At 67.9% G+C, this 56,334-nt stretch carries 49 protein-coding genes and 2 pseudogenes (1 of these 51 only partly in view); 23 read left to right on the top strand and 28 right to left on the bottom strand.

Annotated elements, in window-relative coordinates; all coding sequences use genetic code 11:
* The 4 genes from GTZ97_RS00250 to GTZ97_RS00235 all read left to right on the top strand — a co-directional run.
* On the top strand, window positions 1-1,094 hold the 3' portion of the coding sequence (locus GTZ97_RS00250) for a DUF1176 domain-containing protein (protein ID WP_161648504.1). Its footprint begins 31 nt before the window's first position; only the last 1,094 of its 1,125 coding nucleotides appear in the window; its start codon lies off the left edge, out of view; the stop codon is at window positions 1,092-1,094.
* Between the two features lie 155 nt (window positions 1,095-1,249).
* Window positions 1,250-3,676 (top strand): DNA/RNA helicase domain-containing protein, encoded by a 2,427-nt coding sequence (locus tag GTZ97_RS00245; protein WP_161648503.1) that lies wholly within the window; start codon window positions 1,250-1,252, stop codon window positions 3,674-3,676.
* A 2-nt stretch (window positions 3,677-3,678) separates the two neighbouring features.
* On the top strand, window positions 3,679-4,830 hold the full coding sequence (locus GTZ97_RS00240; RefSeq protein WP_236650925.1) for a protein NO VEIN domain-containing protein: 1,152 nt from the start codon (window positions 3,679-3,681) through the stop codon (window positions 4,828-4,830).
* A 258-nt stretch (window positions 4,831-5,088) separates the two neighbouring features.
* The gene (locus tag GTZ97_RS00235) at window positions 5,089-5,718 is read left to right on the top strand and encodes a restriction endonuclease (protein WP_330863514.1); all 630 of its coding nucleotides are present in this window, start codon (window positions 5,089-5,091) and stop codon (window positions 5,716-5,718) included.
* A gap of 17 nt (window positions 5,719-5,735) precedes the next feature.
* On the opposite strand, the gene GTZ97_RS00230 is transcribed toward GTZ97_RS00235, so the two are convergent.
* Entirely contained in the window at window positions 5,736-6,671 is a 936-nt protein-coding gene (locus tag GTZ97_RS00230; protein ID WP_161648502.1) for a phosphorothioated DNA-binding restriction endonuclease, read from the bottom strand.
* Between the two features lie 2 nt (window positions 6,672-6,673).
* The gene (locus GTZ97_RS00225; RefSeq protein WP_201748101.1) at window positions 6,674-7,357 is read right to left on the bottom strand and encodes a class I SAM-dependent methyltransferase; all 684 of its coding nucleotides are present in this window, start codon (window positions 7,355-7,357) and stop codon (window positions 6,674-6,676) included.
* Between the two features lie 472 nt (window positions 7,358-7,829).
* Between GTZ97_RS00225 and GTZ97_RS00220 the strand changes: the two genes are divergently transcribed.
* Together GTZ97_RS00220 and GTZ97_RS00215 are read left to right on the top strand one after the other, a co-directional pair.
* Window positions 7,830-7,973 (top strand): hypothetical protein, encoded by a 144-nt coding sequence (locus GTZ97_RS00220; protein WP_161648501.1) that lies wholly within the window; start codon window positions 7,830-7,832, stop codon window positions 7,971-7,973.
* Between the two features lie 11 nt (window positions 7,974-7,984).
* On the top strand, window positions 7,985-8,500 hold the full coding sequence (locus GTZ97_RS00215) for a Fic family protein (RefSeq protein WP_236650924.1): 516 nt from the start codon (window positions 7,985-7,987) through the stop codon (window positions 8,498-8,500).
* Window positions 8,501-8,729: 229 nt separating this feature from the next.
* Here GTZ97_RS00215 and GTZ97_RS00210 read toward each other — a convergent pair whose 3' ends face one another.
* Both GTZ97_RS00210 and GTZ97_RS00205 read right to left on the bottom strand, forming a co-directional pair.
* Window positions 8,730-10,619, bottom strand: coding sequence for a zinc-dependent metalloprotease family protein (locus GTZ97_RS00210; RefSeq protein WP_161648499.1), 1,890 nt, complete (start codon window positions 10,617-10,619; stop codon window positions 8,730-8,732).
* A 92-nt stretch (window positions 10,620-10,711) separates the two neighbouring features.
* The gene (locus GTZ97_RS00205; protein WP_161648498.1) at window positions 10,712-13,408 is read right to left on the bottom strand and encodes a winged helix-turn-helix domain-containing protein; all 2,697 of its coding nucleotides are present in this window, start codon (window positions 13,406-13,408) and stop codon (window positions 10,712-10,714) included.
* A gap of 63 nt (window positions 13,409-13,471) precedes the next feature.
* Between GTZ97_RS00205 and GTZ97_RS16530 the strand changes: the two are divergent.
* Window positions 13,472-13,810 (top strand): annotated as a pseudogene (locus GTZ97_RS16530) (DUF1176 domain-containing protein); the annotation flags it as partial.
* Between the two features lie 70 nt (window positions 13,811-13,880).
* Entirely contained in the window at window positions 13,881-14,258 is a 378-nt protein-coding gene (locus GTZ97_RS16525; protein ID WP_236650973.1) for a DUF1176 domain-containing protein, read from the top strand.
* Here the strand turns inward: GTZ97_RS16525 and GTZ97_RS00195 are convergent.
* Entirely contained in the window at window positions 14,248-15,639 is a 1,392-nt protein-coding gene (locus GTZ97_RS00195; protein ID WP_161648496.1) for a TAXI family TRAP transporter solute-binding subunit, read from the bottom strand. The genes GTZ97_RS16525 and GTZ97_RS00195 overlap by 11 nt on opposite strands.
* A 76-nt stretch (window positions 15,640-15,715) precedes the next feature.
* Window positions 15,716-16,897, bottom strand: a complete 1,182-nt coding sequence (locus GTZ97_RS00190; RefSeq protein WP_161648495.1) for a pyridoxal phosphate-dependent aminotransferase — start codon at window positions 16,895-16,897, stop codon at window positions 15,716-15,718.
* 68 nt (window positions 16,898-16,965) lie between these two features.
* On the opposite strand from GTZ97_RS00190, the gene GTZ97_RS00185 reads away from it, so the two are divergent.
* Genes GTZ97_RS00185 through GTZ97_RS00175 form a run of 3 tightly spaced genes read left to right on the top strand, consistent with a single transcriptional unit; the run spans window position 16,966 to window position 20,421 of the window.
* Window positions 16,966-18,618 (top strand): acetolactate synthase large subunit, encoded by a 1,653-nt coding sequence (locus tag GTZ97_RS00185; RefSeq protein WP_161648494.1) that lies wholly within the window; start codon window positions 16,966-16,968, stop codon window positions 18,616-18,618.
* 46 nt (window positions 18,619-18,664) lie between these two features.
* Window positions 18,665-19,102, top strand: coding sequence for a DUF2231 domain-containing protein (locus tag GTZ97_RS00180; RefSeq protein ID WP_161648493.1), 438 nt, complete (start codon window positions 18,665-18,667; stop codon window positions 19,100-19,102).
* Window positions 19,099-20,421: a PQQ-dependent sugar dehydrogenase gene (locus tag GTZ97_RS00175; RefSeq protein WP_161648492.1), complete on the top strand. Its 1,323-nt coding sequence runs from the start codon at window positions 19,099-19,101 to the stop codon at window positions 20,419-20,421. Before GTZ97_RS00180 ends, GTZ97_RS00175 begins: the two co-directional genes overlap by 4 nt.
* A gap of 20 nt (window positions 20,422-20,441) precedes the next feature.
* Here the strand turns inward: GTZ97_RS00175 and GTZ97_RS00170 are convergent, their stop codons facing one another.
* Window positions 20,442-21,425, bottom strand: a complete 984-nt coding sequence (locus GTZ97_RS00170) for a class I SAM-dependent methyltransferase (protein ID WP_161648833.1) — start codon at window positions 21,423-21,425, stop codon at window positions 20,442-20,444.
* A 97-nt stretch (window positions 21,426-21,522) separates the two neighbouring features.
* Between GTZ97_RS00170 and GTZ97_RS00165 the strand changes: the two genes are divergently transcribed.
* A complete protein-coding gene (locus GTZ97_RS00165) occupies window positions 21,523-22,311 on the top strand; it encodes a CHAP domain-containing protein (RefSeq protein ID WP_161648491.1) in 789 nt (262 codons plus the stop codon).
* Here the strand turns inward: GTZ97_RS00165 and GTZ97_RS00160 are convergent.
* Window positions 22,296-22,916, bottom strand: coding sequence for a TetR/AcrR family transcriptional regulator (locus tag GTZ97_RS00160; RefSeq protein WP_161648490.1), 621 nt, complete (start codon window positions 22,914-22,916; stop codon window positions 22,296-22,298). The two genes, GTZ97_RS00165 and GTZ97_RS00160, sit on opposite strands and share 16 nt — an antisense overlap.
* An 87-nt stretch (window positions 22,917-23,003) precedes the next feature.
* On the opposite strand from GTZ97_RS00160, the gene GTZ97_RS00155 reads away from it, so the two are divergent.
* The 3 genes from GTZ97_RS00155 to GTZ97_RS00145 are packed head-to-tail and all read left to right on the top strand — an operon-like array spanning window position 23,004 to window position 24,744.
* A complete protein-coding gene (locus GTZ97_RS00155) occupies window positions 23,004-23,582 on the top strand; it encodes an NAD(P)H-dependent oxidoreductase (RefSeq protein ID WP_161648489.1) in 579 nt (192 codons plus the stop codon).
* A gap of 32 nt (window positions 23,583-23,614) precedes the next feature.
* Window positions 23,615-24,508 (top strand): glutathione-dependent disulfide-bond oxidoreductase, encoded by an 894-nt coding sequence (gene yghU, locus GTZ97_RS00150; RefSeq protein ID WP_161648488.1) that lies wholly within the window; start codon window positions 23,615-23,617, stop codon window positions 24,506-24,508.
* A 14-nt stretch (window positions 24,509-24,522) separates the two neighbouring features.
* Window positions 24,523-24,744 carry an ATP-binding protein gene (locus GTZ97_RS00145; RefSeq protein ID WP_161648487.1) on the top strand — a complete coding sequence of 74 codons (222 nt, stop codon included), beginning with the start codon at window positions 24,523-24,525 and terminating at the stop codon, window positions 24,742-24,744.
* A gap of 10 nt (window positions 24,745-24,754) precedes the next feature.
* On the opposite strand, the gene GTZ97_RS00140 is transcribed toward GTZ97_RS00145, so the two are convergent.
* Window positions 24,755-26,086 carry a nitrate regulatory protein gene (locus tag GTZ97_RS00140; protein WP_161648486.1) on the bottom strand — a complete coding sequence of 444 codons (1,332 nt, stop codon included), beginning with the start codon at window positions 26,084-26,086 and terminating at the stop codon, window positions 24,755-24,757.
* Window positions 26,087-26,205: 119 nt separating this feature from the next.
* Between GTZ97_RS00140 and GTZ97_RS00135 the strand changes: the two genes are divergently transcribed.
* Window positions 26,206-27,945: a bifunctional protein-serine/threonine kinase/phosphatase gene (locus GTZ97_RS00135; protein ID WP_161648485.1), complete on the top strand. Its 1,740-nt coding sequence runs from the start codon at window positions 26,206-26,208 to the stop codon at window positions 27,943-27,945.
* A 57-nt stretch (window positions 27,946-28,002) separates the two neighbouring features.
* Here the strand turns inward: GTZ97_RS00135 and GTZ97_RS00130 are convergent.
* The 8 genes and pseudogenes from GTZ97_RS00130 to GTZ97_RS00095 all read right to left on the bottom strand — a co-directional run.
* Window positions 28,003-29,214: pseudogene (locus GTZ97_RS00130) on the bottom strand (NAD(P)/FAD-dependent oxidoreductase); the annotation flags it as partial.
* 47 nt (window positions 29,215-29,261) lie between these two features.
* A complete protein-coding gene (locus tag GTZ97_RS00125; RefSeq protein ID WP_161648483.1) occupies window positions 29,262-30,515 on the bottom strand; it encodes an MFS transporter in 1,254 nt (417 codons plus the stop codon).
* A 79-nt stretch (window positions 30,516-30,594) separates the two neighbouring features.
* On the bottom strand, window positions 30,595-33,495 hold the full coding sequence (locus tag GTZ97_RS00120; RefSeq protein ID WP_236650923.1) for a nitrate reductase: 2,901 nt from the start codon (window positions 33,493-33,495) through the stop codon (window positions 30,595-30,597).
* The gene (gene nirD / locus GTZ97_RS00115; protein WP_161648482.1) at window positions 33,492-33,848 is read right to left on the bottom strand and encodes a nitrite reductase small subunit NirD; all 357 of its coding nucleotides are present in this window, start codon (window positions 33,846-33,848) and stop codon (window positions 33,492-33,494) included. The genes GTZ97_RS00120 and nirD overlap by 4 nt, the downstream gene beginning before the upstream one ends.
* Window positions 33,849-33,892: 44 nt before the next feature.
* Window positions 33,893-36,454, bottom strand: coding sequence for a nitrite reductase large subunit NirB (nirB, locus tag GTZ97_RS00110; RefSeq protein ID WP_161648481.1), 2,562 nt, complete (start codon window positions 36,452-36,454; stop codon window positions 33,893-33,895).
* A gap of 311 nt (window positions 36,455-36,765) precedes the next feature.
* Window positions 36,766-38,400: a phosphoethanolamine transferase gene (locus GTZ97_RS00105; protein ID WP_236650922.1), complete on the bottom strand. Its 1,635-nt coding sequence runs from the start codon at window positions 38,398-38,400 to the stop codon at window positions 36,766-36,768.
* 47 nt (window positions 38,401-38,447) lie between these two features.
* Window positions 38,448-39,842 (bottom strand): ATP-binding protein, encoded by a 1,395-nt coding sequence (locus GTZ97_RS00100; RefSeq protein WP_161648480.1) that lies wholly within the window; start codon window positions 39,840-39,842, stop codon window positions 38,448-38,450.
* A gap of 13 nt (window positions 39,843-39,855) precedes the next feature.
* On the bottom strand, window positions 39,856-40,530 hold the full coding sequence (locus GTZ97_RS00095; RefSeq protein WP_161648479.1) for a response regulator: 675 nt from the start codon (window positions 40,528-40,530) through the stop codon (window positions 39,856-39,858).
* A 177-nt stretch (window positions 40,531-40,707) separates the two neighbouring features.
* On the opposite strand from GTZ97_RS00095, the gene GTZ97_RS16910 reads away from it, so the two are divergent.
* The 3 genes from GTZ97_RS16910 (at window position 40,708) to GTZ97_RS00080 (ending at window position 43,518) form a co-directional block, all read left to right on the top strand.
* Window positions 40,708-42,657 (top strand): methyl-accepting chemotaxis protein, encoded by a 1,950-nt coding sequence (locus tag GTZ97_RS16910; protein ID WP_161648478.1) that lies wholly within the window; start codon window positions 40,708-40,710, stop codon window positions 42,655-42,657.
* Between the two features lie 59 nt (window positions 42,658-42,716).
* Complete coding sequence (locus GTZ97_RS00085; protein WP_161648477.1) at window positions 42,717-43,067, top strand: nucleotide pyrophosphohydrolase; 351 nt, start codon at window positions 42,717-42,719, stop codon at window positions 43,065-43,067.
* Between the two features lie 97 nt (window positions 43,068-43,164).
* A complete protein-coding gene (locus tag GTZ97_RS00080) occupies window positions 43,165-43,518 on the top strand; it encodes a hypothetical protein (protein WP_161648476.1) in 354 nt (117 codons plus the stop codon).
* On the opposite strand, the gene GTZ97_RS00075 is transcribed toward GTZ97_RS00080, so the two are convergent.
* The 4 genes from GTZ97_RS00075 to GTZ97_RS00060 all read right to left on the bottom strand — a co-directional run bounded on the left by GTZ97_RS00075 (window position 43,493) and on the right by GTZ97_RS00060 (window position 46,175).
* Window positions 43,493-44,203, bottom strand: a complete 711-nt coding sequence (locus tag GTZ97_RS00075; protein ID WP_161648475.1) for a DUF4197 domain-containing protein — start codon at window positions 44,201-44,203, stop codon at window positions 43,493-43,495. The two genes, GTZ97_RS00080 and GTZ97_RS00075, sit on opposite strands and share 26 nt — an antisense overlap.
* A gap of 13 nt (window positions 44,204-44,216) precedes the next feature.
* The gene (locus tag GTZ97_RS00070; protein ID WP_161648474.1) at window positions 44,217-45,047 is read right to left on the bottom strand and encodes a hypothetical protein; all 831 of its coding nucleotides are present in this window, start codon (window positions 45,045-45,047) and stop codon (window positions 44,217-44,219) included.
* Window positions 45,048-45,126: 79 nt separating this feature from the next.
* The gene (locus GTZ97_RS00065) at window positions 45,127-45,741 is read right to left on the bottom strand and encodes an exopolysaccharide biosynthesis protein (protein ID WP_161648473.1); all 615 of its coding nucleotides are present in this window, start codon (window positions 45,739-45,741) and stop codon (window positions 45,127-45,129) included.
* Window positions 45,741-46,175, bottom strand: coding sequence for a tellurite resistance TerB family protein (locus GTZ97_RS00060; RefSeq protein ID WP_161648472.1), 435 nt, complete (start codon window positions 46,173-46,175; stop codon window positions 45,741-45,743). The genes GTZ97_RS00065 and GTZ97_RS00060 overlap by 1 nt, the downstream gene beginning before the upstream one ends.
* A gap of 142 nt (window positions 46,176-46,317) precedes the next feature.
* Between GTZ97_RS00060 and acuI the strand changes: the two genes are divergently transcribed.
* From acuI to GTZ97_RS00045, 3 genes are read left to right on the top strand one after another with little or no spacing between them, the layout of a single operon-like run.
* Window positions 46,318-47,301: an acrylyl-CoA reductase (NADPH) gene (gene acuI, locus GTZ97_RS00055; protein ID WP_161648471.1), complete on the top strand. Its 984-nt coding sequence runs from the start codon at window positions 46,318-46,320 to the stop codon at window positions 47,299-47,301.
* A gap of 15 nt (window positions 47,302-47,316) precedes the next feature.
* Window positions 47,317-47,550 carry a DUF1289 domain-containing protein gene (locus GTZ97_RS00050; protein WP_161648470.1) on the top strand — a complete coding sequence of 78 codons (234 nt, stop codon included), beginning with the start codon at window positions 47,317-47,319 and terminating at the stop codon, window positions 47,548-47,550.
* Complete coding sequence (locus GTZ97_RS00045; RefSeq protein ID WP_161648469.1) at window positions 47,525-48,397, top strand: SIR2 family NAD-dependent protein deacylase; 873 nt, start codon at window positions 47,525-47,527, stop codon at window positions 48,395-48,397. The genes GTZ97_RS00050 and GTZ97_RS00045 overlap by 26 nt, the downstream gene beginning before the upstream one ends.
* 13 nt (window positions 48,398-48,410) lie before the next feature.
* Here the strand turns inward: GTZ97_RS00045 and GTZ97_RS00040 are convergent, their stop codons facing one another.
* The 6 genes from GTZ97_RS00040 to GTZ97_RS00015 all read right to left on the bottom strand — a co-directional run bounded on the left by GTZ97_RS00040 (window position 48,411) and on the right by GTZ97_RS00015 (window position 55,438).
* Window positions 48,411-48,638: a hypothetical protein gene (locus GTZ97_RS00040; RefSeq protein WP_161648468.1), complete on the bottom strand. Its 228-nt coding sequence runs from the start codon at window positions 48,636-48,638 to the stop codon at window positions 48,411-48,413.
* A gap of 178 nt (window positions 48,639-48,816) precedes the next feature.
* Window positions 48,817-50,001, bottom strand: a complete 1,185-nt coding sequence (locus tag GTZ97_RS00035) for a lipocalin-like domain-containing protein (protein WP_407926717.1) — start codon at window positions 49,999-50,001, stop codon at window positions 48,817-48,819.
* A complete protein-coding gene (locus GTZ97_RS00030; RefSeq protein ID WP_407926714.1) occupies window positions 49,995-52,565 on the bottom strand; it encodes an FtsX-like permease family protein in 2,571 nt (856 codons plus the stop codon). Before GTZ97_RS00030 ends, GTZ97_RS00035 begins: the two co-directional genes overlap by 7 nt.
* A 1-nt stretch (window position 52,566) precedes the next feature.
* The gene (locus tag GTZ97_RS00025) at window positions 52,567-53,214 is read right to left on the bottom strand and encodes an ABC transporter ATP-binding protein (protein ID WP_161648466.1); all 648 of its coding nucleotides are present in this window, start codon (window positions 53,212-53,214) and stop codon (window positions 52,567-52,569) included.
* A gap of 80 nt (window positions 53,215-53,294) precedes the next feature.
* Window positions 53,295-53,885 (bottom strand): PEP-CTERM sorting domain-containing protein, encoded by a 591-nt coding sequence (locus GTZ97_RS16515; protein ID WP_161648465.1) that lies wholly within the window; start codon window positions 53,883-53,885, stop codon window positions 53,295-53,297.
* A 32-nt stretch (window positions 53,886-53,917) separates the two neighbouring features.
* Window positions 53,918-55,438, bottom strand: coding sequence for a PhoX family protein (locus GTZ97_RS00015; RefSeq protein WP_161648464.1), 1,521 nt, complete (start codon window positions 55,436-55,438; stop codon window positions 53,918-53,920).
* Between the two features lie 216 nt (window positions 55,439-55,654).
* Between GTZ97_RS00015 and GTZ97_RS00010 the strand changes: the two genes are divergently transcribed.
* On the top strand, window positions 55,655-56,071 hold the full coding sequence (locus GTZ97_RS00010; protein ID WP_161648463.1) for a PilZ domain-containing protein: 417 nt from the start codon (window positions 55,655-55,657) through the stop codon (window positions 56,069-56,071).
* Between the two features lie 114 nt (window positions 56,072-56,185).
* On the opposite strand, the gene GTZ97_RS00005 is transcribed toward GTZ97_RS00010, so the two are convergent.
* Window positions 56,186-56,334, bottom strand: a 149-nt coding sequence (locus GTZ97_RS00005; protein ID WP_236650946.1) for a FlhC family transcriptional regulator, incomplete at its 5' end; no start/stop codon positions are given.

The following is a 56,334-nucleotide window of genomic DNA, read 5'->3' as shown; positions in this document are numbered from 1 at the left end:
CTCCTCTTCGAGCGTTAGCGGCCAGCCTGCTGATCTGCCTCTTTGCCACTGAGGCCGTGTCCCAGTCGGTGAAGGGTGTGGCTACACATCAGGGCTTTCACTTCGTACACCACGACTGGGAGGTGGCCTGTGACAACACGCGTACCTGCCGCGCTGCGGGCTACCAGTCTGACGAGGCTGAGCTGCCGGTGTCGCTGCTGCTGGTGCGCGAGGCGGGCCCGGGCGCACCTGTTCAGGCTCAGCTCATGTTGGGCGACACCGAGATGGCCGATGGCGAGGTCACACCCGTATCAAGCCGCCCCGCCCCGGTGCACCTGCGGGTGAATGGCAGGCGGCTGGGTGCTTTGCCCTGGCTCGCCGCGCACAAGGTCCATGGCCTGAGCCCGGCCCAGCTGCAGGCAGTGCTTGAGGCCCTGCCCAAGGCGCGGGCGCAGATCGAGGTGCTCTATGGCGATCAGGTCTTTTCCCTGTCAGACCGTGGCGCCCATGCTGTGCCGCTCAAGATGGATGAAGCGCAGGGTCGCGTGGGCACGCCAGGGGCCCTTGTGCGCCGCGGTGCACGACCCGAGCGCGATGTCTTGCCACCCTTGCCCCCGCCCGTGGTGTATGCGGCCAGGGTGCCCATGCAGACCGCGGGCGCTGATCAAGAACGACTGCCCGGCCTGAGCAGCGAAGCCCAGGCGTTGCTTGAGCGACAGCTAACTGGGAGCGCGGCCGAGGCTCGCCCCGAATTGGACGAGCCGGAACACGAGCCCGCGTTCCGCTACTACCCGCTGGGTGGGGGCGCCTGGTTGGCCACAACGGTGTGCTGGACAGCGGCCTATAACCGGGGCGAATGCATGTGGGTGATCCGCGCGCGGCCGCCGCATCGCCCTGTGCTCGTGACCGACATGGCATTGGATTACCAAGACGGCGTCATCACGGCCAGCCACAAGGGCCGGGGCGTCGGTGACTGCTGGAGCCATGAGGACTGGACGTGGGATGGTCGCGCCTTCGTTCAGACCCGCATATCGTCGACAGGCATGTGCAAAGTGGTGGCTGCGGGGGGCACGTGGGACCTACCCACTCTGGTGACTCGGACTGTTCGGCCGTGATCGTCCGCTAATCCCATTCATCGCGGCCCCATTCGCAGGCTTTCGCGCAACAAAAGCCCGGGCTTAACGCTCCGCGTGCGGATTTCCGTTACGCTTTGATGCATCAGGCTCAGCCTCGTCAGAAGGACGTGGCCTGATGCAAGGGAGCAGTTGCGTTGATCGTCTACCAGGCCAGCAAGCGCCAGTTCATCCACGACACGTTTCACGACGACATCGAGTTCGTGCTGTCGCAGCAATACCTGCGCACCACGGGCCGGCAGCCTGCGCCCGCCGAGTTCAAGGCCTGGCAGAACTCGCTGTTCGAAGTGGGCGAGGTGCTGAAAGACGACGCCATCCCTGACGACATGGGCGTGGCGCTGGAATACACCGTGCCGCAAACCTCCAAGCGCATCGACGTGCTGCTGACGGGGGAAGACGAGGCCGGCACGCCCAAGCTGGTCATCATCGAGCTCAAGCAGTGGTCTGAGGCCCGCTTCAGCGAGAAGGACGGCATCATCTGGGCCCGCCGCGGCGGCAAGGCTGGCGAGACCGAAGGCCCCCACCCCAGCTACCAGGCCTGGTCGTATGCCGCGTTGCTGAACGACTTCAACACCGCCGTCTACGAAGGTGGCGTGGCCCTGCAGCCCTGCGCCTACTTGCACAACTACCCCCGGCGCGACGGCGTCATCGACCACCCGGCCTACGCCACCCACCTGCAGCGCGCGCCGCTCTTTTTGAAGAAAGAGGCCGACCAGCTCAAGGCCTTCATCCGGCAGCACGTGCCCCATGGCGACAAGCGCCAACTGCTGTACCTGATCGAGCACGGCAAGATCAGGCCCTCGAAGATGCTGGCCGACAGTGTGGCCGGCCTGCTGCAGGGCAAGCAGGAGTTCGTGCTGGTGGACGACCAGAAGCTGGTGTTCGAGACCGCGCTACTGGCCGATGCCAAGGCGCAAAAGCAAACCCGCAAGCAAGTGGTGATCGTGCAAGGCGGCCCGGGCACCGGCAAAACCGTGGTGGCCGTGAACCTGCTGGCCGCGCTGCTGCAACGCCAGCGCAACGCGCGCTACGTGTCCAAAAACGCCGCGCCGCGCAGCGTGTACGCGGCCAAGCTCACGGGCACTTTCAAGAAGACGCACATCCACAACCTGTTCAGTGGCTCGGGCGGGTTTGTGGGCTGCGAGGCCGACACCTTCGACACCCTGCTGGTGGATGAAGCCCACCGCCTGAACGAAAAGTCGGGCCTGTACGGCAACCTGGGCGAACACCAGGTGAAAGAGGTGATCAACGCCGCCCGCTGCACCGTGTTTTTTGTGGACGACGACCAGCGCGTGACCCTGGCCGACGTGGGCCACAGCGACGAGCTGCGCCACTGGGCGCGCCAACTGGGCGCCGAGGTGACCGAGCTGACGCTGGCCTCGCAGTTCAGGTGCAATGGCAGCGATGGCTACCTGGCCTGGTTGGACGACCTGCTGGGCATTCGCCCCACCGCCAACACCGAACTGGACGCACGCGACTACGACTTCAAGGTGCTGAACAGCCCCACCGAGCTGCACGCCCTGATCGAAGAGAAGAACCGCGCCAGCAACAAGGCCCGCGTGGTGGCCGGCTACTGCTGGGGCTGGCCCAGCAAAAAAGACCCGAATGCCTTTGACATCGTGATGCCCGAGCACGGCTACCGCCGCCAGTGGAACCTCACGCAAGACGGCAGCCTGTGGATCATGGCAGACGAGTCGGTGGCTCAGGTGGGTTGCATCCACACCTGCCAGGGCCTGGAGGTGGACCACGTGGGCGTGATCATCGGCCCCGACCTGGTCTACCGCGACGGCCGCATCCAGACCGACCCGAAGGCCCGCGCCAAGTCAGATAAGAGCATCAAGGGCCTGGGCGCCCTGATGAAGCGCAACCCCAGCGAGGCCCAGGCCCTGGCCGACCGCATCATCAAGAACACCTACCGCACCCTGATGACGCGCGGCATGAAGGGCTGCTACGTGTACTGCTGCGACCCGGCCTTGGCGGAGTACCTGCGTGCGCGACTGGGCCAGCGGGCTGACCCGGTGGCTGTGGCCGCTGAAGCGCCCGCAGCCCCGCCGCCCAGCGCCAAAGTGCTGCCGCTGCGCCGCGTGAGCCAGGCCGAGCGGGCCCAAGGCGTGCCCGCCGTGCCGGTGGTGAGCCTGAAGTTTGCAGCCGGCACCTTCAGCGAGCCGCAAGCCCTGGAAGACGGCGCCAACGAATGGGTAGAACTGCCCGAGTGGGTGAAGCCCCAGCCCGGCCTGTTTGTGGCCCAGGTGGTGGGCGAATCCATGAACAAGCGCATTCCCAACGGGGCGTGGTGCCTGTTCAGGGCCAACCCCCAAGGCACGCGCCACGGCAAGATCGTGGTGGTGCAGCACCGCAGCATCAGCGACCCAGAGACGGGCGGCAGCTACACCATCAAGCGGTATCGCAGCGAGAAGGTGATGGATGAGGACGGTGGCTGGCGGCACGAGCGGATTGAGTTGGTGCCGGAGAGTGATGGGGCGGGATTTGAGGTGATGACGGTGAATCCGCAGGACGCCGAGGGGTTGGCGGTGATTGCTGAGTGGTTGATGGTGGTGGAGTGACGATGGCAGTGAACTTGAACACCTTGAGTCGTTGGGCTGTTGAGGCGGCTCTCGACGAGTTCGTGCGTATTGGGCGTGATGCTTTTCTCCGCAAATACCACTTCGGTCAGGCCCGCGACTACTTTGTGCAGCATCCAGGTACTGGTGAGGCATGTGATTCCAAAGCAGTCCTTGGTGCTGCGTACGGACTGCAGTTTCCTGAAAAGGGTGCTCTTCGTCCCCAAGATTTTTCTGGTGGTCAAGCGACGGTCGTCAGGGCACTGAAAGCGCTCGGGTTCGACCTGATCGATGCGGAGGTCGACACGACTTCGAACAAAGAGCGCGCTTGGACCCGACATGAGAACGAATTGATCGTTGCTGACTATCTGGAGATGCTGCTCAAAGAACTCGCCGGCCAGAAGTACAACAAAGCGGAGCGCGCGAGGAGCTTGATCCCCTTGCTCAATAATCGCAGCAAGGGCTCGATTGAATTCAAGCGATCCAACATCAGCGCGGTCTTGATTGAGTTGGGCTTTCCATCGCTGCATGGCTACAAGCCCCGATCCAATTTCCAAAGAGATGGCTTGGTAGAAGTGGTGTCAGAGCAAGTTGCTCACATGGCTGTCCTGGATAAGGCTGCAGCGCTGGCCGTGGATCGACCTGCAGACATCCCCGAATCCATCGATTTCGCGAAGCTGGCTGCTCAGGCTCCGTTGAGGCAGCACAGGGCAGAGGAGGCGAGACCGGCTTATGCAAGACGTACTGTCAAGCGTGATTACTTTGAACGCGAGAGCCGTAATCGATCGTTAGGCAAAGCGGGTGAGTTGTTCATCGTGCAGTACGAACAGTGGCGCCTAGAGCGGATTGGCTTTGGCCAACTCGCCAATCAGGTCGAGCATGTGGCTGACACCCAAGGGGATGGTCTGGGCTATGACGTTCTGTCTTTCGAAACCGATGGCAGGCCTCGCTACATTGAGGTGAAGACCACGGCACATGATGCGTTGACGCCGTTCTTTGTCAGCTCAAACGAAGTTGATTTCGCGCGGGAGCAGGCTCATCAGTTTCACCTGTACCGGCTGTATCACTTCCGAACGGACCCCAAGTTCTTTGAGCTGAAGGGGGCGATTGAGCAGCATTGCCACCTGGACCCAGCAACGTTCAAAGCGACTTTTTAGTGGCGACGTGCTGTCATTAAGAAACATAGGAGGAGTGCATGGCGCGTAGGAGTAGAAAGTCCGCAGCAGAGGGGTTGGTCGAACTCTCGTCGCTTTTTCCTTGGTGGGGCGGTGTTATCGGAGCCCTGGTTGCGTACTTGGTGTTTGCGGCAATAGCTGGTCAGCCGAGTGCTCCAACCTCAGGAACGCCACAGCAGATCAGCAGCGCCAATTTTTGGCTCTGTTATCCGTACGGTTGCCACTGTGGCGCAGTATGTGGTGCCATTCCTGCTGCTGCTCGGGGCAATCATTTCATATGTGCGGCAGCGAAAAGGGGCTAGCTTGATGGGTGCCGCCACGGGGGCTTCTGCGGCGCAGCGAATCTCTGGAATGAGCTGGCGTGAGTTTGAGCTGTTGATCGCTGAGGCGTTCCGACGCAAGGGCTTCACAGTCCGTGATCAAGGCGGTCAGGGGCCTGATGGTGGTATCGATCTTGTTCTGCTGAAGGGCAATGAGCGTTTCCTGGTTCAGTGCAAACAATGGCGTGCGCTGAAGGTAGGCGTCACCGTAGTCAGGGAACTGTTTGGCGTCATGTCTGCGGAAGGTGCTACTGGCGGTTTCGTGGTCACCAGTGGTGCTTTCACTGAAGATGCCAAGGAGTTTGCCAAAGGGCGAAGCATCAAATTGATTGATGGCCCAGTACTTAGGCAACTTCTCGATCAAGTTCAGGATTCCAAAGCGACTTCTGCAAGCAACAACAAGGTCGATGCCAAGCCACTGGCGGTGCCCGTGTGCCCAAAATGTGGATCAAACATGATTGTTCGGGAGGCTCGAAAAGGCCCCTCGTCCGGTAACAAGTTTTTGGGCTGTTCCCGATTTCCGGGATGCAAAGGAACACTGCCACTTTGACTGGCCCGGCGTCGCGCCTAGGCTAGTGAGCGACCAGGCTTCTTGAAGACCTGCCCCTCATGCCACTTCAAGAACTCTGCCTTGGGGTAGTAGTCCTTGCTTTGCGGCAAGATGATCCCCGCCCCATGAAAGCCCATCAGCATGTGGCGTGAGGCCTCGCCTGCCACGGCATGCTGGCTGAAGACCAGACTGTAGGTGTCGGGCAGGATGGTGAAGGCGCCCAGGTCGAACACCTTGTGATGCAGGGCACACAGGGCCAGTCCATTGGCCTCGATGTCGGGTCCCTTGGCCTGGAACCACTTGATGTGCGCGGCCTCCAGGCCAGCGGTGACGTTGCCAATGCGCAGGTCGAAGCCGCACACGCAGCAGCGGTATTCGTAAGCGCGCAGCACGCGCTCACGAAAGCGTGGGTCGCGTCGGGCTTGGGTGCGGGTGGTGGTGCCGGCGGCAGGGTTGTCGTCGTCGGTGGGGGTGCTGAGGTCCAGCCCCAGAGCGCCCAGGATGTCGCCGTGCAGCGTTTCCGGAAAGTGCGCGTCCAGCAGTTGATGCGCCAGTTGAGCCCGCAGGGCGGGGTCATGACGCAAGGCGGCATCCACCTCGGGCGAGAATCCGCCCGCTACCTGCCCTTGTCGCAACTCGCCTAGGTTGGGTGTGGCGCCCGCTGGGCGGTTGAGCAGGCTGGCCGGGCCGTCCAGTTGCCACAGGCCATCGGTGGCCAGGTGCCAGAAGGGGTAGTGGCGCGAGCTGGGCGCACTGCTGGGGCCAAACTCGGCGAGCAGTTGCTTGAAGGGCGCGTCGATCTCGTCAAAGCGCACCATGCGCGGGGCACCCTGCGCGATGCGGGCCAGCGCCATCAGGATCAGCAAGGGCTTGTGCACGGCGCGTTGTTCGCCACGCTGGAAGACGCGGATGCGGTCAAAGGCCTTGAGGACGTCCTGGCTGGAAAGCGGCATGGTCAGGGTGGGCGGCGTTGCACCAGCATATTCAACCACGCCTGCCCTTCTTCCGGCCGCTGGTCGGTCGTCACCCAGGTGCTGATCTGCGCCACATCGGGCAGCCCGCTCAGCCAGTGCGTCACGCGGGCCTCGGTGGCGTCGGTGAAGGGGCGGCCCAGGGTGTCCACGCGTTCGCTGCGCTGAGCATCGTCGCCCAGCTTATAGCTGGCATAGGCCACGCCGTCCGGCGCCAGCAAGGCCCATAGCGCTTGCCATGCAAGGGCTTGGTCAGCTTCGGGCAGGTGCAGCAGGCTGGCGCAGGCCCAGATGCCATCAAACCGGGTGTCGGGCGGCAGGCCCAGGCTGCTGGGCCCCTTCAGGTGTAGCACGTTGGCCGTGGCCACGGGCAGGCCGGTGTGCTGCGCCGCCAGTTGGGCCAGCTCGGGGCTGGCATCAAAGGCCGTAACTTGGTAGCCGCGTTGCGCAAAGGCCAGTGCATCGCGGCCCGAGCCACAGCCGACGTCCAGCACGCGCCCGCCCGCTGGCAGCAGCGGCAAGAAGCGCGCGTACAGCGGGGCCATGTCCACATCGCGGGTGGCAGTGGCGTAGGCCTGGGCGTGGTGGCGGTAGTGCTGAATGTCGATCACATCGCTGGAAAGACCATGTCGTGTCGCGAACGCAGCGCCGAGATCTGTCAATCGCATCGAGCGCCTGGACGATGGCGCGATGCTGGTGCCGCACAAGCTGGCCCCCGAGCCCACGCTGCTGCAGCAAGCCTTGTTTGCCCTCAAGCACGAGGGCGTGAGGTTGGATTTGCTGGTGAGCGCCCTAAGCCCTCCTGTTTGACCCTGAGCAGTACTTTGTGGGGCCCGCGCAGCGAGATGCCCGCTGGCGCATCGAGTTCAACGGCCTCGGTGACCTGCATTTCTGCCCCGTGGTGTGCAAGACCCCGGCGCTGATGGCGCTCATCGAAAAGGACATCCTGGGTCAGGCCCAAGCCTTTGCCGAATCGGTTGGCGAGGCCATGCTGGAGCGGGCCCTGAATTGGGCCTACCTGAGCGAAACCGAAGGCTCTTTTGCCATTGAAGGCGAGGCCCCACCGCAGACAAGGCCGAGCGGTTCGCGGCCCTGCTGCGCCGAGCCCACGAGCAGCGCCCGCTCACCGAGGAGTGGCTGGTGGAGTTGCAGAACGCCGCCATCTCCAACCCCTTTGACAAGGCAGTTCAATTCCGCACCGAGCAGAACCGTCTGCAAAGGGATGTGCCCGGCGCCGCAGGCGTCACCTACGTGCCCCCCAGCCCGGGCTGGCCGTGGCGCTGATGAATGGGCTGATGCGCTTGACCAACCAACGCGTGGCCGAGTTGGGCCCGCTGGTGCACGCGGCGGTGGTGTCGTTCGCCTTCGTGTTCATCCACCCGTTCATGGACGGCAATGGGCGCCTGTCTCGTTACCTGATCCACCACTGCCTGGGGCAGTCGGGCCGTTTGCCCCCGCAGTTCTTGCTGCCCATTTCGGTGGCGATGAAGAAGCACGAGGCCGACTACCTGCGCGCGCTCACCACCTTCAGCAAGCCCGCCCGCCAGCTATGCCAGGTGACCTGGGGGGGCGATGAGCATTACACCTACGAGTGGGCGCCGGAAGCAGACACCTGGTTCCGCTGCATGGACCTGCGCGGCAGCGACTTGGCGAACCTGATCGTGACGATCTTTCAGAATGGCGGCACCTTGTCCAACAATCGGCGAAAGCGATATGCCGAGCGGGTGCAAGACCATGTGTTGGATGCGATCGAAGAGGCGGTCAGTCGTGCGATGCAAGGCCAGCCATTGAGTGAGGACGGCGAAGACTGAGGCGGGCCTTGCGTGGCCGCCTCAGCCCGAATACCGCCAGCGCACCCATCAAGGTTGCAGAGGGCTCGGGCACGGCCGTCACGACACTGACGCTCAGAATCTGCTGCACATCGGTCGCGCCGCCGGTGGCCCCAAGTTCTCTCCCTTTCATGCCCGAATCCGCGGCCGTGTCCGAGCGCGCGGGGGCGCCTCCGGGGGGCGCCGCCTGCTTCGATCTATCAGGTCGGCGTCATTGCTGCTGATAGAACTCGATGGCGTTGATGGGCACCGACACCGAGCTGGGCACGCTGGCGTCCGGCTTGACCGTGATCTCGATTACCCCGTTGGCTTGAGGCTGGACGTCGCTGAACTTGGCGAACCTGAAGATGTTGCCGTGGGTGGCCAACTTGGCCGACTTGACGACGCCGCCCGCTCCCTTGAGGTCGTACTGGGCAATGCGCAGGTTCTCGCCCGACTCCATCGAACCAAAGATTTTGAAGAAGTAGCGTGCGGCCGGGTTGAGCCCGCGGATCTCGATCTTGCCTTGCTGGGCCTGCTTGGAGAGGAAGCCATCGGCCATCGCCATCAGGGGCATTTCGTCGAGGCCGCCGCCGTAGGCGTGGAGCACCTGGGCGGTGTAGGGTGCCTTGCCGTCGTGCGCAAACAGGCCGGTGGCAGTGCGCGCCGCGAAGGGCTGGGTGATGGCCAGCTGGAAGCGGGACTTCACGCCGGCCTGGTCGATCAGGTCGACTGCGGCGCCTGCTTCGCGGTTGGTGATGTTGTTCCAGTTCCGATCGGCGGGAGTCTTCAGGTTGTAGCTCTTGGTGTAGGCGGCCGTGGTGATGGTGGTCGAGTTGGTGGGCGACACCTTGTAGTTCCAGCCGTAGCTGGGGTCTTCGCCGAAGTCGATGCCGATCTTGGTGGCGTTGGCTGCCAGGGCGGGCTCTGCCGAGGTGCTCAGGCGTTCTCCAAAACCGGCCAGCTTGGCGGCGCCGGCGGCCACGGCGCTGGCGTTGTCGCGCAGCTTGGCCGAGGTGGAGCTGGTGCCTGCATCACCGTAGGCGATGGCTCGGTTGATGCCGCTCGCAGGCGACAGCGTCGACAGGATGGGCAGGCTCAGGCACTTGGCGAATCGGTCCTTTAGCGTGATGGGGTCGGTGACGACGGTCTCCGAGCAGGCGACATAGCCCATCAGATCGTTGTAGCCATCGAAGTAGTCGGCACTGGCGCGGTTGCCGATCGGGTATCTGGGGTTGGCGTAGCCCCAGCCGCTGATCTTGTTCACGCCGGCACCATTGACGGTGACGCGGACCTGATGCGGTGTGCCGGCGACCACGTCCTGGCTAGCGTTGATGAGGCCTGATCCGACGACGCGGACCTTGTCATGGTTGGCGCCGAACAGGTGGCTGACTTCGTGGGCGAAGGTGAAGCTCGGGGCGGTGGCAACGTCGGCCATCAGCGTGGCAAAGCCTTCGTCAGGGTTGTCAACGCCAATGCCCGCAGCCAGACCTGCCGAGGCCCGCAGGCTCTTTCCGTCGAACATGGCGTTGTTATAGGTGCCGTTCGTGAGCAGGACGACGATGTCGCCTTGCACGGCCGCACGGCGGGTGTGGACCACGTTGAGCAGTTCCGCATTCGTGCCGGCATCCTGGCGGTTGCGCAGGCCCGCCAGTTCGGGGGCGATGCGCAGGCCCTGGTCGTTGATGAGGGTGGAGACCATGGTCTCGGGGTGGCTGACGGTGGTGGCGGCCACGCCCTCCTTGTAGCCCGTGATCAGCACCTGGTCTGCCAACACCAGGTTGATGTTGTTGATGCCGCTGTCTTTGTAGACCTTGTTGGTCTCGGCGATGGCGATATTGATCAGGTTGTCGATGTGGTTCGTGGAGCGGCCCAGGGTCGGGTCGAGCTCGCACACGTGCTGCATGTAGGTGAGTGTGCGGATGGTGCTCAGCCGGGCGGCCGTGGCGGGGTCGGCGAGTAGTTGGGGGCAGCTGACCTTCTGTTGTTCCGCCCAGGCTTTGGCGTCGTCTGTGTAGGCCACGACCACCGAGACCGTGTTGACGGTCTGCGCGTGGGCGATGAGGGGGCTGGTGAGTGTGGCGGCCATGGCCCAGGCCACGGCGGTCAAGCGAGTTTTCATGGGATGTGCACCTCTCGGCATTGCGTCGTTGGATGGAGACAGCCGATGCTAGGAGAGGCGTCCTCCGATGGTTATCTATCGGAGGAGGTATTTCAGTGGGTGGGCATGGGGTTGCCGTTGAGGCTCAGCAGGTTCATTTTCGAGAGGGCCTGCACCCGGCCGTTGACTTCGAGCTTGCGGTAAATGTTGCGCAAGTGCGTCTTGACTGTGCCGGGGGAGATGTTGGCCAGCCGGGCGATTTCCTTGTCGGAGTAACCATCGCGCACGTACCAGAGGATGCCCACCTCCCGCCGACTCAAATTGTTGCCAATGTCAATGCTGGTTTCAATTGAGGGCTGGGGCGTGGCGATCGGTGCAGCGGCGCCGACGTCGCGCGGCGATTGTTCGACCATGGCTGCGAGCAACTCTTGGCAGAACGCGCCATAGAGCGGGTGATCTTTGGCGATGTCGAGCACTGGGGCCAGGTCCCGTCCTTGATCCAGTAGCAAGCGCCGGTAGCCTTCGCCCGAGACCAGCTCGAAGGCGCAGATCAATTGCGATCTGGCGCAGGCCAGATCATTCAGCCCATGCAGGGCGATGGCAGACCAGGTGAGCGCCAGCGCGTGGGTCACGGTGTGGCCATGGGTGGCCGCGTGTTCGACGAGGCGGGCGGCACGGATCGCAGCCTCCTCGGGCCGCTGAAGCAGCACGAGGATGCGGATGGCAATCAGCTCGTCGCGTTCGTCGATGAAGCTCAGAGGCTCTTCGCTGGAGCGGGCGTGTTTCACCAGCCATTGTCTGCACGCTGGGGCATCGCGCCGCAGCCACGCGGCCTCTGCGCGCAAGGCCGCCATGGAGCCGGAGGCAAACACGCTTTTGAAGTGCATCCGTTGTTGCACATCTTCGATCTGTTGAATCAGCCCCAGCGCCTGCTCGGCCTGGCCTTGGCTGATCGACAGCGTGTAGCCCCGGATCAGGATGATCAGGTGCTGCAGGGCCTCGCACTTCTCCAGTTGACGAAACCTGCGGAGTTCGGCCAAGGCGCCCTCGGCCTGGGCGAAGTCGCCTTGTTCGCGAAAAAGGTCGACCAGCCCGATCCAGCGCCAGGAGCCGAGCCGACTGCCGGCGTCCCATCCGCGTGATGCGAGTTCACTTTCGACTCGGCGTGCAACTTGCCAGGCTTTCTGCAATTCACCTTGCTGGTAGAGCACCTCGCTCAGGTAGCCGCATGATTGCGCCGCACCATAGAGGTTCTCATCGACCAGGGCCCAGTGGACCGCTTGTTCCAGCAAAGAGGCTGCGCGGGCCAGCTCGCCCTGGAGGTAGGCGTAGGCGCCCAGGGTCAGGAACGAGCGCCACCGCAGCGGGGAGTCGGAGCTTTCGGCCGCTTCCAGCGCTGCCTGGGAAAAGGCCAGCGTTTTCAGCCACTGCCCCTTGAGCCGGGCGACGATCGCCTTGAGCGTCATCACCTCGCATGTGAGGGATTCGGTCGGCGTGCTGCCCGTTTCGCCTTGTTCGATCAGGTCGCTTGCGCGATCAAGCCAGGTCTCGCCGTGGGTGAACTTCTCGGTGTCTGACGCCACCCAAAACCGCAGACACAGCAGCGCGGGGTCTTTCTGCCATTCGTGATGGGGCACCTCCCCCAGCAGGCGCCTCACGCTCTCGCCATGCCCTTGCCGGATCCAGCGTGAGCCAACGGTGGCCAGCAGCCGACAGGCCTGAGCCCATTGCCTGGCGAGTACATGCTGCTCCAGGGCCTCGGCCATGTGGTGGGTGAACTCGAACCAGGCGGCGGCATGGGCGCGCAGACCCAACAGGGTGTCGGGCGGTGGGGCCTGAACCTGCAGGATGAGTTCCTTGAACAGGTCGTGGTATCGAAGCCACTGCTGCTGACCGTCGGGCGCGACGACGAACAGGTTGCGCGAGATCAGCTCCGGAATCCACTGTTCGGCCTGCCCTTCCCCTAGGAGATGGTTCACCAGCGCAGGGCAGAACCTTGGCAGGAACGCCGTGTGGCCGAGGAAGTGCCTCAGTCCCTCGGGCAGTTCGGCCATCACTTCGGTGAAGAGGACTTCGTGAATGTCCTGCTCTGCTGCGCTGCTCGGCGTGTCGTTCGAGCAGGTCAGTCCCGAAAGGCTGTAGAGGCGCAGGGCAGCGGCCCAGCCTTCGCAGCGGGCATGGATGGCGGCAAAGTCCCGGGCCAGAGAAGCCGGCTCGGCACGCGCGAGGAACTCGATGCTCTCAGCTTCGGTGAAGCGCAGGTCGTGGGCAGTGATCTCGGTGGCGAATCCCTTGCTCTTGCGCTGAGCCAACTTCAGCGCAGGCAAGTGGCGACTGGTCACGATGAGCCGCCAGTGGGCTGGGAGGTGGTCGATGAAGAAGTTGATCGACTTCAACAGCTCGTGCGAAGACACGTGATGGAAGTCGTCCCAGGTCAGCTGCAGCGGGCTGGGGCGCTCGGGGTCCAGCTCGTTGAGGTCGTTGAGCAAACAAGCCAGGGCGTCCCAGACGCCGGTGTCGGACTCACGCAGGAGGACCTCGCTGCGCTTGCCAAGCGAGGGGTGGGCCACCCGCAGCGCGGCAACCACGGCCAGCCAGAAGCGCTGGGGGTGGTTGTCGAACGGGTCAATGGACAACCAGCCGCCGAGCGCGGCGTCCCGGATGATTTGCAGTGCGAGTGTCGTCTTGCCGAATCCAGTCGGTGCGTGGATCACGGTCAGGGCTATCTGCCTCGCTGGGATCAAGCGGGCACGCAGGCACGTTGCGGTCACCGTGTCAGGGGGGTGGAGTTTGGTGTGGACGAGGTTCATGCGCAGGCCCTCGGCATGGTGAGCCGACTCTTCCGATTATCTGGAGTCCGTGTGGCCTGAACCATGGGCAGACACTTGAGTGCGGGGGTGCGCTCGTCAGCTTGGCGCCGCGGCGCGATACGCTCGGCGTCCATCGCCTGTCGGCAGCCACAGCCCTGTGTGCTTTTCTCCTCGTACGTTAGGCAGCATTCTTGCCGCCGTGTTCGCCACCCTTTGCGCCAGCGGGCCCTGCCCCCACACGCTGCCGGGGTCTCGTTCGGCCACCTAGACTGGGAGCTGGCCTGCGACAACACGCGCACCTGCCGGGCCGCCGGCTACCAGCCCGAGGAAGCCGGGCTGGCGGTGTCGCTCTTGCTCACGCGGGCGGCGGGGCCGGGCACGCCGGTGCAGGCGCGCCTCACGCTGGGTGATTACGGTCGGCTGGGCACCCCCACGGCCCTGGCCCGCCCCGGCACCCAGCCCGAAAGCCACCTTGCCGCCCTTGCCCTCCCCGGTGGTCAGGGCCGCCAAGGTGCCGCCCGCGGCTGCGCCCAGCGCCAGGCTCCAGGCCGCCGTGCGCGCCGAGCTGAAAAAGAAGGAGGATGCGGACGAGGAGTTCCGAATCGACAGCGAAGAGGGGCAACTGAGCTTCCAGCCCCTGGAGGGCGGCCACTGGCTGGTCAGCAAGCTCCGCTGGCGCGGGGTCTACAACGCGGGTTCGTGCGCGAGGGTGGTCAACGAGCGCAAGCCGGGCCAGTTTGAGCCGGTCACGGATTCGACCAGCGACAGCAGCTCGGGGCAGTGCAAGCTCGTCACCCCGGGTGGCGCCTGGGACTTGCCCACGCGGGTCACCGACGTGGTCAAGCCCTGAGGGGGCTACCCAGCAAGCGCCTGCGGGTGCGTTCGATGTTGGCCCGCAGCGCGTAGAGCTCGTCGGCGTGGGCCAGCGGCACCGTGGTCTGGCTGGCCACGCGGTCGAGTTCGTCGAGCTCGTCGAGCAGCTCGGAGGGCGTGCCTTCGCCGTCTTCCATGCGCTCTTCGACCTCGCGCAACCGCGCATACCAGCGGAACACGCGTTGCCGCACACGGTAGGTGTACAGCGGCGGCACGATGCGCGACAGCGGCAGCAGCAACACGATGAGGCCGCCAATGACCAGCCACATGCGCTCGAGCAGGTTGCTGGCCCAGAAGGGCAGGTAGCGCTGCCAGAAAGGCGGATTGCCGTTGATGGCCCGATCGCCCTCGGGGCTCACGGGCAGCTCGCTGGTGCGGGTGTTGGGGAAGTCACGCGCGCCGTTGAACCAGCCGGCGCCGCCGTGAATCTGCTGGGCCACCTGGGCGAAGCGCTGGCGCAGCGCGGGGTGGGTGTCTTCGCGCGTGAGCAGCGCGGTGGTGGCGGCCAGCAGGCCGACATCCTGCGGCGGCAGATCGGTGGCCAGATCGACCATGCCGCGCGGCAGCGAGACTGTCTGCAGGAACGGGAAGCGGCGCGACAGCGCATCGGCCTGGGGCAGGTCGGCCAGCGCGATGCCCGGGGCCTGAAGCAGGCGCAGCACGACGGCCGACTCGGGCGCCGACACCACCACGAGGGCATCGATCTGGCCAGCCAGCAGTGCCTCGGCCGCCGCCTCGGGCGGGAACTCGCTCAGGCGGAGCTCATCGGTTGTCAGGCCATTGGCCCACAACAGGCGGCGCACGAGGTCGGGCACGCCGCTGCCCGGCTGGTCGATGCTGACGCGCAGGCCGCGCAACTGCGTCAGCGCATTGATCGCGGCAAGGGGGGCGTGGCCGCCTGCGGCCGGGGCCCGCGACGTGGCCACGGCGGCGGGCCGGTAGAACAGCCACAGTGGCTCGTAGAACAAGGCGCCCAGCGAGGTGATGCCCTGCGCCGCATCGTCCGACGCACCATCGCTGCCGCCGCGCACAAAGGCGAGGTCGGCACGGCCCTCACGCAGGGCCTGGAGGTTGCCCTCTGTGCCATCGGTGGGCAGCAGGCGCACCTGGATGCCATCTTGCGCCAGCGCCTCGGCATAGCGTTGGCCAAACGCCGCGTAGGCGCTGCCGGCCGGCCCGGTGGCGAGGGTGACGCTGCGCGGCGGCTGGGGATCGAGCCACCAGTAGGCGGCGACCAGCAGGCCGATGGCCAGCAACAGCACGGGGCCGACCGAGGCAAGCATGTCGCGCAACGAGAGCGCGCTGTGCACCACGGTGCGACGGATCTGGCGTGTGACGGAGGGGCGGTGGGCCGCCATGGGGCGTTGCTCTCAGGTGTGGTCGCAGGTGCCCGGATTGTAGGCAGGCGGCCTGGGCCTGGGCTGGGACGGAGGCTCAGGCTGGCGCGAGCGAGTCGAGCCAGCGACCGAGCCGCGTCAGGCCCTCGCTGAGGTCCTCGCGCGACGCGGCGTACGACAGCCGCACGTGACGCCCGGCGCCGTGCACGCCGAAGTCATGGCCGGGCGTGAGCGCCACATGGGCTTCTTGCAGCGCACGCTGGCAGAAGGCCATGGCATCCAGTCCGGTGCGGCTCACATCGATGTAGGCGTAGAAGGCACCGTCGGGTAGGACGGGCACCGGCAAACCCACGTCGCGCAGGCCGGCGAGCACGAGCGCCCGCCGCGTGGCGAACTCGGCGCGCCGCGCCTCGCACACGGACAGCGACTCGGGCGTGAAGCAGACCAGTGCGGCCAGCTGCGCGGGCGTGGGCGCGCAGATGTAGTAGTTCTGCGCCAGCCGCTCCATGGCGGGCACCATGGCCTCGGGCACTACGGCCCATCCAAGCCGCCAGCCCGTCATGCCGAAGTACTTCGAGAAGCTGTTGATGACGCAGGCTTCGTCGTCGTGTGCGAGCACGGTGGGCGCTGTGCGCCCCTGCGCATCGGCATCCGCCAGGTTGAGGTAGATCTCGTCGATGATGCGCCAGGCGCCATGCGCACGCGCCCAGTCGCAGATGGCCGCCAGTTCGGCGGGTGGCACCGAGGTGCCCGTCGGGTTGGAGGGCGTGGCGATCATGAGCCCGCGCGTGCGCGCCGACCAGTGGCGCTGAACGGCTGCCAGATCCAGCTGGAAGCGGCTGGCTGCATCGGTGGGCACCAGGCGCACCTCTGCGCCAAAGCCGCTCAGGAAGCGCCTGTTACAGGGGTAGGACGGATCGCCGACCAGCACCTCGTCGCCCGGGTCGACCAGCGCCGCCGTGAGCAGCAACAGCGCAGCCGAGGCACCGGCGGTCACGACGATGCGCTCGGGCGCCAGCTGGACGCCATGCTGTTGCGCGTAGAAACCGGTGATCGCCTCGCGCAGCGCGGGCAGTCCCAGCGCGCCCGTGTAAGGCAGCGCGGCCTCGCGGGCCACGCGCGCCAGCGCCTCGCGTACGGCGGGCGGCGCCCCGAAATCGGGCTCGCCCAGGTTGAGGCGGATCACCCGGTGGCCGGCGGCCTCGAGCGCCGCGGCGTGCTTGCCGAACTCCATGGCCAGAAAGGGCGGGATGGCTTGTGCGCGTTGCGAGAGCTTCATGGCCGGGCAGTGTAGGCCAGCCCCGGCACAGCGGTATGCTGCCTGTCGACGCGTGACGAGGAGCCCCGATGATTGGTGCACAAGCCCTGATGAAGACGCTGGCCGACGCGGGCGTGACCGTGTGCTTCTGCAACCCGGGCACGTCCGAGATGCACTTCGTGGCCGCGCTGGATGCCGAGCCGCGCATGCGCGCGGTGCTGACCCTGTTTGAAGGCGTGGCCACGGGAGCAGCCGATGGCTATGCCCGCATGGCCGGCAAGCCTGCCGCCACGCTGTTGCATCTGGGCTGCGGCCTGGGCAATGGCCTGGCCAACCTGCACAACGCGCGCAAGGGCCGGGTGCCGGTGATCAACATCGTGGGCGACCACGCGACCTATCACGTCAAGTACGACGCGCAGCTGCAATCCGACATCGAGACCGTGGCACGCAATGTGTCGACCTGGGTGCGCACATCGGCATCAACGGCCGATTTGGGCGCCGATGCAGCCGAGGCCATTGGCGTTGCGATGGGCACGCCGGCCCAGGTCGCGACCCTCATCCTGCCGGCCGATGTGTCGTGGGGCGAAGGCGGTGTGCCCGCCACCGTGCCCGAGGTGGTGCCACCACCCGTTGCAGACGACGCGGTGGTGGACGCCATGGCGCAGGCCATCCGATCAGGCGAGCCGGCGGCCATGCTGCTGGGCGCGCGGGCGCTGCGCGAGCCGGCGCTGTTGGCGGCCTCGCGCGTGGCGCAGAAGTCGGGCGTCAAGCTGTTTGCCGAGGTGTTTCCGACGCGCATCGAGCGCGGGGCCGGGTTGCCCCATGTCGAGCGGATTGCCTATCTCGCCGAACTTGCTGGCGTGCAGCTGCAGGGGTTGAAGCACCTCATCCTTGTGGACGCGAAGTCGCCTGTGTCCTTCTTTGCTTACCCTGGCAAGGCCAGCGACCTGGTGCCCAAGGGCTGTCGCGTGCATGTGCTGGCGTCACTCGGTCAGGACGCCTTGGGCGGCCTGATCCGCTTGGCGAGCAAGCTGGATGCCGATACTGTGTTGCCTCTGCTCGAGCCGGCCAACCCGCCGCCTGCGCCTCGGGGCCGGTTGACAGCCGAGAAGGTCTGCAAGGCGGTGGGCCACCTGCTGCCCGAACGCGCCATCATCGTCGACGAGGCGCAGACCTCGGGTGTGATGCTGCCGCACTTTACACGGGGCGCTCCGCGCCATGACGTGATCACGCTGACCGGTGGGGCCATCGGTCAGGGACTGCCCAATGCGGTCGGGGCTGCCATCGCCTGCCCCGACCGGCCGGTGCTGGCGCTGGTGGGCGATGGGTCGGCCATGTACACCATCCAGGCGCTGTGGACCATGGCGCGTGAGCGCCTTAACGTGACGACCATCGTGTTCAACAACCACGCCTACGCCATCCTCAATGTGGAACTCCAGCGGGTGGGCGCGCAGGGCTCTGGCGAGAAAGCGCGCGCGCAGTTCGATTTGGGCAATCCGGGGCTGGATTTCGTGCAGCTGGGCGCGAGCATGGGTGTGCACGCGGTGCGCGCCACCACCGCCGAAGGCTTTACGGCCGCGCTCGCAGAGGCGCTGCGCAACCCCGGGCCGCATCTGATCGAGGCGGTGGTACCCAGCGCGTTCACCGGTCTGAAGCTGCGCCTGCTGCCGCATGTGCTGGGGTCGCTTGCGAGTCTGCCCGCGCCGGTGGCCCGCGCGATCAAGCGCAAAGTGGCGCCATAGACCTGTTCTACACCGACGACAGGCACGTCGATTGCCGACGGCGGGCATGACCGCCACCACCTTTGACCCGCCGCGGGCAGCCCAGCGCCCCCTGCACCCGCTTCGCGCGCTGCTACTGGCCGGCAGCGTGCCGCTGTTTCTCGGCGTCGTGCTGAACGATGTCGCTTACGCCAGCAGCGACCAGGTGCAGTGGAAGAACTTTGCATCGTGGCTCAACGCGGCGGCCGTTGTGTTGAGCGGGTTGGCGTTGCTCTGGTCGGCCATCGCGCTGATCAGCGCCAGCGGCCGATCCCGGCGTGCGATGGTCTCCGGCGCGCTGCTGCTGGCCGCGTGGGTGATCGGCTTTGTCAACTCACTGGTGCACGCCAAAGACGCTGGCGCGACGCTGCCGGAGGGGCTGGTTCTGGCCGTGCTGGCCTTCGTGCTCATCACGGCGGCGAGCTGGCTGGATCTCGATGCGGGGCGTTGGGAGGCACGGCCATGAAGACGACCGCCCGTACGGTTTTTGTGATCGCTCCCCTGGTGTTGCTGGTTGCCTGCAAAGGCAACACCGACGCACCCATCTATGGTGTCGACCCTGCCCTTCCCGCGCCGCAGCGTGGGCTGCTGCCCGAGATGCAGGTCGCCGAGCCAGCGGGTTGGGGCGACCGTCGCCCTCAGGTGCCCGAGGGCTACCGCATCACGGCGATCGCGACCGACCTGCAGGTTCCCCGGCAGACGCTGGTGCTGCCCAATGGTGACATCCTCGTCGCCGAAGGGCGTGGCGGGGGCGCGCCCGCGCTGACGCCCAAGGATGTGATTGCGGGCCTCATCAAGGCGCGCGGCATCAGTCCGGTCAAAGGCGGAAACCGTCTGACGCTGCTGCGCGACGCCGACGGCGATGGGGTCTACGAATCGCGAACGGTCTTTGCGAAAGACCTCAATGCGCCCTACGGGCTCGCGCTCGTCGGCAACCGGCTGTATGTGGCCAATCAGGACGCCCTCGTCCGGTTTGACTACCAGCCCGGGCAGTTCACGGCCGCCGGCCCGCCGGTGAAGGTCGCCGATCTGCCCTCTGCGATCAACCACCACTGGACCAAATCGTTGACCGCCAGCGCCGATGGCCGATTCCTCTATGTGGGCATCGGCTCGAACAGCAACATCGCCGAGCGCGGCATGGCGGCTGAGGTGGACCGCGCCATGATCTGGGAGATCGATGCTGAAACCGGCGCCCACCGCCCCTACGCGACCGGCCTGCGCAACCCCACGGCACTGACCATCCAGCCCGGGTCCGGGCAGCTGTGGGCGGCGGTGAACGAGCGTGACGAGCTGGGGCCGAATCTCGCGCCGGATTACGTCACCTCGGTCCGAGAAAACGGCTTCTATGGCTGGCCCTACAGCTATTGGGGCCAGAACGTGGACACACGCGTGCGGCCACAGGATCCGGCCAAGGTGGCCGCCGCGATTCAGCCCGATTACGCGCTGGGCTCGCATGTGGCCACGCTGGGCATTGCATTCTCGACGCCGGCGATGGGGCCGCGGTTTGCGGAGGGCCTGTTCGTTGGCGAGCACGGCAGCTGGAACCGCAAGCCGCCGAGCGGCTACCGGGTGATCTTCGTGCCCTTCCGGGATGGCCGTCCGGCGGGTGAGCCGGTGGAGGTGGTGACGGGCTTTCTGGGTGACGACGGCAAGACCCGCGGCCGGCCGGTCGGCGTGACGGTGGACCCGCGCGGTGCGCTCCTGGTCGCCGACGATCTGTCGAACACGCTCTGGCGCGTGACGCTGGCGAACCCTGCCTCGGCAAACCAGGGCGGCGCGCCCTGATTGCTGCGGCAAAGTTTGCCTCAGGGCACCATCGGCTCGCCCGGCCCGCCTGACCCGTCCTGCGCATCCAGCCGAAACACCAGCACCTTGAGCGCGCGCTCGGGCTGCGCATCGGCAAAGGCCGGCGGGTTGGGCAGACGCTGCTCGAACACCAGGCTGGGCGCCTCGGCGGCCACCAGGTCCTGCAGAAAGGCGGTGTTGCGCTTGGGCGAGTTCAGGCACAGCAGGGCCTGGCCACCGGGCGCCAGCAACGCGGGCAGGCGGCGGATGAGCCGGGCGTAGTCTTTCTCGGCCACGAAGCTGCCCTTCTGGTACGACGGTGGGTCGGCGATGACCAGGTCATAGGGGCCGCAGCGGTTGAGCTTGCCCCACGAGCTGAAGATGTCGTGCGGCAGAAAGCTCGCGCCCGCGCCCAGGCCGTTGAGCGCGTGATTGGCCTTGCCGATGTTGAGTGCGCCCGCTGCCATGTCGATGTTGACCACCTGATCGGCCCCGGCCTGCATGGCCACGACCGAGAAGGCGCAGGTGTAGGCAAACAGGTTGAGCACCTTGCAGCCCTGGCCCTGCGCCACGCGGCTGGCCACCTGCTCGCGCACCCACTGTCGGCCAGCGGCCATGTCCAGAAACAGGCCGTGGTTGTAGCCGCGCAGCAGGTGCACCCGAAAGCGCGCGCCCTGTTCGCTGACCACGTGCGGCTCGGGCACGGCACCGGCGAGCACCCGCGTGTCGGCCCGGATCTCGTCGCGGTGTTGCAGCACCAGGTTGAGCGGCTGGCCGGGCGCGAGCGCGGCCCAGCGGGCGGCCAGCGCCTGGTGCACCGCATCGGCGATGGCCAGCGTGGCGTCACTCAAGGGCGCGAAGCAGGTCAACAGCCAGACGGGCGCGAACCAGTCCAGCGTCCAGGCTTCGCAACCGGGGTACAGACCGCCGCGGCCGTGGAAGCAGCGCTGCGCGTCGGCGGGCAGGGTGGGCCAGGCGGCAATGGCGTCGCGCAGCGAGGCGATGGGGTCATGCATGGGCTGTCATCCCTAAGCTTAGTGATGGGCGGGCGCGATGCAACGCGCGAGACTGGGGGTTGATACACACGCGAAGGGATCGCGCATGAAGTACCCCGGCCGGTTGATCAAGATGGGCGAAGCCGACGCCCGCATCGTCAAGGCGCTGAAGAACGCGCTCAACAAGGCACTGGCGCTGCGTGGCGGCGACGCGATTGTGCTGGATGCCGACAACCCGACCTTCGGCCCGCGCATGAAGCAGGCGGTGATGCTGTTTCAGGCGCGCCACCTCGATGACCAGGGCCAGCCCTTGCGCACCGATGGCGAGGTGGGCGCGCTGACCTGGGCCGCCCTGTTCGGCACCGAGCGGGTGCCGCAGGTCGACAACGCGGCAGCGCCCTTTCTGGCGGCGGTGCTCGACAAGGCCGCGTCGCAGATCGGCGTGCTGGAGGTGCCGCGCAACAGCAACCGGGGCCCCGAGGTCGAGGCCTATCTGAGGCGCGCCGGCGTGTCGCCGGGGCTGGCCTGGTGCTGCGCCTTCACCTACTGGTGTTTTGACGAGGCCGCGCACGAGGCCGGGCGTGGCAACCCCATGTTCAGGACGGCGGGCTGTCTGGCCCACTGGAACAACGCCCAGCGACAGGGCGCGCAGCGCCTGGCCGCACGCGACGCCGTGGCCAACCCCAGCCTGATCCGGCCGGGCATGGTGTTCATCATGGATTTCGGTGGCGGCATGGGCCACACCGGCTTTGTCGAGCGTGTCGAAGGCGGCTACCTGCACACCATCGAGGGCAACACCGACGCCTCGCTGACGCGCGAGGGCGGCGGCGTCTACCGGCTCAAGCGCAAGGTGGGCAGCATCAACAAGGGCTACATCGACTACACGGGTTGCTGAGCCATGACCAGGTCGGCAAAGGTCTGCCCGACCTGATCGAGCAAGGCCTCGCGCATCGGCCCTGCCGGGCATTCCTGGCCCAGCGAGCCGTCGAGCAGCAGGCTGGCCATGCCATGGACGTGGGCCCAGTACACCATGCACAGCGCAGGCGTGCACCGCGGGCCGTGCACCTGTTCCACCAGCGCGGTCAGGGCCGCCTGGGCCGCCTGTCCGGCTGCCTGGACGGCGGGGAAGCGTGCCGGGTCGCAGGTCTCGGGGCGGAACATGATCCGGAACACGCCAGGGTGTTGCAAGGCGAAGTCGATGTAGGCCCGGCCCGACGCGAGCACGGCCGCGCGCAGGTCGTCGCGGGCGGCGGCATGGGCGGTGCGCAACGCCTCGGCCAGCGCTTCGAATCCCTGGGCCACCAGCTCGGCCAGGATGGTGGCGCGGTCGCCGAAGTGGTGGTACGGGGCCTGGTGGGTGACGCCGGCGCGGCGGGCCACCTCGCGCATGCTGAGCGCGGCCGCGCCAGATTCGTCCAGCAGCGCGCGGGCTGTCTCGAGGATGTCCGTGCGCAGATCGCGTGCCGCAGGGGGCGCGGCAGACGGAGAGGAATGTGCCATGGCGACATGATGATGCCGAATCCGCTTGACAGTGTCTAGTGGCTGACTCTAGGATGCACTTGACACTGTCTAGAGAAGGAGGGCGCCATGTCCCGAAAGATCCTCATCGTGTTGGGCCATCCCCGTTCCGACAGCCTGTGTGGTGCGCTCACGCAGCGTTATGCCGACGGCGCCGCCGCGGCGGGCCACACCGTCCGGATGATGCGGCTGGCCGACCTGCGCTTCGATCCCATCCTGCATGGCGGCTACCAGGGCAGTCAGCCGCTGGAGCCCGATCTGCAGGCGGCGCGTGAGGCCATCACCTGGGCCGACCACCTCGTCTTCGCCTACCCGATCTGGTGGGGCGCGATGCCGGCGCTGCTCAAGGGCTTCATCGACCGGGTGTTTCTGCCCGGTTTTGCCTTCAAGTACCGCGAGGGCAGCCCTTTCTGGGACCGCCTGCTCAGCGGGCGCAGTGCCGAGTTGCTGGTGACGATGGACTCGCCGCCCTGGTACTACTGGCTGGTCAACCGCATGCCAGGCCACCACCAGATGCGCCGCACCATCCTCGAGTTCTCGGGCATCAAGCCGGTGCGCATCCACAGCTTTGGTTCGGTCAAGACGTCTACCCCTGCGCAGCGTGAGGCCTGGCTGGCCAAGGCCGAACAGCGCGGCAGACTTTGCTAACCTGCGGGCCACCGTGCAACAGGAGCGCTGAGATGGCCGAGTCTGCCCCGACCCCCTACACCCCGCCCAAGGTCTGGACCTGGAAGCAGGGCCACGGCGGCCAGTTCGCCAACATCAACCGACCGATCGCCGGTGCGACGCACGAGGCCGAGCTGCCCGTCGGCCGGCACCCGCTGCAGTTGTATTCGCTGGGCACGCCCAATGGCGCCAAAGTGACGGTGATGCTCGAAGAGTTGCTGGCCCTGGGGCACGCGGGTGCCGAGTACGATGCGTGGCTCATCCGCATCAACGAAGGCGCGCAGTTCGGCAGTGGCTTCGTGGCCGTCAACCCGAACTCCAAGATCCCCGCGTTGCTTGATCGCAGCCCTGAGGCCCAGGGCGGTCAGCCCATCCGCGTGTTCGAGTCGGGCGCCATCCTGATGTACCTGGCCGAGAAGTTCGGCGCCTTCCTGCCCACCGAGCCGGCGCAGCGGGCCGAGTGTCTGTCGTGGCTGTTCTGGCAGATGGGCAGTGCGCCCTTTCTGGGTGGGGGCTTTGGCCACTTCTATGCCTATGCGCCCGAGAAGATCGAGTACGCCATCGACCGCTATGCGATGGAGGTCAAGCGCCAGATGGATGTGCTTGATCGGCTGTTGGCCGAGCGCCGCTACCTGACTGGCGACGACTACACGATCGCAGACATGGCTGTGTGGCCCTGGTATGGCGCACTGGCCAAGGGCCAGTTGTATGAGGCCGGTGAGTTCCTGCAGGTGCACACCTACACGAATGTGCTGCGCTGGGCCGATGAGATCGCCCAGCGCCCGGCCGCGCGGCGTGGCCGCATGGTGAACCGGGTCTGGGGCGACCCGGCCACGCAGTTGCACGAACGGCACGACGCCACCGACTTCGAGACGAAAACCCAGGACAAGCTGGCCGCTGGCGGGTGACAAGCCCGCGGATCATGGCCGCTGCCGCCCTGCCCCAGGTCGACCCCGCCCGTTGCACGGGCTGCGGCCGCTGCGTGGCGGCGTGTCCCCCACGGGTGCTGTGGCTGGCGTCTGCGCATCCCCGCGGCTGGGGGCCGAAGCAGGCGGTGCTGCACGATGTGCCGGGCTGCACGGGGTGTGCCCGGTGTGCGGTGGTCTGCCCGTTCGACGCGATCAGGATGGCGAGGGCCCGCTGACGGGCGCGGTTCAGCGTGCTGGCGGGCGCTCTCGGCCGGAGGAGAAGGCCAGGTCCGGCAGCGCCAGGGCCGCCTCGGCCATGTCCACGAGCCGCTTGTTGTGGTCCATGGCCGCTTTTTGCAGCGCGCGGTAGGCGGCCTCTTCGCTCAGGCCGAGCCGGGACATCAGCGCGCCTTTGGCCCGCTCGATCACCTTGCGGTCGTTCAGGGCGCGTTTGGCAGATTCCAGTTCGGCCTCCATGCTGGCCAGGCGAGCCGACTGGGCCTGCAGCAGTTCAACCAACGGCGAGTCGCCTGCCGCCTGAGCGGTCTGACGCGTTGGCTCGGCGACATTGCTCAGCGGGGCCAGGACTGGGGGCGGCAGATCGGCGCCATGGGCGCTGAAGAACCGCTCCACCGCGTGGGTGTGCGCTGGCGGGTTCTGCCTGAGTTGGTCGAGGAGCTCCTGCGCATCCTGCAATTGGGCCTGCGAGGCCTCGATCTGCTGCTGGCAGTCGTGCTGCAGCGCCTGAACCAGCGACACCTCCAGCTGCCACATCTGGCTGATGCGTTGGCTGGTGACCTGAAACCAAGACTCGGCCTGGGCCGGATCGAGCGCCACACGGCTGCCCGTGCTGCACAGGGTGCGGCGCAGCCGCTCGATCTGCGCGATGTGAGGGGTGAGCTGGCCTTGCTGCCAGGCCTCGGCCTGGGCCGGGTCGGCGAACTCCTCAAACACCGCCAGGCTGCGTTCCTGAGCCTCGATCAGGTGCGCGATGCGTTGTTGTTGCTCTTCGTCGCGCTGGCCCGAGGCAAACAACTGCCCTCCGAGCGCGCGCTCCTGGCCGGCCAGCTCCTTGCCTTGCAGCAGGTGGACCAGCGCCACCAGCTGGCGTGACACCGCCGGGTGCAATGCGGCATCTGCGAGGTGGAAGACCAGCTCAACCTGGCTGCCAATCAAGCGGCTGTAAGCCAATATGCTGTCCTGCGCACTCAGACGGCGCTGGGCGATCCGCTGGCGAAGTTCGGGCAGGGCGTCCAGATCCAGCAACACCCAGGCCATCAGCGACAGCAGCCGGGGGCTCGCGCCGGAGCCGGCCTGCACATGCTGCTCGAACAGCACGCGCACGCGGTTCTCGGAAGGAAGCGACTCGCTCACCGCCGCCAGCCGTTCGTCCCCGAAGCGCTGCCCACCCGAGGCGAGGTAGATGCTGCTGGCACCGCGTTCGCGCTGCAAGGCGTCGATGCACTGGCCGATGGCGTCGACCAGTTCGACACGGCGCGCAAGGCACTGAATGGCCTCGGTCTCGAGCTGGCGGGCACGCAGCACGAGGCTAGACACGGACAGGGAAGGCAAGGGCATGAACGGGGGCAGTGTGTTTGGAGGACACGGGGTGCCAAAGCTGCATTGTGGATGTTTTGATGCGCCAATGGGACGCGAGGCCCGTGAACGCAGGGATAAATCGCTAAGCTCGAGACTGCATGAGCTTTGATCTGGACATCGGCTTTGCCTCGGAGCGGGGCCCGCGCACCACACTGGAAGACTGGGGCGGCGTGCGCCTGCCTGGTCCGGCCGAAGGCCCGTGGGGCGTGGTGGCTGCGGTGGCCGACGGGGTGTCGGCCGGCGGCCTGGGCCGCGAGGCCGCGCGGACCGCCGTGCAGACGCTGCTGCACGACTGGTATGCCACCCCGGCCACCTGGGACCCGACCGTGGCGCTGGATCGCCTCATCGTGGCCTACAACGCCTGGCTGGCCGACCACAACCGGCGCCGCCAGCACACGCGGCGCCCCGGCGAGCCCCCTGCCGAGACGGGCCTGTGCACGTTGACGGCCCTGGTCCTGCGGGCGCACGGGTTCACGCTGGCCCACGTGGGCGACAGCCGGGCCTGGCTGATCCGCGACGGCGAGTGCCTGCAGCTCACGCAAGACCACGTCATGGGCCACACGGAGTTCAACAATGGCCTGACCCGCGCCGTGGGGCTCGATGAGGCGCTGCGCGTGGATTACCTCGACGGCGACATGCAGGTGGGCGACACCTTTGTGCTGACCACCGATGGCGTGCATGCGCCGCTCAAGCCCAGGCAACTGCGCGAGTGGGCCATGCAGGGCACCGCCCAGGACGCGGCGCACGCGCTGGTGCACAAGGCCCTGGCCGCCGGCGGCCGGGACAACGCCACCGCGCTGGTGTTGCGGGTGCGGGGTCTGGACACCCGCAGCCTGGCCGATGCGAACCGCCGTGGGCGGCAGTTGCCCGTGCCGGCCCGCCTGCAGCCCGGTGAGCGGCTGGATGGCATGGTGGTTGAGGCGCTGGTGTTCAACAATGGTGTGCACCGGGTGTACCGCGTGCGCGATGAGGCGCGCGGCAGCCTGCATGCGCTCAAGACCCTGCACGAGTCGCGCGCCAACGACGCGCAAGAGCGAGACATGCTGGCGCACGAAGCGTGGCTGGGGGCGCGCGTGTCGGAGCGGCAGGCCGAGGGGCTGCTGCACATCACCGAGCCCGTCAACCCCACGGCGTTCTACACCCTGTCGGACTGGCTCGACGGGCAGTCGCTGGCCCACTTGCTGGACAGCAAGACACCCTTTGCCGTGCCGGACATCGTGCAGGCCGCCATCAGCCTCACCCGCACGCTGGGGCGGTTGCATCAGCATGGCGTGATCCACCGCGACATCAAGCCCGATAACCTCCACCTGGGCCGTGACGGGCAGTGGCGCATCCTGGACCTGGGGGTGGCGCTGTCGGGCCGCGAGCCGGAAGCGGTGCGGGTGCTGCATGCGGGCACCCCCAGCTTCATGAATCCGGAGCAGTGGTCGGATGATGCGGCCCTGGCGCGGGCCACGCCGCAGTCGGACCTGTTTGCGCTGGGAGTCTCGCTGTACCTGTGGCTGACGGGCCGCCTGCCCTATGGCGAGATCGAGCCCTACCAGCTGGGGCCCTATCGGCGCGACCCGGTCGCGCCCTCGCGCCTGCGGCCGGATGTGCCCATCTGGCTGGACCACGTCGTGCTCAAGGCCGTGGCCCGCGACCCCAAGCAACGCTTCGAGACGGCCGAAGAGTTCAGGCTGGCGCTGGAGCGCGGGGCCTCGCGGCCACTGACACCACCCCGGGCTTCCGCCCTTCTGGAGCGGAACCCGGCGGCGGTCTGGCAGATCGCTTTTGGCGTGTCCTTGTTGTTCAACCTGTTGCTGGTGTACTGGCTGGTCTTCTTGCCCAGGCAGTGAGGGCGGTCAGCGGGCAGACGGTGTCACCCCGTGTCACCCTGCGGCCGCCTGGGGTGGGCCGAAGACCAGGGTGTCGCGCTGGCTGGCCACCGGCTCGCCGCTGCGGATCAGGTCGAAGTACCACGCGCCATCGCGGATGTCGCCATACAGGCAGGCCCCCACCAGCTGCTGGCCCTTGAATACCAGCTTTTTGTAGACGCCGCGCAGGGGGTCGCGCAGGAAGACCGATTCGGTGCCCTCTGCGCCCATGAAGTCACCGGCTGAAAACAGGTCGATGCCCGTGACCTTGAGCTTGGTGCTGACCTGGCTGCCCTGGTATCGGCCAATGCCCCAATGCGCCAGATGCGTGGCGCAGACCTTGGCCTGCTCATACAGCGGGGCGACCAGCCCGTAGGCCGTGCCGCGGTGGTTGGCGCACTCGCCCACGGCGTAGATGCGGGGATCGGTGATGCTCTGCAAGGTGTCGGTCACCACCACACCGCGGTTGCACTGCAGCCCCATGGACTCGGCCAGGGCCACCTGGGGCCGGATGCCTGCGGCCATCACCACCAGATCGGCAGGCAGCTCGCGCCCGTCCTTCAGCGCCAGCGCCCGCACGCGCCCGTGCCCGTCGTCCAGGCAGGCGGCCGTATGCGCCTGCAGCTCAAACCCGATGCCGCGTGCGGCCAGTTCGGCCTGCAGCAGGCCGGCGGCTTCGCGGTCGAGCTGGCGCTCCAGCAGCCATTCGCTGATGTGCACCACCGTGACCGCCATGCCGCGCAAGCGCAGGCCGTTGGCGGCCTCCAGGCCCAACAGCCCGCCTCCGATGACCACGGCGTGGCGGTGGGTGCGCGCCGTCTCGATCATGGTCTGCGTGTCGGCGATGTCGCGGTAGGCGATCACGCCCGTCAGCGTGTGGCCCGGCACGGGCAGGATGAAGGGCTGCGAGCCGGTCGCCAGCAGCAGGCGGTCGTAGTGGGCCTCGATGCCGTCGGCGGTGTGGACCACGCGACGCCGGCGATCGACCTCGGTAACGGTCTGCCCCAGGTGCAGCGTGATGCCGTGGCGCTCATACCAGCTCAGCGGGTTGAGGATGATGTCGTCGATTGTCTGCTCGCCCGCCAGGACGGGCGACAGCATGATGCGGTTGTAGTTCGGATGAGGCTCAGCCCCGAACACGGTGATGTCGTACAGATCGGGCGACAGCTTCAGCAGCTCTTCGAGCGTGCGCATGCCGGCCATGCCGTTGCCGATGACCACCAGCTTCTTGCGCGACGTTGCTTGCGACATGGGCACACCCTCCGGTTGGTTCGACGATCGCGTTCCGTGTTTGACGCTCAGCGCCCGGCGGCTGGCTGGGTGAAGGCGGCCGCCGTGCCGCTGCTGCTGCGCGCGCGGCCGCCCTTCTCGGCCCAGGTGCGCGTCCAGCGGATCTGCATCACGCGCAGCATCACCAGGATCACGGCTGCAAAGATGGCAAAGCCCAGAAAGCCATAGAAGTAGGTGTCGAAGTGCTGCTTGGACTGGCCCATGGCGTTGGGGATCAGGCCACCACCCAGTGCCCCCAGCTCGCCAATCATCGAGCCCGCCACTGCCGTGGTCAGCGGCCAGCGCAGCGGCACCAGCTGGAACAGTGCGCCATTGCCTGCGCCCAGGGCGGCGAAGCACAGCATGAACAGCAGGGTGGTCAGCGTGAGGCTGGTGCCCATCATGCCGCACACCAGCAACGTGGCGATCACGAACACCAGCACCGCCGACAGTGTGTTGACGCCGCCCCAGCGGTCAGACAACCAGCCGCCCAGAACCCGCGTGGCCGAGCCCATGAGCGTGGCCAGCATGGTGAGCTGCCCGGCTTCGATTTTGGTGACCTTGAACTGGTCGTAGAAGTAGGTGGGCAGGAAGTTGGCCAAGCCGATGAAGCCGCCGAAGGTGACGATGTAGATCAGACTGAAGGCCCAGCCATCCTTCTCGAACAGGCAGGCGGTGTGTTCGCGCAGGGTCTGGTGTTCGATGTCGGGCGGCTCTTTGGCCATCACGGCCATCACCACCATGGGCAGCAGCATGGTGAGGGCAGCCAGGCCATAGACAGCCTGCCAGCCATAGGCGGTGGCCAGCGGTGGGGCGAACAACACAGCCAGCACCGTGCCGCTGTTGCCCGCGCCGGCAATGCCCATGGCCAGGCCTTTGTACTTGGGCGGGAACCAGCCCGAGCCCAGCGACAGCGCAATGCCGAAGCTGCCGCCGGCAATGCCCAGCAGCACGCCCATGGCCAGCACCTCGCTGTGTGAGTCCACGAAGAAGAAGCCGTAGATCAAGGCCAGCACGATCAGCCCCATCTCCACCATGGCGGCGCTCTTGCGGCCGATGTACTGGGCGAGCAGACCCAAGGGGAAGCGCATCAGGGCGCCGGCCAGAATGGGCACCGACACCATGAAGCCGACTTCGGCCGCGGTGAGGTTGAAGCTCTCCTTGATGAACGGGGCCATCGCGCCATTGAGCACCCAGATGGCGAAGGTGAGGTCGAAGTACAGGAAGGAGGCAAACAGGGTGGGTGGGTGCCCTGCGCGCAAGAAGGTCTTGAAGTTGGACATGGTGGTTTCAGCGGGGGTGCCGTCTTGTCGGGGTTCGCAAGCGACGTGTTGGGGTGGGATCCAAAGAGCGAAAGCGGGCTCAGGCCGCGCGGCGGTCTGATCGGTCTTCAACAATGGGCACCACGGTGGGTGCCTGGGCGGGTGATTCGGTGAACGGGGTGTTGCGCACCAGGGTGCGCAGCGTGGGCACGCACGAGCCGCAGTTGGTGCCGCACTTCAAGGCGCCTTGCAGGCTGGCCAGGCGTGCGTCGGCGCTGCCCTCGCAATGCTGCAAGTGGGCCACGATCTGGGGCTCGGTCACGTTGTAGCAGGTGCAGATTTGTTTGCCTGCATCGGCCACCTTGACGGGTGCGCTGGCACCGGGGTGCAGCAACAGGCTGCCCAGCTCGGTCACGTCGTGGTCGGCTTGCAGCAAGGCGGGCAGCCACGCGGCAGGGCGGGTGTCACCGGCCAGCATGAGGGCGCGCAGGTGCTGGGCCCCTTCGCGATCGGCCTGCACTTGCAGCCAGCGGTGGTGACCACGTGCGGTGTCGTCATAGCGTAGAAGCTCATGGCCCTCCAGGCCGAAGGCAGCGGCCACCTCGCGCAGCCGCTCGGCGGCAGGCGCCTGTTCATCGGCCACGCGCAGCAACACGCCCACGCGGGCCTGGGCATCGGGCTCGCGCCCGAAGGGCACACAGCTGGTGAAGGCGAATGTGTCGGCCAAGGGCTTGAGGCGTTCGCGCAGGGCGAGGGCCTCGTTGGCAGGCAGCCAGGCCAGGAAGACAGCGTGCCACGCCAGGTCGGCCGCCTCGATGGCGATGCTGGCGTTCTTGAGTTCGGGCTGTTTGGAGCTGGGGCAGAAAGCGGGCTGCGTCAGCGCATTGACGCCCTGCAGGCGCTGCCCACCGCGCCCACGGCCGCTGATGAACTCTTCGCCCCAGTGCATGGCGATGTAGGCCTCGCCCCGGCGCTGGCCCGTGCTGGCGCGCGCCGGGATCAGCACCTCGCCCCGGCGCGAGCGCACGCGCAGCAGTTGCCCGTCGCGCAGGCCCTGCTGTTGCAGGTCATCGGGGTGCAGCTCGATGGCGGGCTCGCTCACATGCCCAAACAGCCGGCCCAGCGTGCCGGTGCGGCTCATGCCGTGCCACTGGTCGCGCAGGCGGCCGGTGTTGAGCACGAAGGGGTAGTCGGCATCGGCTTGTTCACGCGGTGCGCGCCAAGCGGCCGTCACGAAGCGGGCCTTGCCATCGGGCGTGGCAAAGCGGCCGTCGGCGTACAGGCGGGCGCGGCCACGGGTGGCCCCTTCGGGGTAGGGCCACTGCTGCGGGCCCTGTTGCTCCAGCAGGGCGTAGCTCAGGCCCGTGATGTCGAGGTCGCGCCCACGGGTGGATGCGCGGTGTTCATTCCACACGCTTTCGGGCGTGGGGTAGTCAAACAGCGTGGTGGTGCCGGGGCGGTAGGCGGCCACGCGCTCGGGCAGACGCGCTTCCAGGCGCTGGCCCAGGGCGGTGAAGATGGCCCAGTCGTGGCGGGCCTCGCCAGTGGGCGGCACCGCAGGGCGCACGCGGCTGATGCGGCGCTCGCTGTTGGTCACCGTGCCGTCCTTTTCGCCCCAGGTGGTGGCCGGCAGCAGCAGGTCGGCGTAGGCGCAGGTGGCGGTGCTGGCAAAGGCCTCTTGCACCACCACGAACTCGGCGCGCTCCAGTGCGCGGCGCACGGTGGCCTGGTCGGGCAGCGATTGCGCCGGGTTGGTGCAGGCGATCCACAAGGCCTTGATCTCGCCGCGCGCCGCGGCTTCGAACATCTCCACCGCCGTTTTGCCGGGCTGGGCGGGCACCTCGGGCACGCCCCACAGCGCGGCCACTTCTTCGCGGTGTGCAGCATTGGCCAGGTCGCGGTGGGCGCTCAGCAGGTTGGCCATGCCGCCCACCTCGCGGCCGCCCATGGCATTGGGCTGGCCCGTCAGTGAGAACGGCCCGGCACCGGGGATGCCGATCTGGCCCGTGGCCAGGTGCAGCGCGATCAGGGTGGCGTTCTTGTCGGTGCCGGCCGTGCTTTGGTTCAGGCCCTGGCAGTACAGCGACAGCGTGGGCGTGTGGCCGCCCATCCAGCGCGCGGCCTGTTCCAGGTCGGCCAGCGGGATGCCGCAGATATCGGCATAGACCTGGGCGGGCTGGTCCATGACGGCCGCCTCCAGCGTCTCGAAGCCGGTGGTGTGGCGGGCGATGTAGCCGCGGTCGATCAGACCCTCGCGCACCATCACGTGCAGGAGGCCGTGGAACAGGGCCACGTCGCTGCCGGGGCGGATGGGCAGGTAGAGGTCGGCCATCTCGGCCGTCTCGGTGCGGCGCGGGTCGGCCACGATCAGCTTCTGGCTGGGCCGGGCGGCGCGGGCTGCTTCGATGCGCCTAAACAGGATGGGGTGGGCCCAGGCCGTGTTTGCGCCGACGATGAACATCGTCTCGGCGTGGTCGAAGTCAGCGTAGCAGGCGGGTGGCGCATCGGCGCCCAGCGTGGCCTTGTAGCCGGCCACGGCGCTGCTCATGCACAGGCGCGAATTGGTGTCGAGCAAGTTGGTGCCGATGAAGCCCTTCACCAGCTTGTTGAGCACGTAATAGTCTTCCGTCAGCAGCTGGCCCGAGCCATAGAAGGCCACGGCCTGCGGCCCGTGCTCGCGGATGATGGCGGCCAGGCGGTCGGCAGCCAAGTTGAGGGCAGCATCCCAGCCCAGGGGCGTGGGCGCGGCGCCGCGCTGCAGGCGCTGCTGGGGGTGCAGCAGCCGCGTCTGTTGCGTGACGCTGGCGGCGGCGGTGAGGTGCAGGGTCGAGCCCTTGGTGCACAGACGGCCGAAGTTGGCGGGGTGATCGGGGTCGCCCTGCACATCGACGATCTGGCCCTGCACCGACGTGATCTTCACGCCGCAGCCGGTGCCGCAGTAGGGGCAGGTGGAGCGGGTGACGGTGGCGCCCGCTACCGGTGCCGCAGTGGACATGGTCATCCCAACGACACCCACACCTGACCGTCACGCACCTCGGCGTGGTGAGCGCGCACCGACCACGCGGGGTTCTCCAGGCATTCGCCGGTGGCCAGCACCAGGTGGTGCTTGTAAAGCGGTGAGGCCACCACCAGGTGCTCGCCCAGGTTGCCCACCAGCCCGCGCGACAGCACGTTGGCACCGTTCTTGGGGTCGATGTTGTCGATGGCATAAAAGGCATCGCGGCCGTCGGCAGTGATCACCCGGAACACGGCCACGGGATGCCCGTCCACCAGGGCGCACACGCCGGTGTTGGGCACGATGTCGTTGACGGGGCAGACCAGGGTCCAGGGGGAAGGGTTCAGCACAGCGCTCATGATGATGGCTCCGTTCGGTGTCTGACTGATCTCAGGCTGGACGATCAGGCGGTGTGGGAGGCTTCCAACGCGTCAGGCGCATGCAGCGGGTCCACCGATGCCAGCTCTTTTTCATCGGGGCGGGCCGGGCGGATCTGGCCACGTTCGCGAACAAAGGTCACGGTGGCGTCCACGGCATCGCTGTTGACGAAGCTGCGGAAGCGCTGACGCACTTCGGGCGTGGTCACGGCGGTCTTCCATTCGCACTGGTAGGTGTCGACCACGTGCTGCATCTGCGCTTCCAGCTCGGCGGCCAGGCCCAGCGAATCATCGATCAGCACGCTCTTGAGGTAATCCAGCCCGCCTTCCAGGTTGTCGCGCCAGGTGCTGGTGCGCTGCAGCCGGTCGGCCGTGCGTACGTAGAACATCAGGAAGCGGTCGATCAGCTGAATCAACTTGGCCTTGGTGAGATCGGAGGCGATCAGCTCGGCATGGCGCGGCTTCATGCCGCCGTTGCCGCACACATAGAGGTTCCAGCCCTTGTCGGTCGCGATCACACCCACGTCCTTGCCTTGCGCCTCTGCGCACTCGCGGGTGCAGCCCGACACGCCGAACTTGATCTTGTGTGGTGCGCGCAGGCCCTTGTAGCGGTTCTCCAGTTCAATGGCCAGGCCGACGCTGTCGTCCACGCCATAGCGGCACCAGGTGCTGCCCACGCAGCTCTTCACGGTGCGCAGCGACTTGCCGTATGCGTGGCCCGACTCGAAGCCGGCGGCGATCAGCTCTTCCCAGATCAGGGGCAGCTGTTCGACGCGGGCGCCGAACAGGTCCACCCGCTGGCCACCGGTGATCTTGGTGTACAGGCCGTACTTCTTGGCCACCATGCCCACGGCGATCAGGCCCTCAGGCGTGACCTCGCCGCCCGGCATGCGCGGCACCACGCTGTAGGTGCCGTCCTTCTGGATGTTGCCCAGGTAGTAGTCGTTGCTGTCTTGCAGGCTGGCCAACTGCGGCTTGAGCACGAAGTCGTTCCACACCGAGGCAAAGATGCTTGCGGCGGTGGGCTTGCAGATGTCGCAGCCCAGGCCGTTGCCGTGCTTGGCCAGCAGTTCGTCAAAGGTCTGGATCTCGCCCACACGGATCAGGTGGTAGAGCTCCTGGCGCGAATACTTGAAGTGTTCGCACAGGTGGTTGTTGACCGCCAGGCCGCGCTTGCTCATCTCGGCCTTCATGATCTGCGTGACCAGGGGCACGCAGCCGCCGCAGGTGGCCCCCGCCTTGGTGCAGGACTTCATGGCCGCAATGGTCGTGGCGCCCTCGCCCACGGCGGCGCAGATCTGGCCCTTGCTGACGCTGTTGCACGAGCAGATCTGGGCGCTGTCGGGCAAGGCGTCGGGACCGAGGCCGGGCTTGGCCTGGCCGTCGCTGCTGGGCAGGATCAGGAACTCGGGACTGGCCGGCAAGGCGATGCCGTTGAGCGCCATCTGCAGCAGGGTGCCGTACTCATCGGCATTGCCCACCAGCACGGCGCCCAGCAGGGTCTTGCCGTCTTCGCTCACCACGATCTTCTTGTAGACCTGCTTGAGCTCGTCGACATACTGGAAGCTGCGGCTACCCGCCGTCTTGCCGTGTGCATCGCCGATGCTGGCGACATCCACGCCCATGAGCTTGAGCTTGGTGCTCATGTCGGCACCTGTGAAGGCTGCCGTGGCCTCGCCGGCGATGTGGCGCGCAGCCACGCGGGCCATGTCGTAGCCCGGGGCCACCAGGCCGAACGTCTGTTCGTTCCAGGCGGCGCACTCGCCAATCGCGTAGATGTCGTGGTCGCTGGTGCGGCAATGGTCATCGATGACCACACCGCCCCGCGGGCCCACCGCCAGCACGCACTGGCGGGCCAGTTCATCGCGCGGGCGGATGCCGGCCGAGAACACGATCATGTCGGTCTCGAGGTAGGAGCCATCGGCAAACACCATGCGGTGGCGGGCTTCGCGGCCGTCGGTGATCTCGACCGTGTTGCGGCCGGTGTGCACCTGCACGCCGAGCGCCTCGATCTTGCTGCGCAGCACACGGCCGCCGCCGTCATCGACCTGCACGGCCATCAGCCGCGGCGCAAACTCAACGACATGGGTGTCCAGGCCCATGTCGCGCAAGGCCTTGGCGCACTCCAGACCCAGCAGCCCGCCGCCCACCACCACGCCGGTGCGTGACTTGGCGCCTGCCGCCTTCATGCGGTCGAGGTCTTCTATGGTGCGGTAGACGAAGCAGCCAGGGCGCTCGCGGCCCGGCACCGGAGGCACGAAGGGCGTGGAGCCTGTGGCCAGCACCAGCTTGTCATAGGCCAGGGTCTCGCCTTCAGCCGTGGTCACCGTCTTGGCGCGACGGTCGATGCTGGCGGCGCGCGCGGCCAGGCGCAGATCGATGCCGGTGCGGTCGAAGAAGCCAGGCTCGACCAGAGAGAGGTCTTCGGCAGTCTTGCCCGAGAAGTACTCGGACAGGTGGACGCGGTCGTAGGCCGGACGCGGCTCCTCGCACAACACGGCCACTTGCGTGTCCGTCAGCCCGATCTCGGCGAGGGTTTCGAGAAACTTGTGGCCAACCATGCCATGGCCTACGACGACGATCTTCATAGCGAACTCTGCTTGACGCGTGCGGTCCCCGCGGGCCTGCCGGCTGGCTGGCTGAGAGGATCACGGTTCATGACTGGGCAGACTGGTGCGGAAACCAGTGCCCACCAGAATTCCGCCGTCGTTAGCGGAGGGGGCATGCAGCCGGGGCGGCACTACCCGGGCTGCGTGCCGTGGAGGAACGCAAGGTTCGTGCCCGTCGATTCGTGGGCAGCGGCCTTCCGATCGGCCTCGTCAGGCCCGCCGAGCCGCCTCGACATGCCCTGATTTGGGGCAGATCGCCGCGCGATGAACCGATGTGGTGCGCCGGCTGCTCAGCCGCAGCGTTGCAGTGGGTCGAGCGCCGGTTGATACAGCCGCGTGTGCACACCGGCCAGGTTCAGCATGGCGTGAAAGACGCTGTCATGGGTGAAGGCGTCGCTGGCGCGGGCATTCATGCAGGCGGTGGACCAGCCCCGCTGCTGCAGGTAGGTGTCCGACGCCCAGGCCAGCATGGGGACGTGGGTCTGCTGCGTGGGGGCCAGGGCGCGCGGCATGCCGTGCAGGTACAGCCCGCCTTCGCCCAGGGATTCGCCGTGGTCGGAGACGTACAGCATCGCGGTGGGCCGCGACTGCGCAGCCAGCCAGTCGATCGTGCGGCGCAGCAGCCGGTCGGTGTAGCGGATGCTGTTGTCGTAGGCGTTGACGATGGTGTCCGCAGGGCAGTCCTGCAGCGTGCTTTCGGTGCACTCAGGCAGAAAGGCTTTGGCGTCGGGCGGGCTGCGGCGGTGATAGGCCGGACCATGGCTGCCCATCTGGTGCAGCACGACCACGGTGCCCCGCGCGGCGCGGGCGGGGTCAAGGCGAGCCAGCGCCTGCGGCAATTCAGCCAGCATGATCTCGTCATGGCATTCGCCATCGGGGCACAGGACCGGATCGTCACCCACGCGTGTCGAGATGGAGGTGACGCGCGCGCACACGCCCTTGCAGCCTGACTGGTTGTCGAGCCAGATGACGGTCAGGCCAGCGCGCTGAAGCACGTCGAGCAGGTTGTCGTATTCGGCCTCTCGGCCGACGCCAGCGTGACCCAGGTGGGAGAACAGGCAGGGCAGCGAGGTATGGGTGTTGGTGCCGCAGGACTGGACGTGAGGGAAGTAGCTCAGGCGGCCTGCGGCAGCCAACTGCGACAGGCCTGGCGTGGTGTCTCGGCGGTACCCCGACAACCCGAAGTTCTCCGCACGGGCGGTCTCGCCGATCACGAGCACCACCAGCGGCGCGGCATCTGCCACCCGAGTGCCCACGTGGGCGTCTGCGCCCACGATCTGGCGCGGCACATGGGCGTGCGCGCTGGCGCCGACACCCAGCCGCAGTCCCCCATACAGCACGTTGAAAGGGGTGACGGTGTAGCGCAGGGCCTTGTGTTCACGCATCAGCGCAGCGGTTTCCTGAAACCCGCTCCACAATGCCGTGACACCGATCAGCAAGGCCAGAGCACCCACGCCGGTCTGTTGCCGGGCCAGCCGTCGCGCGGGTAGCCGTCGAACTGGCTGGCGCCACCACCAGATGCCCGGCAGCACCACCCCTGCCAGCACGACCATGCCCATCGAGGCCGACAAGAGGTCGCGCACTTCGCGGGGGTCGGTGTGCGCGACGTTGGCCATCATGCTGGGGTCGATCACGACCCCGTAGGCCAGCATGAAGTAGCTGGCCAGCGCGCTGATCAGCATCAGCAGCACACCCAGCGGGCGCCGCCATGGCGGCCACACCAGCAAGCACAGCGTCCCGGCAAGCAAGCCTGTCAGCACCGCGGCGAAACTGGTCACGGCCGGAAAGAGGCCAATGGCGTGATCCTGATGCAGCGTCCACAGTGCATGCCACAGGGGGAGATTGCCCACGGTGGCGAGCCAGGCTGCCAGCACGAGCACCAGCACGGTGGGGTGCCACCCCGCGGGATGAGGTCGAAAGCGCATGGAAAGAGGCTGCAGCAACACGGCCGCTCGATTGTGGGCAAGCAGCCTTAACGCAGCCTTAAATCGCCTTCAAGCGCCTCCGTTTGCCACTCGATGGCCCACCGCGTGGCAAACGGAGGCGGCGCGTCGCCATGCGCCAGCCGTGCCCCATGGTGCTCGGCAATGCGCTGCACAAGCGTCAAGCCGATGCCCATGCCAGCCGTGTCGGCGGCGGCTGCCTGCGGCGGATGCGGCATGGTGGCGCCGGTGTCGCAGACACACAGCGCGGCGCGGCCCTGCGTGTCCACCCGGACCGCGACTTCGACCTGGGCTCCGCAGGGTGTGTGGCGCAGCGCGTTGTCGACCAGGTTACGCAGCGCGAGGCGCAACAGGGTGGCGTCTCCTGTGACCGTCACGGCGGCAGGTTCGGCCAGCAGAGACAGCTCATGGCCGCTGGCGTGCGCGGCCGGCACATGGTCGGTCACCACCTCACGCGCCAGCGCGACCAGATCCACCGGCTCGCGGCCCGTGGGGCTGCCCTGTTGTGCCCGGGCCAGATCGAGCAGCTGCTGCAGCGTGTGCCCGGCGCGCAGCGCCTCGTGCTCCAGCTGTCTCAGTGCCGCCTCCCGGTCCGCGGGGTCGGTGGCGTGGTGGGCACGCCGGCTCTGCCAGACCAGCGCAGCCAGTGGGGTACGCAGCTCATGCGCCACATCGCTGGTGAAACGGCGTTCCCGGTCGAGCTGAGTCTGCAGGCGGTGGGTCAGCGCATTGATGGCGCTGGCGGTATGAGCGAGTTCTCGAAACGGCTGGGGCGCGGGCAGCGTGTCGCCGGTCTCCAGGTCCAGTGCGGCAATGCGTTCTGACAGGTCGTGCAGCGGGCGTAAGCCCCTGCGGATCGCCCATCGCAGACCGATTGCCACCAGGGGCAGCAGGAGGATCGCTGGCGCAGCGACGTCGACCGCGATGTCGATTGCCAGTTCGGCGCGGTGGCTGCGATCGACCAGCACCGCCACGCGGTGGACATGCCCCGCCGTGTCGTGGCGCTCAACGACCAGGGCGCGCCATCGGCCGCCGTCTGCGTCACCCAGCGAGACGGTGTGGTAGCCCGGGGCCTGGCGGCCCAGGCGGTCGGCCAGCACATGCGGGTCGGACACCACGCGGCCGTCCTCCCATCGCACCGCCCGCAGCGGGGGAGCGTAGCGGGTGGGCAGCGGCGCCTTCATGGTCGCGGTCAGTCCGCCGGGGCGATGCGGGACGTCGGCTGCGGGCGAGATGGGATCCTGCAGCAGCAGCACGGCGGCCGCGTGGAGCTGGCCGTCGAGGATCTCGTCGGCCTCGTCCATGCCGGTGACGTAGGCGGCCAGACCGAGGCTCACCCACACCAGCCCGACGCTCAGCATGGCCCAGGCCCACAGGTGCAGCCGCAGGCTGCGAGGGCTCGAATCGGCAGGGTGTCGGCGCATGTGGCGGCCCGCCTCAGTCCGAAGGCTCATCGGGGCGTGGCACGAAGTAGCCCACGCCGCGTACCGTCTTCACCAGGTCATCGCCCAGCTTCTTGCGCAGATGGTGCACATGCACCTCGAGCGAGTTGCTTTCCAGCGCATCGTCAAAGCCATACAGGGCGGCTTCCAGGCGTGGCCGGGTCAGCACCTGCCCGGCGTGACGCAGCAGCACGAGCAGCAAGGCGTACTCCTTGGCCCGTAAGGCCACCGGCTCGTCGCCCAGCCGCACGGTGTGCGCAGCGGGATCCACGGTGATGCGGCCGTGTCGCAGCCAGGGCGACGCTCGCCCCTCGCTGCGTCGCAAGGCGACGCGCATGCGCGCCAGCAGCTCGTCGGGTGAGCAGGGCTTGACCAGGTAGTCGTCGGCGCCATCATCCAGGCCGCCCACCCGTTCGTGCACGGCGTCGCGCGCCGTCATGATGATCACGGGCATGGTCTGGCCGCGCTGCCGCAGCTGCCGCAGCCACGCGCGGCCGTCGCCATCGGGTAGCCCGAGATCGAGCAGCACCAGATCGGGCACTTCGGCGTGCAACGCGGCGTCGGCCTGTGCCAGCGACAGACAGGCGTCGGCGGCATAGCCGTGGGCCCGCAGCATGGCCGTCAGGCCGTCTGCGATGCCTGGATCGTCTTCCACCACCAGTACGCGCATGCCGACATTGTGCCGCGCGGCGCCCCGGGCCCGCGTGACCGTGATGCAAGTCACAACAAGCGGGAAAACCGGGCCTTGTTCGCCTCAAGCTTGTCGGTGTTTCTACGTAAACATGGCTTCAGTCATGGCCTTCCGGGTGGGCCATGTTGTGCTTATCGGAAGAAGGACGTACCGACTATGCAGCGCGCGCGCGGATGGAGTCTTCAGGCCCGGTTGCTGGGCAGTGTCGTGGCCATTGTGCTGGTGGGCCTGGCCGTGACGGTCGGCGCCCTCAGTTGGCAGTCGTCCCACGCTCTTCAGGCGCAGGGGCTGGCACACACTCAGGCGGCGGCGGAGCGGCATGCCGCCGCGGTCGACCTGGTGCTGGACGAGGCCATGGTCGCCTCGCGCGCGCTGGCCAGCGGCCTGAGCGAACTCAAGCGGCAGGGCCGCACCGACCGTGCAGCGGTCGACGCACTGCTGCACGGCATGCTGGCGGGCAACCCCCGCTTTCTTGCCGTCTGGACAGGCTGGGAGCCTAACGCGTTTGACGGCAAAGACCCCGAGTTTGCAGGCAAGCCGGGTCACGACGCCACGGGGCGTTATGTGCCTTACTGGCATCGCGGCTCGGGTCAGCCGCAGCTGGAGCCTCTGGTTGACTATGACAAGCCCGGCGCTGGCGATTACTACCTGCTGGCCAAGCAGCGCGGCAAGGAGGTGGTCATCGAGCCTTATGTCTATCCGGTGGCGGGCAAGGACACGCTGATCACGACCGTGACTGTGCCCATCGTGGTGGATGGCCAGTTCGTGGGCGTGGCCGGGGTGGACATTGCGCTGGCGTCCCTGCAGGAGATGGTGTCGGCCATCCGGGTGGCCGATGTGGGTCGGGCCACGCTGTTGTCTCACGGCGGCCTGGTTGTGGGCGCCGTCGATGGCGAGCGGGTGGGCAAGGCCCATCCCGAGCAGGCGTTCTGGGCTGCGGCGCAGCGGGCGTTGAAGGCGGGCCGCCCCGTGTATGACGAGCGCACCGATCCAGTTGATGGCGCGTTGCTTGAGGTCCATGTGCCGGTGGCCGTGGGTGAGACCGGCACGCCGTGGGTGTTCTCCGCGGCCGTGCCCGTCAGCCATGCGATGGCGCCGGTCTACCGGCAGCTGGCTGCTGGTGTGGTGATCGCGCTGATCAGTGTGGTGCTCGTGTCGGCGGTGCTGAATCTGGCGCTGACCCGCATGGTGCTGCGCCCCTTGGGTGGCGACCCGGCCGACGCGGCAGCCATGGTGGCCCGTGTGGCCGACGGCGACCTCACGCATCCCATCGTGGTTCGGCCCGGCGACACCGACAGCCTGATGGCCAGGCTCCACCACATGCAGGACAGTCTTGTTCAACTCGTGACTCAGGTGCGTGGCGGGGCCCATGGCGTGGCCACGGCCAGCGCCCAGATTGCGCAGGGCAACCATGACCTGTCGGCGCGCACCGAAAGCCAGGCATCATCGCTGCAGCAGACGGCGGCTTCGGCCGAATCGCTGGGCGAGACCGCGCGACGCAACACCCACAGCGCCGCCGATGCGAACGAACTGGCGCACAACGCCTCGCGCGTGGCGGGCGAAGGCGGGCAGGTGGTGGGCGAAGTGGTGCAGACCATGCGCGACATCCAGGACAGCTCGCGCCAGATCGCCGACATCATTGGCGTCATCGACGGCATCGCCTTTCAGACCAACATCCTGGCGCTGAACGCCGCCGTGGAGGCCGCACGCGCTGGCGAACAAGGGCGTGGGTTTGCCGTGGTGGCCGGCGAGGTCCGCTCGCTGGCGCAGCGCTCGGCTGAGGCCGCGCGCGAGATCAAGTCGCTGATCGGGCGCAGCGTCGACCGGGTCGCAGCCGGCACCGAATTGGTCGACCGCGCCGGCACCACCATGCACGAGGTGGTCGCCGCCATTCAGCAGGTGGCCGATCTGGTGCAGACCATCAACCAGGCCAGCCAGGCCCAGAGCAGCGGCGTGGCCGAGGTCGGGGCGGCCGTGTCCGCGATGGACACCGCCACCCAGCAGAACGCCGCGCTGGTCGAAGAAATGGCGGCGGCGGCCACCAGTCTGCAGCGCCAGGCGGAAGAGCTGGTCGGGACGGTGCAGGTCTTCCGGTTGCCGCAGTGAGCGTTTGGTGCACACTGCGCCGGCAGGCCCGGTGTGCGGGCCGACATGCGGAGTGACACGTGCCCGATTCCCTCGCCCAGTTGCAGCAAGACCTGGCGGCGTTTGCAGCTGAGCGCGAATGGCAGCCCTTCCATTCGCCCAAGAACCTGGCGTCGGCCCTGGTCGTCGAGGCCGGTGAGCTGCTTGAGCCGTTTCAGTGGCTGACCGAGGCGCAGAGCCGGCAGCTCGATGCGGGGCAGAAGGAGGCCGTCGCGCAGGAGATGGCCGACGTGCTGCTCTACCTGGCGCAGCTCGCCACCGCGCTGGATGTGGATCTGATCGATGCGGCGCAGCGCAAGATGGCGCTCAATGCGCAGCGCTACCCGGCGGACAAGGCGCGCGGCCGCAGCGACAAGCACGATCTGCTGTAAGTACCGGCAGTCCAGCGGCCAGGAATGCCGGTGTTGCACTCAGGGTGACGCCACCCTGATTTGGTGATGCCCCGGTGGCGCCGTTACAGTGGGTCGCATGTCTTGGCTGAACCGACTCCCCGGCTTCAGGCGCGCTCCGGCTGGTCTCGAGTGGGCCATGTGGCAGCGCCTGCCCGCCATCCTGCTGGGCGGCACGGTGCTGCCGCTGGTGCTGGCCGGGCTGGCCTGGTGGGCCACGCCCCTCGGCGAGGCCGATGCGGCTGACCCGGCCATTCTTCAGTTCGTGTTCATCATGGCGGGCGTCATCGTGCTGCACTGGACGCTGGTGCTCACGGTGGCCATCGCATGCGCCATCGTCATGCTGATGAAGGGTCCGGCTTACGTGGCCGATCCGTATCCCCTGCCGGACAGTGACCGCCCTGCGGTCACAGCGCGCCGAACACCTTCTTGAGGATGGCGCTGCCGGCTTCGGCCGGGTTGCGGCGGATCTTGCGTTCCTCCTCGCCGATGACGGTGTACAGGCCGTCGAGCGTCTTGCCCGTCACATACGCTTCGAGGCGGGCATCCTGACCCTGGATCAGACCGAGCCGTGCGGCCCGGTCGGCGACCTTGTTGTACTTGCGGGCAAGGTCGACCTTGCGCGTGGTCTGGGTCACCACAGGCAGGAACCGCGCGCTCAGCGGTTCGCGCGTCTTGCCGGCAAAGAAGTCGGTGACCGACTGCTCGCCGCCGCGCAGGATCTGCCGGGCGTCGCCCACGCTCATGGTTTGGATCGCGTTGACCAGCAAATCCTGCCCCATGGGCACGGCCTGCTCGGCGGCGCGGTTCATGGCCGTGACCAACTCGTCGACCCGGTGGCCCTGGCCCAGCGTGCGCATCAGCGCCCCGGCCTCTTCCAGTTGGCCGGGTAGCGGGATGCGCACCTGGGCGTGGTTCAGGAAACCACCCTCGCGCCCCAGCAGGGCGACCGCTGCGCGGGCGCCTTGCTCCAGCGCAGCGCGCAGGGCGGCGGTGGTGTCCTTGTCCGTCAGGTCAGACAGCGTCAAGGACCAGGCCTGGCGGTGGGCGGCGAACACGAGCAGGCCCAGGCCGAGACCCAGGTGGCGAGTCGCGCTGCGGCGGTCGGGGCGGTCCATGACGGTATCCTGATCAATGGCGCTGCTTGGCACGCCGACGGCGCTGCACCGCGCCCCACATCAGGGGCAGGCCCAGCGCATACAGCGCGATCTGGGTGGGCTCCGGCACGGCCGTGACGCTGGTCAGCCGGATGTCACCCGTGACGGCCAGACGCTCGTAGCCGCGGAACGCGCCCACCCCGTCGGGCAGCAGGTCGACAAAGGTGTACTGGCTGGCTTCGCTGTAAGCCCCGACGTGGACCACGCCCACCTGGGTGTTGAGCCAGTCGATCAGCGCGCCATCCAGCAGGGGGCCGAAGTCGCTTTTTGCGACCGGGGCCGAGCGGATCCGCCAGTTCAGGCCCAGCTGGTAGGTGGCCGTGACGTTCTCGGTGTCGGTGCTGAGGTCCCAGCGCAGGCCCGTGTTGATGCCCATGGATTCTTCCATGCCCACCGGCTGACCGTTATCCAGGTAAAGGCTGCGGTTCTGCGCCACCTGGGTGAAGAGCGGATCGACGGCCGTGTCGGCCGGCGGCAGCGTGGCAGCCAGGAAAGGGGTATAGGGCGTGAATGTGGTGCTGCCGCCCTCGCCGCGTGCGTAGACCGCGTCGGTGAAGAAGTAGCTGGGCGTCTGGTAGACCACAGGGACACTCAGATAGGGCTGGGCCGAGTCAAAGCGCACCGTGAGCGAAAACGGCACGACGGCGAAACCGGGCACGGGCTCGCTGGCCTGTTCCCCTTGAAACTCGACGACGCGCGCGGCGCTCGTCGGAAGCACGTCGAAGGTCAACGTGACGATCTCAGCGTGGGCGGAAGCGGCGATCGCCAGCAAAACGCCAGCAGCAAACGGACGGACGGACGACATGGTTCCCTGGGCAAGTCGATTGAATGTCCGACATGGTATCGGGGCTTTGCCCACGCGCCCGCCCCCCGAATGCAGGGCGTTACACCCAGTTGAAGCTGCTCAACCACTGGCCGCCCAGCAGCCACACCGACAGGCCCAGACCCACCGCGTACGTGGTGGCCAGCAATGCCACGACGGACGACAGCGCCACCATCAGCCCGTCGCGGTGGACGAGACCCAGGCCCAGCAGGGCCACGGCCAGCGCTGGCAGCACATTGCCGAATGGAATCGGCAGCACGATGAGTACCGCCATCAGTGCCACCTTGAGCGGCATCCATGCCAGCGGTGCGGTGCGCTCCAGGGCATCGACCAGCCCGGTGAGCCGGCTGCGGCACCAGCGACCAGCGAGCGCATGGAAGCGTGACAGTGCCGACAGCACCTTGTGGGCGTGGTCGCGCGACAGTTCGAAGCGCCCGACGCGATCGGGGAGTTGCGCCAGATCGTGGCCCAGCAGCATGCGCCAAGCGAGGATCATCAGTCCGAGACCCAGCACGGTGCCGGTGCCGGGCACCGGAAGGGCGCACGGCAGGGCCAGCAGCACCAGCCACGCCCCCTGGGCGGCGGGCCCGTGCAAGGCCGCCAGATCCTGCAGCGTGACGCGCTCGGCCCGTAACCCCGCCTGGGCCTGACGCAGGCGCTGCTCCAGTCGATCCATCAGGCGGCCACCGTGGCCCGGTAGGCGTTGGGGGCCCGCAGCACCGGCACGGGCAGGTGCCAGTGATCGGCCAAGCGCTTGAGCACGGCGCGCTCGTCTTCTGCGACATGGGCGTCAGCGTCGATGGCCGCGCCGCACAGTTGGAGCACAATCAGTTGCAGCCCAGGGTCGGTCACCTCGGCCAGCAGGCTGTCCAGGGCGGCCTCGTCGAGTTGCTGGACGGCCAGACCGCTCAGCGTGCCGGTGGCCATCAGGTCCATGCAGAGGTCGGCGATGACGGCCTCGAACCCCTGGGCATCCATGCCCAGCCGGCCGCCCACGTCCAGCTGTGTCAACCGGGCCATCTCCGCCTGGCTGACGTGGCCATCGGCCAGCAGGCTCAGCGCAAGAATGCGGGCGGCGGCCTGGGGGCTGTTGCGGGGGTAGGTGCGCATGGGCAGTGCATCGGTGAGAGTTGCAAGGCACACTAGGCTAACCGGCTGCCGGCTCCGAGAAAATCAGATATTTCGGGCGGGATGGTTCGTACGCGCCTGAGGGTTGGCGCACAAGCCGGATTGCTCACAAGGAACGCGCAACATGTTCAATGCCATCGTGATCAACAAGGACGAGGCCGGCTACCGGGCCGCGCTGACCCAACTGGACGACACCGCCCTGCCTGAGGGCGACGTGACGGTGCGGGTGGCCTACTCGACGCTGAATTACAAGGACGGCCTGGCCATCACCGGGCGTTCGCCAGTGGTGCGCCGCTTCCCCATGGTGCCGGGCATCGATCTGGCCGGCACGGTGGAGGCCAGCAGCCATCCCGGCTGGCAGGTGGGCCAAGCCGTGGTCCTCAACGGCTGGGGCGTGGGCGAGGGCCATTGGGGTGGGCTGGCGCAGCGGGCGCGACTCAAGGGAGACTGGCTCGTACCGCTGCCGGAGGCGTTCACGCCGGCGCAAGCCATGGCCATCGGCACGGCGGGCTACACCGCCATGCTGTGCGTGATGGCGCTCGAGCGCCATGGCGTAACGCCCGAACGCGGCGAGGTGGTTGTGACCGGCGCGGCCGGGGGCGTGGGCAGCGTGGCGGTGGCCCTGCTGAGCCGTCTGGGCTACACGGTGGCTGCCGTGACCGGGCGCCCGCAGGAGGCCGACTACCTGCGCACGCTGGGCGCCCAAACCATCCTCGACCGCGCGGAGATGGCCGCGCCAGGCAAGCCATTGGGCAAAGAGCGCTGGGCCGGTGGCATCGACACCGTGGGCAGCCACACGCTGGCCAATGTCTGCGCGCAGACCCGGTACCGGGGCGCGGTGGCCGCTTGCGGCCTGGCCGGCGGCATGGACCTGCCCGCCACCGTGGCGCCCTTCATCCTGCGCGGCGTCACGCTGACGGGGGTGGACTCGGTGATGTGCCCGCACGCCGAGCGCCTGCAGGCCTGGCAGCGCCTGGCGCGCGACCTGGATGTGCACCTGTTGGCCAGCATGACGCGTGAGATCGGCCTGGCCGAGGCGCTGGATGTGGCGCCCGCATTGCTGGCCGGCCAGGTGCGCGGTCGGGTGGTGGTGGACGTGAACCGCTGAGCGGGTGGGGTGGTCATGCCGTCGCGCCCACCTCGTGTTGTTGCGCTGTCGACCGGAGGGGCAGCCCCGGGCACCACGCCCAGTCCCTGCCGACGCCTGTGCACGCTCAATGTGGATGATGTGTGCGTGGGTTGCGGCCGCATGCTGGCCGACATCACGCGCTGGACGCAAATGACCGAGCCCGAGAAGCAGGCCTGCGTGGCCGCGGCGCAGGTGCGGCTCGATGCCTTGCGGAGCCGGCGTGTCTGATGGGCTGCTGGACCACGCGGCCGATCTGATCGCGCAGGCCGACGCGCTGGTCGTCGCGGCAGGTGCGGGCATGGGCGTCGACAGCGGCCTGCCCGACTTCCGTGGGCGCGAGGGCTTCTGGCGCGCCTACCCGGCACTGGGTCGGGCGGGGCTGGACTTCCACCGCGTGGCCAGCCCGGCCACGTTTGAGACCGACCCGACACTGGCCTGGGGCTTCTACGGGCACCGCCTGGCCTTGTACCGCGCCACCGCGCCGCATGCGGGCTTTGCCATCTTGCAACGCTGGGGCGCGTGCATGCTGCAAGGCATGCGGGTGTTCACCAGCAATGTCGATGGTCAGTTTCAACGCGCCGGCTTTGACCCAGCGGGGATACATGAGGTGCACGGCAGCATCCATCACCTGCAGTGCCTGCGCCCCTGTCACGATGGCATCTGGCCGGCCGACGACTTTGTGCCGCAGGTGGACACGGAGGCGTGTCGGCTCCTGAATGCGCCCCCCTCATGCCCGCGCTGCGGGGGGATGGCGCGGCCCAACATCCTGATGTTTGGCGATGGCGACTGGCTGGACGACCGTGAGCAGGCGCAGTCGCGTCGTTTGCGGCAATGGCTGGCACAGGCGCACCGACCGGTGGTGGTGGAACTGGGTGCCGGTCAGGCCGTGCCCACCGTGCGGCACTTCAGCCACGCGGTGGTGCAGCAACTGGGTGGGCGGCTGGTGCGCATCAACCCGCGCGAGCCCGCTGTGCCGACGCGGCATGATGTGGGGCTGGCCATGGGCGCGCTGGACGCGCTGCGGGCGCTGGATGCGCAGCTGGCAGCTTGGCTGGCAGATCGTTCAGGGGGGTGAACCCCGGAGGGGTTCAGTGCGACGCGTGGTGTACGGGGCGGGCGGCGGCGCGGCGCGCCCTGCGCCCCAGCAGACTGGCCTGCCACAGGCTGCCTGCAGCCGCCAGTGCGATGGCCCCGTGGAGCATCGAGCCCTGCGCGATCAAGCCCAGGCCCGCCAGCATGCCCAGCGCCAGGCCTGCCGTGGCCCATTGGCGGGTGCGGCGGCGCAGGTGGTTGGTGCGGTCTGCAAGTGCGGCCATGGCGTCTCCTTCGTGTGATGACAGGCGCAATCACAGTTGTAGGCCTTTGCCTGGCGGGGCACAAGCCCGAGTTGACCCGAAAACGCTAGGGGTTTTCGCGCGATCACCGCCGTGGCTGAACCGATCGCGACAGAGGCTGGACGGATCGCGCCGCCTGACGCCAATGTGACGCCAGCGCTCACAGCGCCAGCCGTGCGGTGTAGCCGGTCATTTCCAGGTAACCGCGCCCGGCCAGCCGGCCCTGGCTATCGCGCAGCTCGCTCAGCCCCTCCCAGTAGACGTTGCCCGTGCTGTTGCGGCTGTCGAGCTCCTGGTTGTCCAGGCTGGCCTGCAGCGTGTGGCGCGCGCCGGGCCATTCGACCGTCCAGGCCACGGGGTAGCTGGCGCCGGTCGCCGGGCTGGTCCAGCGGCGGCCCGGGGTCAGGCGCAGCTCCTCGGGGCCGAAGATGCGGTCGGGCTGGCCAGGGCGGCGCAGGCTGCCGCCGTGCCACAGCGCGCTGCCGTCGCGGCGGCGCAGGCGGAAGGCGGTCAGGGCGCCGCCATCGAGCAGGTTGATGCCCATCCAGTCCCAGCCCTCGGCCTCGGGGTGGAGCAAGGCCTCGCTCCATTCGTGGTCGAGCCAGGCCGTGCCGCTGGCTGCAAAGCGCCGGTCGCCCTGCTGGAACTGGCCGCTCACCGTGAGTTGGGGATGGCTGTAGTAGCGGCTGGCATGCACCAGGCCGGGCGCCTTTTGCGAGAAGCCGGCCTGGCCTTGCAGCAGCGTGGGCTGGGTCTGCGCAAAACGCAGGTCAAAGCCGAAGCCCTGCGCCCGGATGCGGCTGCGGTAGACGCCCTGTGTGGCGGGCCCTTCGCGCTGCAGCGTCCAGTCGCGCAGGTGCACCTGTGTGTCGCCTTCAGCCGCCTCGGCCAGCCCGAAGCCCGTGCGGGCGATGCGCTCGTCGTGCAGCAGCCGGCCACCGGCCAGGTCGGTCAAGGCGGTGTGCACAAAGACCAGCTGCCGGGCAGCAAACCGGCTGGGGTTGTCGGCTGCGGTGTCGACTCGCGAACGAAAGAAGGTGATCTGAAAGCCGTGGCTGGGCGGCGTGACCAGCGACATGGCGCCCGTCGCCGGCGGGCGCGCGTCCAGCGGACGGGCGTGCAGTACGCCGGTCAGGTACCACCACTCGGTGCGAAACGCCGGATGGGCGCCATGGTCGCGGGGGAAGACCAGGGGCTCGCCCGGGTGCAGCACGGGGGGCAGCGTTTGTGGGGGCAGTGTGGGGGGCGGCAGGGCCAGCGCCTGCCGCCAGGCAGGCGGGGAACCACCGGCCAGGCCCAGCGCGGCCAGCACGCGCAAGCCATGTCGACGTTGGGGGTTCACCAGTCCTCCTTCACCGCCATCACCACATCGCGGCCAGTGGCCTGACGGCCCGACAGCCACGCGGTCAGGGTGCCGGCCACCACCACCGCCAGCGCCAGTGCCAGCAGGCGCCAGCCGGGCACCATCATCGTCATCGTCCAGTGAAAGCTCTGCGGGTTGACGACATGTACCAGCACCACGCTGACCGCCAGCCCCAGCAGCACGCCCCACGCGGCCCCCACCGCGGTGAGCGCCAGGCCTTCGCCGGCCACGATGCCCAGCACCTGCCGACGCGCAAAACCCAGGTGGCTGAGCAGGCCGAACTCCTTGCGGCGCGCCAGCACCTGGGCCGAGAAGCTCGCGGCCGTGCCGAACAGACCGATGCCGATGGCCACGGCCTGCAGCCAGTAGGTGACGGCGAAGCTGCGGTCGAAGATCTTGAGCGTGATCTCGCGGATGGTGCGCGGCTCGGCAAATTCGACCAGGCGGCCGTCCAGGCCTTGCGTGGCCAGGGCCTGGCGGACACCCGCCTGCACGGCATCGGTGCGAGCGTCTGGCGCGAGCCACAGGGCCAGGTCATTGAGCTGGCGGTCGCCGGTAAGGCGCTGGTAGTCGCGCGCGTCGATCACGATGGCGCCTTGCTGGCGGGCGTAGTCGCGCCAGACCGAGCGCACGAGTGCGGGCACCGGCGCCTGGCCCGGCACCAGCGGCAGGGCCAGCACCTGGCCCGGCGCGGCGCCGTACAGCGCCACCATGGCTTCGCTCACATGGATGCCGACCTCGCCCGGCTGGCCCGTGGTGGCGGGAACCACCTCGCTGACCAGCGGCAGCGCGCGCAGCGCGTCGTCCAGCGGGCGGCTGATGAGCGCGACCGGTGGCTGACGCGGGTCGAGCGCCAGGTCGGTCACGCGCACGCCTTCCACGCGCGTCACGCCGGGTACGCCGGCGATGGCGGGCAGCGCAGACGGTGACAGACCGGCCTGCGGGCCAGCATCGTCGTCGCCCACCAGGCGGGCATACAGGTCGGCCGGGAGCACGACATCGAGCCAGCTGCTGACCGAATCGCGAAAGCTCGCCACCATCACGGTGAGTGCCACGGCCAGGCTCAGGCTGGCGACCACACCGGCCATGGCGATGGTGGCGGTGTGGCGCAGGCGGCGCGCGCGCTCCAGCGCCAGCAGCCAGGTGGCCTGCCGGGGTGCGGGCCAGCGACCGAGCACGGCCTGCACCGCCGCAGGCACGCAGGCGATGCCGCCCATCAGGATGGCCGCCACCGACAGGTAGGCCCACAGCGGCACACCGGCCACCGGGGGCAGCGTGGCCAGCCCCGCACCCAGCACCAACAGGCCCGGGCCGAGCCAGCGGCCGCTGGTGCTGCCGTGGCTGGCCGCATCGGCATGCAGGCCCTTGAGCGCCTGGGCCGGGGCCATGGCCTGGGCCTGTCGCGCGGGCAACCAGCCGCCGGCCATGGCCGCCAGCACACCCAGGCCGCCGTAGAGCGCTGCCGCCAGCCACGACCATTGCAGGCTGGGCGCCACGCCGGTGAAGTAACCGCCGCCCAGATCGCCCCCCAGCAGGCGCAGGGCCAGTGCGGCCAGCCCCGTGCCCAGGGCCAGGCCGAGTGCCGAGCCCACCACCCCGACGACGGCCGATTCGGCCAGCACGAGGGCCAGGCGCTCGCGTGCGCCCAGGCCCAGCACGCCCAGCAAGGCGAACTGTTGCAAGCGCTTGGCCACCGAGAGCGACAGGATGGAGAACACCAGAAAGCCGCCCGTGAACAGCGCCACCAGGGCCAGCACGGTGAGGTTGACGCGGTAGGCGCGCGAGACGTTGGACAGGCGCTGGGCATCGTCTTCAGCGGACTGCAAGCGCACGCCCGCGGGCAGCAGGCCCTCGTCGGCCAGCGCGGCCTGCAGGTCGTTCAGGCTGCTGCCTTCGGCCAGTTGCAAGTCGATGCGGTGCAGCCGGCCGAGCAGGCCGAACAGCGCCTGGGCGCCCGCAATGTCCATCACGCCGGTGGGCTCGCCGCCGACCGTGAGCTGCCCGATCACCTTCAGCGGCACGGTCTGCAGGCCGGCCTGGGCGGTGATCATCTCGCCCGGCACCACGCCCAGTGCCTGGCGCGCAGCGGCATTGAGTGACACCGTGTACGGCGCGAACAGGCTGAGCCGGTCCACCCCGGGCGCCGCCGTGTCCACGCGCGGGATGAGCTCGGGTGCCAGGGGGGCTGCCACCAGCGTGTCCAGCCCGATGAGGCGCAGCCGGATGGGCGCCTGGCTGCCGTGGCCCGCCTGCACACGCAACTCGATCACGGGGCTGGCACGCGCCACGCGGGGGTGCGTGGCGAGCGCACCGTACAGCGTCTCGTCCAGCGTGCCGTGGGCGGCGTGCACACGGGCGTCGGGCTGGCCGTTGACCGCGCGCACGGCGGAGCCGAACGCGCTGAGCGCCGAGGCGTTGATCAGGTGCACCGAAAAGGCCAGCGCCACCCCCAGCAGCACGGCCAGCACGGCGGTGGCATGCCGAGGCAGATGGTGGCGCCATTCGGGCAGCGAGAACTGGCGCAGCAGCGCCCATGTCAGCCGCACGTCAGGCATCGTGCAGCCCGTCGCGGGTCAGGCGCAGCACCCGGTCGGCATGCGCGGCGGCGGCCTGCGAGTGCGTGACCATGACGCAGGCCGTGCGATGGGCGCGGGTCTGCGCGGCCAGCAGGCCCATCACACGGTCGGCGGTGTCGGGGTCGAGGTTGCCTGTGGGTTCGTCGGCCAGCAATAGCGCGGGGCGGTGGATCAGCGCCCGGGCAATCGCCACGCGCTGCAGCTGACCACCCGAGAGCTGCTGCGGCAGCCGCGTGCCCAGGCCGGCCAGGCCCACGTCGTCCAACGCCTGCGCCACGCGGGCCGCATCGGGCTGGCCCAGCAGCAACAGCGGCAGCGCGACGTTCTGGGCCACATCCAGATGCGGCAGCACATGAAAGGCCTGGAAGACAAAGCCCAGGTGCTGGCGGCGCAACCGCGCCTGCGCGGCCTCCTCCAAGCCGCCCAGGTCCACACCCCGCAGCGCCACGCTGCCCTGGTCGGCCACGTCCAGCCCGGCCAGGCAGTTCAGCAGCGTGGACTTGCCCACGCCCGATTCGCCGACGATGGCGATGAACTCGCCCGGCGAGACGTCGAGGTTCACCCCTTGGAAGACCACGGCGTCGCCGTAGCGTTTGCCCAGATCGCGCACTTGCAGCATGCCGCCAGCATAGCGAGGTGGCCCGCAGCAAGGAAAACAGGCGCCCAAGGGCGCCTGCGTGTCATGGACTTGAAGCCGGATCAGGCGCGACGGCGGGCCACGATGCCAGCCACAGCCAGACCGGCGATGACCAGCGCGTAGGTGCTGGGCTCGGGCACGGCCGTGGTGATGGTCATGGTGAACGACTGGCCGGCCTGCAGGCCGTTGAGGTGGATCATCCAGTCCGTGGCGCCGGCGGTGCTGCCGAACACGTCGCCGACTTCCACGCCATAGCCTTCACCGCTGCCGCCAAAGGCCACGCGGGCCGAGCCAGCGCCCAGACGGGCCACCGACACGGTGCTGAACGGGGCATGGGCCGTGCCCAGCGTGCCGAAGCTGACGCCGTTGTCCAGCGAGAACACCACGCTCTTGAACGGGGTGCGCAGGAAGTTGTCGATCAGGGCGTCAAAGGCCAGCTGCGCGCCGTCGGCGCCACCCACGACGTAGGTGAGGCTGACCGGGTTGAGGTTCTCGAGGCCCAGCGTGAACGACAGGGCGCCTGCGCCGGAGAAGTCCTCGACCGAGTTGCCGGCAATGGTCTGGAAGCTGCCGCCTTGCAGCGTCACGGCGTGCGCTGCAGGCGTCAGGGCGAGGGCGGCCGCCGCCGCGATCAGGGAAGAGACAAACTTCATGGTGGTTCCTTGGTAGAAGGTGATGCAGGCGCTCACTGGTTGCCGCGGGCCCAGGGGCCCGTGATGGCGAAGGTGATGCCGGGCGTCTGGATGTTGACGAACAGCACGCGGCCGGCCGGGTCCCAGCAGGCGCCGCAGAACTCGCTGCCTTGGTAGTCGCCCGCGGCCACGGTCTTGCCGGCCGCGGCGATTTGGCCGGCGCTCAGCACGACGTTGTTCTTGGCAAAGTAGTAGGCGTCGCCATTGGCCATGAGGCCGAACACGCGCGAGCCGGTGCCGTAGTTGTCGGGGCTGTTGCCGCCGTCTTCACACAGGAAGACGCCGCCGCGGGGGCTGATGGTGATGTTGTCGGGGTTGTTGCCCACCAGCTGGCCGCTGGAGACGTAGATGGCCTTCATCTTCATGGTGGCCGTGTCCAGTTCCCAGACGGCGCCATCGCCACGACCCGGGCGGTTGCTGCTGTCCACGCCCACGCTGGTGTCGGCGATGTAGACCTTGCCGGCGTGGTACCAGATGCCTTCGCCACGGCTCATCTGCAGGCAGCCGGCATTCCAGGCCTGGGCAAAGGTGCCCGAGCAGCCGGTGGTGGCGGTGGTGCCGGGGGGCAGCGAGGTCAGCGTGCCGGCGGTGGTGATGTCGGCGTCGGGCTGGGCGATGTCCACCCACTCCAGTTGCACCTCATCGCCCAGCGAAGCCACGATGAGGCTGGCGTTGGGGCGACCGACCACGCGGGCGGCCTGCAGGCGGCCACCCAGGGCCAGTGAGCCCACGCCGCCGTTCGGGAAGCGCGGCACATAGCGATACAGGGCGGAGACGTTGCGGGCGTCTTCGGTTTCATAGACGATGCCGGAGACCGGGTCCACGGCCACGGCCTCGTGGGCAAAGCGGCCCATGCCGACGATGGGGCGGCCGGTGGTCTGTTGCGGATCGGCCGTCACTTCGAACACATAGCCGTGCCGCTTGCCTGTGGTCGAGACCGCATTGGTGTTGACCTCTTCGCAGCTCAGCCAGGTGCCCCATGGCGTCAGGCCGCCGGCGCAGTTGACCACGGTGCCGCCCAACGAAGGCACGGCGCTGATCCAGTTGCCGTCACGGAAGATGAGGTTGGTCGTGCCGCCCAGCGCCGTGGCGCCGTCGACCGTGCCGTCGTCGTAGTAACCAGGCGCCTGGATGCGGTTGGCGAAGGCGCCGGTGCCGCGTTCGTGGTTGCGCACCAGCACCATCTCGGTGCCCCGGCCCACGCGACGGGTCTGGATCACGGCCATGCCGTCGTGGCTGCCGGGGGTGGGTTGGCCATTGGCCATCAGGTCGCCCGTCCAACCAAACGACTTGTAGCTGAAGCCTTCGGGCAGCATCAGCAGTGGCAGGCCGGTGCTCAGGTCATTGACCGGGGCCAGGGGGCCGTAAGGGCCCATGACGAGGTTCGAGTACTGCGTGGCGGCATGCGCCTGGCGCATCTGCAGGCCTTGCAATGTGGTGAAGAAGCCGGCGGCCATCAGGGCGCTGGAACCTTGCAGCAGCTTGCGGCGCTGGCTGTCGTGGGACTGGGACATGGGGATACTCCAGTAAGGTCGGTGGTCTTGGCGGGACGCCAGCGCGGAGCTGGACGTGCCGAACCTTAGGGAGCCCCGGTGACAGTGCCATGACGATGCATGGGGGGTAATTGATGCCGGACGGCCTACCCGTCGGGGTAAAGCCGTTGTGAAAACTGCACGCCAGCCAGAAATTTGTAACCACAGTCCGCGCGGGGTCGGGCCACTGCAGTCACCATGCGAACTGCAAAAAGTGATCAGCAGGAGATCCAGGTGTCCGACACGGAGTTGTTCACAAGTCCTGCACCTGCGCAGGCTTCAGGGGGGGAGGCGCGTCAGTCGCCACGCATCACGGTGGCGTGGCGCGCTCGCGTGATGCATCAGCCGCCCCATTTCATCGAGGGACGGGCGCTCAACGTGTCCGAGCAGGGTGTGGGTCTGTTGCTGGATGTGGCCTTTCCCGTGGGGCAGCGGCTGACGACCGCACTGGCCGTGCCTGACCCGGCCGACCGCAGTCAGATCAAGCCCGTCATGCTGCAATTGAAGGTCATCTTCAACGTGGCCTCGGGCGACATGTTCAAGATCGGCACGCAGATCGTCCAGATCGATGACGCCGGCCGCCAGTTGCTGCGTCACTGGATCAGCAAAGGCTGAACGCGGCCGGGCGTGCGGCAAAAAAAGCGGGCCTCCGAAGAGGCCCGTTCCAAGCACGGCTGTCACACCGCGCGCCAGGAGGAGAGAGACACGCAAGAAACTGGGGGCAGTGGCTCAGTGCAGCTGCAGGGCGCCAGCGGCCTTGCCCTTGCCGGCGCGGGCGGGTGGGTTGCACAGGCCGCAGGTGAAGTGGCGGGCGATCTCGTGCGGGTGGGTCACGAAGTGGCCGCCGCACTTGTTGCACTTGGTCATGGTCAGCATGC

The sequence above is a fragment of the Aquabacterium fontiphilum genome (genome assembly GCF_009909205.1).
Taxonomy (GTDB): Bacteria; Pseudomonadota; Gammaproteobacteria; order Burkholderiales; family Burkholderiaceae_C; genus Aquabacterium; species Aquabacterium fontiphilum.
The sequence above is the reverse complement of the archived record's forward strand: the minus strand, read 5'-3'. Positions and strand labels throughout refer to the sequence as shown.

Coding starts and splice junctions, on each gene's coding strand:
- GTZ97_RS00240 (WP_236650925.1), top strand. CDS start 3,679: ATGGCAGTGAACTTGAACACCTTGAGTCGTTGGGCTGTTGAGGCGGCT.
- GTZ97_RS00230 (WP_161648502.1), bottom strand. CDS start 6,671: ATGCCGCTTTCCAGCCAGGACGTCCTCAAGGCCTTTGACCGCATCCGC.
- GTZ97_RS00225 (WP_201748101.1), bottom strand. CDS start 7,357: ATGCGATTGACAGATCTCGGCGCTGCGTTCGCGACACGACATGGTCTT.
- GTZ97_RS00215 (WP_236650924.1), top strand. CDS start 7,985: ATGCGCTTGACCAACCAACGCGTGGCCGAGTTGGGCCCGCTGGTGCAC.
- GTZ97_RS00210 (WP_161648499.1), bottom strand. CDS start 10,619: ATGAAAACTCGCTTGACCGCCGTGGCCTGGGCCATGGCCGCCACACTC.
- GTZ97_RS00205 (WP_161648498.1), bottom strand. CDS start 13,408: ATGAACCTCGTCCACACCAAACTCCACCCCCCTGACACGGTGACCGCA.
- GTZ97_RS00195 (WP_161648496.1), bottom strand. CDS start 15,639: ATGGCGGCCCACCGCCCCTCCGTCACACGCCAGATCCGTCGCACCGTG.
- GTZ97_RS00190 (WP_161648495.1), bottom strand. CDS start 16,897: ATGAAGCTCTCGCAACGCGCACAAGCCATCCCGCCCTTTCTGGCCATG.
- GTZ97_RS00185 (WP_161648494.1), top strand. CDS start 16,966: ATGATTGGTGCACAAGCCCTGATGAAGACGCTGGCCGACGCGGGCGTG.
- GTZ97_RS00180 (WP_161648493.1), top strand. CDS start 18,665: ATGACCGCCACCACCTTTGACCCGCCGCGGGCAGCCCAGCGCCCCCTG.
- GTZ97_RS00175 (WP_161648492.1), top strand. CDS start 19,099: ATGAAGACGACCGCCCGTACGGTTTTTGTGATCGCTCCCCTGGTGTTG.
- GTZ97_RS00165 (WP_161648491.1), top strand. CDS start 21,523: ATGAAGTACCCCGGCCGGTTGATCAAGATGGGCGAAGCCGACGCCCGC.
- GTZ97_RS00160 (WP_161648490.1), bottom strand. CDS start 22,916: ATGGCACATTCCTCTCCGTCTGCCGCGCCCCCTGCGGCACGCGATCTG.
- GTZ97_RS00155 (WP_161648489.1), top strand. CDS start 23,004: ATGTCCCGAAAGATCCTCATCGTGTTGGGCCATCCCCGTTCCGACAGC.
- yghU (WP_161648488.1), top strand. CDS start 23,615: ATGGCCGAGTCTGCCCCGACCCCCTACACCCCGCCCAAGGTCTGGACC.
- GTZ97_RS00145 (WP_161648487.1), top strand. CDS start 24,523: ATGGCCGCTGCCGCCCTGCCCCAGGTCGACCCCGCCCGTTGCACGGGC.
- GTZ97_RS00140 (WP_161648486.1), bottom strand. CDS start 26,086: ATGCCCTTGCCTTCCCTGTCCGTGTCTAGCCTCGTGCTGCGTGCCCGC.
- GTZ97_RS00135 (WP_161648485.1), top strand. CDS start 26,206: ATGAGCTTTGATCTGGACATCGGCTTTGCCTCGGAGCGGGGCCCGCGC.
- GTZ97_RS00125 (WP_161648483.1), bottom strand. CDS start 30,515: ATGTCCAACTTCAAGACCTTCTTGCGCGCAGGGCACCCACCCACCCTG.
- GTZ97_RS00120 (WP_236650923.1), bottom strand. CDS start 33,495: ATGACCATGTCCACTGCGGCACCGGTAGCGGGCGCCACCGTCACCCGC.
- nirD (WP_161648482.1), bottom strand. CDS start 33,848: ATGAGCGCTGTGCTGAACCCTTCCCCCTGGACCCTGGTCTGCCCCGTC.
- nirB (WP_161648481.1), bottom strand. CDS start 36,454: ATGAAGATCGTCGTCGTAGGCCATGGCATGGTTGGCCACAAGTTTCTC.
- GTZ97_RS00105 (WP_236650922.1), bottom strand. CDS start 38,400: ATGCGCTTTCGACCTCATCCCGCGGGGTGGCACCCCACCGTGCTGGTG.
- GTZ97_RS00100 (WP_161648480.1), bottom strand. CDS start 39,842: ATGCGCCGACACCCTGCCGATTCGAGCCCTCGCAGCCTGCGGCTGCAC.
- GTZ97_RS00095 (WP_161648479.1), bottom strand. CDS start 40,530: ATGCGCGTACTGGTGGTGGAAGACGATCCAGGCATCGCAGACGGCCTG.
- GTZ97_RS16910 (WP_161648478.1), top strand. CDS start 40,708: ATGCAGCGCGCGCGCGGATGGAGTCTTCAGGCCCGGTTGCTGGGCAGT.
- GTZ97_RS00080 (WP_161648476.1), top strand. CDS start 43,165: ATGTCTTGGCTGAACCGACTCCCCGGCTTCAGGCGCGCTCCGGCTGGT.
- GTZ97_RS00075 (WP_161648475.1), bottom strand. CDS start 44,203: ATGGACCGCCCCGACCGCCGCAGCGCGACTCGCCACCTGGGTCTCGGC.
- GTZ97_RS00070 (WP_161648474.1), bottom strand. CDS start 45,047: ATGTCGTCCGTCCGTCCGTTTGCTGCTGGCGTTTTGCTGGCGATCGCC.
- GTZ97_RS00065 (WP_161648473.1), bottom strand. CDS start 45,741: ATGGATCGACTGGAGCAGCGCCTGCGTCAGGCCCAGGCGGGGTTACGG.
- GTZ97_RS00060 (WP_161648472.1), bottom strand. CDS start 46,175: ATGCGCACCTACCCCCGCAACAGCCCCCAGGCCGCCGCCCGCATTCTT.
- acuI (WP_161648471.1), top strand. CDS start 46,318: ATGTTCAATGCCATCGTGATCAACAAGGACGAGGCCGGCTACCGGGCC.
- GTZ97_RS00050 (WP_161648470.1), top strand. CDS start 47,317: ATGCCGTCGCGCCCACCTCGTGTTGTTGCGCTGTCGACCGGAGGGGCA.
- GTZ97_RS00045 (WP_161648469.1), top strand. CDS start 47,525: ATGCCTTGCGGAGCCGGCGTGTCTGATGGGCTGCTGGACCACGCGGCC.
- GTZ97_RS00040 (WP_161648468.1), bottom strand. CDS start 48,638: ATGGCCGCACTTGCAGACCGCACCAACCACCTGCGCCGCCGCACCCGC.
- GTZ97_RS00025 (WP_161648466.1), bottom strand. CDS start 53,214: ATGCTGCAAGTGCGCGATCTGGGCAAACGCTACGGCGACGCCGTGGTC.
- GTZ97_RS16515 (WP_161648465.1), bottom strand. CDS start 53,885: ATGAAGTTTGTCTCTTCCCTGATCGCGGCGGCGGCCGCCCTCGCCCTG.
- GTZ97_RS00015 (WP_161648464.1), bottom strand. CDS start 55,438: ATGTCCCAGTCCCACGACAGCCAGCGCCGCAAGCTGCTGCAAGGTTCC.
- GTZ97_RS00010 (WP_161648463.1), top strand. CDS start 55,655: ATGCGAACTGCAAAAAGTGATCAGCAGGAGATCCAGGTGTCCGACACG.